A 46,653-nucleotide genomic window follows, 5' to 3' on the forward strand; every position below is an offset into this window, starting at 1 on the left:
CCATGCGCATTACGGAGCCCTTGCCGAACTGGCGTTCGATCTGGGTAAGGGCTGCCTCTAGTGCTTTTTGTCTGTTCTTGTCCATCTGATAAAGCCTGTGAAATAGCGTGAAATTATCCCATAAAAGAGAAGACTCACCTAACCAATTTTATGTTCTGCAACACCTTTTCCAGAGCATAAAGAACGGTCTGTTCACGGATCTCATTGCGGTTGCCATCAAAAACTACTGACTCCCCATGAAACAGATCATCTCTCCCCTGCCAACCAAACCAGACCAACCCCACAGGTTTGTCATCACTACCACCGGTTGGTCCAGCAATGCCACTTACTGCCACGGCAACATCTGCACTACTGCGATCCAGAGCCCCTGTAACCATCTCCTGAACCGTCTCTATACTTACCGCGCCATACTGCTGCAATGTCTGCTCAGACACACCCAACATCTCCATTTTGGACTCATTGGAATAGGTGACAAACCCACGCTCAAACCAGCCACTGCTACCTGCTGGATCAGTCATTACTTTGGAGATCCACCCGGCAGTACATGATTCTGCAGTAACAAGCATCAAACCATGCTTCAACAGCTCTCTCGATAACTCATTTACTACATTTTCAATTTCGTACTGCATTCTGTTTTCCGGTAAACTTTCTCGCTCAATGAACAGCAGTAATCATACCCCGGTAATGCAGCAATTTCTTCGTATCAAGGCGGAGCATCCTGACTCGCTGCTGTTTTACCGTATGGGAGATTTTTACGAACTCTTCTTTGACGATGCCAAACGGGCAGCTGAACTACTTGATATCACACTGACTGCACGTGGCAAATCAGCTGGCGAACCTATCCCGATGGCTGGTGTCCCTTACCATGCTGCCGAGCAGTATCTTGCCCGTCTGGTAAAACTTGGTGAGTCTGTAGCAATCTGTGAACAGGTTGGTGACCCTGCCAAAAGCAAGGGCCCGGTTGAACGCCAGGTGGCTCGAATCATCACTCCAGGCACTCTTACCGATGAGGCGCTGATGGATGACAATGCCGAGAGTTTGTTGGTATCCATTTACGAAGATGATGGGCGCTATGGTGTAGCAATACTTGCACTGGCAGCAGGACGTTTTCAGGTTATGGAGATAAATGGTCTACAGTCCCTGTTTGGAGAGCTAGAGCGGATAAAGCCATCAGAGATCCTGTTTCCTGAAAACTCTCAACTACGCACACAACTTGATGGACGCAGTGGATTACGCCCTCAGCCTGGGTGGAATTTTGATCCTGAAACAGCACAAAGAGAGCTGGCCAAACAGTTTGGAACCAACGATCTATCAGGGTTTGGGTGTAATGATCTAACTATTGGACTAGGTGCTGCGGGGGCACTTTTACAATATGTCCAGCACACACAACGAACCTCACTACCACACCTGAACAGTATTCAACTCCTGCAGCAAGAGAAAAATGTCTCTATTGATGCAGCCAGTTACAAAAACCTGGAGATTCTATCCAATCTTGCAGGTGGCGAGACTCACACCCTTATCGAAACAATGGACCATACCAGCACTGCCATGGGAGGTCGCATGCTGCGGCGCTGGCTGAGTAATCCAATACAGAATAAAACTGTTCTTGAACAACGTCTCTTCTCTGTTGAGTCCATTTTCGAACAACGTCTTCACGATACCTTTCAGCCCATATTGCGTGGTATTGGTGATATGGAGAGAATCCTCTCCCGTATTGCGCTACGAAGTGCCCGCCCCCGTGACCTGGCACGATTAAGGGACTCCCTGACATCACTTCCTGCACTGCAACAGTCCATCAGGGATGATCAACGCGAAGCACTGGGTAGTCTGGCACAACAAATTTCAACTTTTCCGGAAATTGAACAGCTACTTACAAGTGCAATAATCGATAACCCGCCCATGATTATTCGTGATGGTGGAGTTATTGCGACAGGATATGATATCGAACTGGATGAGCTACGCTCTATCCGTAAGAATGCCGGGGAACTACTACAGCAACTGGAGCAGAGGGAGCGAGAGCGTACCGGAATCACCACCCTCAAGGTTGGTTATAACAGTGTTCATGGTTACTACATCGAGATTGGCAAGGCACAGAATGGAGAGATTCCAGTGGAGTATGTGCGCCGCCAGACACTTAAAGCAGCTGAACGTTTTATCACTCCAGAGCTTAAGAGCTTCGAGGATAAAGTGCTATCTGCCAATGAGCGTGCGTTAGGGCGTGAAAAAGCACTCTACGAGGAGCTCATTGAAAAACTTATCGATATCTTGGTGCCGCTACAGCAATGTAGCTTGGGAATTGCTGAACTTGATGTATTGACCAACCTTGCCGAACGTGCGGAGAGGCTGGAGTGGGTACGACCACAACTGGTTGATGAGAGTCAACTTGCAATCAAGGAGGGGCGCCACCCGGTTGTTGAGACTGTTTCCGAAACCCCTTTTATTGCCAATGACCTCTCTCTCGATGACTCCACCAGAATGTTGATAATCACCGGACCCAACATGGGCGGCAAAAGTACCTTTATGCGTCAGAATGCGTTGATTGTCCTGTTGGCACATATTGGCAGCTTTGTCCCGGCTACGGCTGCAACCATAGGTATGGTTGATCGAATCTTCACCAGAATTGGGGCATCTGATGACCTCGCTGGTGGCCGCTCCACCTTTATGGTGGAGATGACAGAGACAGCCAACATCCTCCACAATGCCACTTTCCGCAGCCTGGTGTTAATGGACGAGATTGGTCGTGGCACCAGCACTTATGATGGACTTTCCCTGGCTGGGGCATGTGCAGAACATCTGGTTAAACATCAGGGGTCACTCAGCCTGTTTGCAACCCACTATTTTGAGCTTACGGCAATGGAGAATCAGCTTCCTGCCATAAAAAATGTCCACCTGGATGCAACAGAACATGGTGACGGTATTGTTTTTCTTCATGCTGTACGTCCAGGGCCAGCAAATCAGAGCTATGGGTTACAGGTTGCGAGTTTAGCCGGTATACCACAACAGGTAATTAAGCAGGCACAGGAGAGGTTGATTGAGCTGGAAGAGGAGCAGGGGTCACAAACCACCGTCGCCAGCTCCTCAACCAGACAGCCACAGATGTCTCTGTTTAGTAGATCAGCTGTAGAGGAGCTTGTGAGAGATATGGATCCAGACCAGATGACACCAAAGGATGCGCTGGATGCAATCTATCAACTCAAAAAGAGCCTATAGCCCAAGTTTCTCAATCAGTTTTTTTGCCGGCATATAGCCACTAATAACCTCTCCGTCATCCACTACAATATGTGGCGTCCCCTGCAACCCAAAGCTGGTAGCCAGGCGCATCTGTGACATAACAGGATTTTCACAACTCTTTTTATCCAGCTTCTCGCCAGACTTTGCCGCTGTCAATGCGGCTGCACGATCTTCGGAACACCATACTGTTACTGCCTTCTGGTAAGAGGATGAGTTGAATCCTGCACGAGGATAGAGTAGATACCTAAGCTTGATACCGGCATCCATCAGCTCCTCGCGCTCTTCATGTAGGCGAACACAATAAGGGCAATCAATATCGGTAAAGATGGTCAGTGTGCGCTTGCTCTCTTTAGGGGCATAAACCACCATCTCTGACTCATCCAGTCCATTCAGTATCTCTACTCTGGCTGATGCAATACGCTCATCTGTCAGATTGGTACGACTCTCCAGATCCAGCATCTCACCATCAATCAGATAACGCCCATCAGCAGAGAGGTAGAGAATTGTAGTGCCGTACCGAGCCTCAAAAAGACCTGAGACAGGGGCAGCACGCACCTCACTGGGGGCTGTTCCTGGAATAATCTTCTGCAACCGGTCCGTTACCGCATGGGGAATATCTCCAGCTGCCTCAGCCCATGACAGGGTAAAAGAGATGATCGCAAAAAATGCGGCGGCTATTTTTATATATGTATTGTTTTTCATTATTTATTAACCTCTTGGATGATGTTCTTTATGTATATTCTTCAATCTTTCTCTGGCAACATGCGTATAAATCTGGGTAGTTGATAGATCACTATGACCCAATAATACCTGAACAGAACGGAGATCGGCTCCATGATTCAGCAAGTGTGTAGCAAAAGCGTGCCTTAATGTGTGCGGGGAGAATGGTGTCAAGATACGGGCCTCACGACCATACTTTTTTAGTCTGATCCAAAACGCCTGGCGAGACATCCCCGCCCCCCTGGAGGTTACAAAAAGCGAATCGGAGGTACGTCCCTGCATAAACACTGGTCTGCCTTCATCCAGAAAACGCTCTATCCAGTAAAGCGCCTCCTCTCCCAAAGGGACTAGGCGCTCTTTGTTTCCCTTTCCCATAACACGGGCAACCCCCTGTCTCAGATTGAGCGCATCTATTCTTAGCTGTACCAACTCCGAAACCCTGAATCCCCCACCATACATCAACTCGATCATTGCACGATCCCTCAACCCCAGTGGAGCTGAGACGTCCGGCGTGTCCAGTAGATCCTCAACCTCCTGTTCAGTCAGGGTAGATGGCAGCGCACGACCAATTTTTGGAGAGTCAATCCGCGCCGTCGGGTCATCTCTTCGTACCCCACTATTTAACAGATAGCGGTAAAAACGTCGCAGGGAACTTAATACCCTTGCTACGGTGCGCGCATGACGCCCCTTGCCAGCAAGATATGAGAGATAGCCCAGCAATGATTCTCTATCAGCCTCAACAATATCGTCAACATACTGTTCATCAAGCCAGGTACGGTATTGATTGAGATCACTGCGGTAGGCAGAGATAGTGTTTTGACTCAACCCTTTCTCCATCCATAGAGTATCAAGAAAATCCTCTATCTTCCCCTTTCCCAACTATTCAGCCTCCCAAAACAGAAGAGGGCGGATCATATAATGACCCGCCCTCTTTGCATTCACCCTTTCAACAGGAAAAGGTTACTAAATCTTCTCTTTAATACGTGCAGCCTTACCAGTACGCTCACGCATGTAGTACAACTTGGCTTGGCGAACCACACCACGACGCTTGACAGTGATACTGTCAACCAACGGGCTATAAGTCTGGAACACACGCTCCACGCCCTCACCATACGAGATCTTGCGAACAGTAAACGATGAATTCAATCCACGATTTTTCTTGGCAATACAGAGCCCCTCAAAAGCCTGTAGACGTTCACGATCACCCTCCTTTACCTTAACCTGAACAACAACTGTATCTCCAGGATTAAACTCAGGAATCTCACGACCCATCTGCTCCGCTTCCAACTCTTGAATAATATTACTCATCACTCTAATCCATAACTCTCTGTAAACATAAAAATAACCCTTGATCACGCTAACATGCAAGGGCTTTGAAGCGGGCAATTATACTGTTTTTCCACAGTTTTTCACCCTATTATTACCAAATATTCACAATATATCTGGCCGTCGCTTTTTTGTTCTGAGCTCTGCCTGTTCCCTTCTCCACTCAGCAATAGCCTGATGATTTCCACTCAACAAAACCTCTGGTACCGATCTTCCATCCACCTCCTCCGGACGGCTATAGTGAGGGTGATCCAACAGCGCATCAGAAAATGAATCCTCTGCTGCAGAGTCCGCATGCCCTAACGCTCCAGGCACAAGCCGGATCACAGCATCCATCAGCACCATAGCTGGCAACTCTCCCCCACTAACAACATAATCACCAATTGATATCTCCTCATCCACCTCGGACTCAATCAGCCTCTCATCGATGCCTTCATAACGTCCTGCCAACAGAAGCATGCCATCTTTTTTGCTCAACTCCTCTATCTTGCCCTGAGTAAGCGGTTTTCCTTGTGGTGAGAGATAAATCAGATAAGGAGATATTCCGCTCTCTTTCTGACTATCTCTCGCCTGACAGATAGCCTTTTTCAGTGGCTCATAGAGCATTACCATACCTGGGCCTCCACCATAGGGACGATCATCCACAGTACGGTGCCGATCCTCTGTAAAATCTCTGGGGTTCCAGTGATGGATATCCACCAACCCACGATCAACAGCTCTCTTTGTTATCCCCTGCCCGGTAATAGCACTCAACATCTCGGGAAATAGTGTAATGAGATCAAAACGCACTAGAAATCCAGCCTCCACTCAACCGTGATCCTTTTCTCTTCAAGATCAACCTCGGTAACCCATTGGTTAACAAATGGGATCAATACATCTTTATCTTCACCACTTATCACCATCACATCATTGGCTCCCGTCTCCATCAAATCGGAAACCTCGCCCAACACCCCGTCATCAGAGTTAATCACCTGACATCCAATCAGATCTGACCAGTAGTACTCGTCATCTGTTAATTTTTCCAATGCATCTCGTCTGACCGATATATCAACACCAATCAGCTCCTCTGCTGCTGTTCTATCATTGAAGCCATCCAGGAGCACAACAACACCTTTACCATGACGCTTTCCCTGTTTTACCACAAACTCTCTCTGCTCCCCATTTATGGTTAACAACCACTTGCGGTAACGCAGGATATTCTCTCGAGGAGATGTATAGGAGTATATTTTCACCCATCCACGAACGCCAAAAAGCCCACTAACTCTTCCCAGCAACACCAGGGAATCAGTGGACTTCTTATTCATCGGAAGGATGAGTACCCCGTTCTGCTCGGGTGAGCATCACAGGATGGTTAATCAGGCTGCGGCGGCCTTGCTATTCTCTTTAACAAGACTGGCAACACGATTGGAAAGCTGTGCACCATTGGTAATCCAATGATCTACACGGTCCATATCCATCTCCAGGCGCTTCTCGTTACCGGATGCCACAGGATTAAAGTATCCGAGCTTCTCCAGGAAACGTCCATCACGACTATTTCTCTTGTCAGTTGCAACAATGCGGTAAAAAGGACGTTTTTTTGCACCACCACGTGCAAGACGAATTACTACCATTTTTTCTTTCCAGTTCTCAATATTTAATGGATGAAAAAAACCGACCCCAATCAACCTAATGTGAGTCGGCTCTTAATTAGTCGGGCATTATACTGCATGAAAGCATCGAAGTGAAGATTTTTGAAGCCATTTTAAAATGGCATTTTCCCCCCTGGCATACCCCCTCCGCCAGCCATTCCTCCCATCCCCCGCATCATTCTGGCCATCTTCCCGCCTTTCATTTTTTTCATCATCTTCTGCATCTGCTTGAACTGCTTCAAAAGACGATTAAGATCCTGCACTGTAGTGCCAGAGCCTTGGGTGATTCTTCTCTTTCTTGACCCTTTGATCATGTCTGGGCGACGGCGCTCCTTTGGAGTCATGGAGTTGATCATGGCCTCCATACGTAAAAACTCACTATCATTTACCTGGTTCTTCACTTTATCCGACACATTTGCCATTCCAGGCAACTTATCCATCATCGAGGCAACCCCACCCATCCCCTGCATCTGTTGCAACTGATCTCTGAAATCCTCCAGATTAAAGCCTTTTCCCTTGCGTACCTTTTTGGCTAGCTTGTCGGCCTTCTTTTTGTCTACCTTACGCTCCAGCTCCTCAATAAGGCTTAAGGTATCCCCCATCCCAAGTATTCTGGAGGCGATACGATCAGGATAGAAAGGCTCAAGTGCATCAACCTTCTCACCAACACCAAGAAACTTGATTGGCTTACCAGTTATCTGACGTACAGAAAGTGCCGCGCCACCACGAGCATCACCATCTGCCTTGGTCAAAACAACACCGGTCAACGGCAATGCTTCATCAAAGGCCTTGGCTGTATTGGCGGCATCCTGGCCTGTCATGCTATCAACAACAAACAGGGTCTCGACCGGAGTAACTGCAGCATGCAGCTTCCGAATCTCTCCCATCATCTCCTCATCCACATGGAGACGACCGGCGGTATCAATAATCAAGACATCGACAAACTGTTTTCTGGCCTGAGCTAACGCATTTTTTGCGATATCCACCGGTTTTTGATCTGCCGTACTGGGGAAAAATGTTGCTCCAACCTCATCTGCCAACAATCTCAGCTGCTCAATTGCTGCTGGGCGGTAGATATCCGCACTGGCAACCATCACCTTTCTGGATTCACGCTCCTGCAGAAAACGGGACAGTTTTGCCACACTGGTTGTTTTACCAGCACCCTGCAGGCCAGCCATAAGAATGACTGCCGGGGGTTGTGCACGCAGATTAAGCCCCTCGTTGGCATCCCCCATCAATACCACAAGTTCTGATTGAACAATTTTTATCAACGCCTGCCCAGGAGTAAGGCTTGCAGATACCTCCTGCCCTAGAGCACGCTCCTTGACCCGTTCAATAAACGCCTTCACAACAGTAAGCGCGACATCTGCCTCAAGTAGCGCCATACGAACATCACGAAGTGCCTGCCCTATATTATCTTCAGTCAGACGACCCTGGCCCTTCAGAGTCTTGAGAGTTCGGTTAAGGCGATCGGTAAGATTTTCAAACATAGACAAATTATATCTAATTCTACTGACGAAACGGTTTCATTTATGACATCATCAACAAAAAAACCGGGCAGAAGTAATGTAAGGAGTTGATATGGACTTTGTCACCACAGGAATCATCGCAAGTCTACTGTACCTTGTTACAGCAGTTGGGCTGGGACGTATGCTGACTCAGGGAATATCCTGTTTTGACCACCCAAGAAATGGGCTGAAACTGCTAGGGGTTATTGGTTTTTTGTTCCACACAAATGTTCTGTTCCAACTGGTCGTGGCGCAGTGGGTCAACCTGGGGTTCTTCCATGCACTATCAATCACAAGCTGGTTGCTGGTACTTCTGCTTGAAATTACCTGGTTAATTCGCCCTGTAGGAAATCTTGGCATCATTATTTTCCCTATATCAGCCATAACAGTTCTGCTACAGATCACCAATCCTGGTGCAGTGATACACACTGCATCAACCGCGCTCGATACACATATTCTACTCTCCATGCTTGCATACAGCCTGTTGGGTATAGCAGCACTACAGGCGATCCTGCTCGCAGTACAGGAGCATCACCTGCGCAATAAACAGCCAGGCGGATTCATTCGAGCACTACCACCTATGGCTGATGTTGAGCACCTGATGTTTCAGCTGATTCGTGCAGGACTGTTAATGCTTACACTGGCTCTCTTGAGTGCTATTCCTCTGGTAGAGGATATGGTGGCACAACAACGTGCGCATACTGCTCTGCTATCCATCATCTCCTGGATCATATTTGCCGCACTGTTATGGGGAAGAAAACAGCATGGTTGGCGCGGTCGTACTGCTGTGCGCTGGACTATTAGCGGATTTGTAATCCTCTTTCTTGCCTACTTTGGTAGCCGCTTTGTTGTCGAAATACTGATAGGTATCCCCTCCAGCGGATGAATGAAGTCTCCACAGAGATTCTTTCCGGAATTCTCTTCCTATTGATTCTTATATCCGCTTTCTTTTCTGGTTCAGAAACCAGTATGATGGCAATAAACCGATACCGCCTGCGCCACCTTTCTCGAATCGGGCATCGTGGTGCACGTTCAGCATCTCAACTTCTGGATCGCCCTGAGCGGTTGATTGGATTGATCCTGCTTGGCAATAATTTTGTAAATATTCTCGCATCCTCCATAGCCACAATAATCGGTATGCGTATATTTGGTGATGCCGGAATAGCCATTGCTACCGGCATCCTCACTTTCGTTATTCTTATTTTTGCCGAGGTTACTCCAAAGACCATTGCTGCCCTTTCACCAGAACGTTTTGCCTATCCCGCATCATTCATACTTACACCACTGCTGCGTATTCTTTACCCTCTTGTCAGGCTGATAAACATAATCACCAATATTGTGTTACGTATGGTTGGAATAAAGCTCAACTCATCCCAAACTGATCACCTCTCCAGAGAGGAGTTGCGTACTGTTGTAAAAGAGGCTGGAGGGTTGATTCCAAAAAAACATCAATCCATGCTCACCAGTATCCTTGATCTTGAGGAGGTCACGGTAGAGGACATAATGGTCCCCCGCAACGAGATTATTGGAATAAATATCGAGGATACGTGGAGCGAGATTCTTACCCAGCTATCCCTTACCCAGCACACACGTCTTCCCGTGTTTAGTGACAACAGCGAACACCTGTTGGGAATTCTCCATATGCGTAATGCTATTCACCTAAGCTCCTCCGAGAAAGAGGGAAAAAGTGAACTCATCAAGGCACTGCATACACCACTCTTTATACCAGAGGGGACAACACTTAACATCCAGCTTCTTCAGTTCCAGAAGTTCAAAAAAAGAATGGGGTTGGTCGTTGATGAATATGGTGACATCCAGGGGCTGGTAACCCTTGAGGATCTGCTTGAAGAGATTGTCGGGGAGTTCACCACAGATGTATCCGATACAATCTCCGAGATAAAGCCGCAGGAAGATGGATCATATCTGGTTGAAGGCAGTGCCAACCTGAGAGAGTTGGAGAAAAAAATGGGGTGGGATCTGCCTCTGGATGGTCCAAAAACAGTTAACGGACTTATCCTGGAACATCTGGAGGATATACCGGAAGCCGGTACCAGCATGATGATAAATGGATACCCGGTAGAGGTTACCAATGCATCAGAGAATATTGTTCGTCGGGTACGTATTTTCCCTCTGTTAAGAAAAAACCTTATAGACTAGCCAACACCTCTGACAGTCTGCCAACCGCCATAACTTCCAACCCTTTAATGGGGGTTCTTGGGCTATTGGCTTGCGGGATTATCGCTCGGGTAAAACCATGCTTGGCCGCCTCTTTAAGCCTCTCCTCTCCTCCCGGCACAGGACGCACTTCACCAACCAGGCCAACCTCGCCAAAGACAATTGTCCCCTCCGGTAACGGCCTGTTCTGCAGGCTGGATATAATCGACAGCACAACAGCAAGATCTGCTGCCGGCTCGGTGACTCTTACTCCGCCAACAACATTTACAAATACATCCTGATCATAGCTGACAACTCCACCATGTCTGTGCAGTACAGCCAGTAACATTGCCAGACGATTATGCTCAAGACCGATAGAGACCCTTCTGGGGTTGGATAGGTGGCTCTCATCTACCAGCGCCTGCAACTCAACCAACAGGGGGCGCGTCCCCTCCATAGTGACCAGTGTCACCGTACCCGCGACCGGAGAGTCATGACGAGAGAGAAAAATGGCAGAGGGGTTTGAAACCTCCTTCAGCCCGGTCTCTGTCATTGCAAAGACCCCCAGTTCATTTACCGCACCAAAACGGTTTTTAATAGCCCTGATCACCCGGTAACGACTTCCACTCTCCCCCTCGAAATAGAGAACAGTATCGACCATATGCTCCAGTACTCGTGGGCCTGCCAGGCTACCATCTTTGGTTACATGACCCACAAGAAATATGGATGTCCCTGTCTGTTTGGCATAACGTACCAGCCTCGCTGTACTCTCTCTCACCTGTGCCACTGATCCTGGTGCAGACGTCAGATCTTCAGTATAGATTGTCTGAATTGAGTCGATGACCAGTACCTTTGGATGGAGCGACTGGGATACCTCTATAATCTGTTCAGCCTGTGTCTCAGTCAGCAGGTCGAGCTTTGATGGATCCACCCCCAAGCGTTGCGCCCGCATGGATATCTGTCTGGCTGACTCCTCTCCCGTCACATAGAGAACCGGTATCTCCGTAGCCAGTTTCGCCATAATCTGCAGCAACAGGGTAGACTTTCCAATCCCTGGGTCACCTCCAATCAGCACTACAGATCCATGAACCATGCCCCCACCAAGCACCCTGTCCATCTCGGTGATTCCTGTTGAGCTCAAAGCATCAGTTGCAGTTTCAACCTCAGACAGATTAACTATCTTTGCACGCTCTCCAGCATATCCGGCAAAACGTCCTCCGCTCTCCTTACCGGATGAGGAAACCGCCATCTCGGTCAGGCAGTTCCACCCCTTGCAGGTAGCACACTGCCCTGCCCACTTGGGAGAGACATCACCACACTCTGTACAGACAAATTCAACTTTGCTCTTTACCACAGACTATCCCTCCTCTCGTCTGACCCTTGAGGTTAACTGACAAAGCAACTCATAAGAGATGGTGTCTGCCTTATCTGCAATCTCCTCTATCGGCAATCCATCTCCCCACAATATTGCCCGATCACCAACCATCGCATCTGGCACCTCTGTCAGATCTACAGTTATCATATCCATGGATACTCTACCCACAAGAGGGACCCTCTGATCCCTGATCAACACTGGAGTACCCGTGGGCAGAGAACGGGGATAGCCATGACCATAGCCAATGGCAACCACCCCAATACTCATATCTTCCGGCGCACACCAGGTGGAGCCATAACCAACACAATCTCCCCTCTGCAACTTTTTGACAGCAATCAGCGGGGCCTTTAGTGTCATGACCGGCTTCAGACCAATAGAGTCTGCACTCTGTTGAGAAAATGGCGAGCCTCCATACAACATGATTCCCGGACGCACAAAGTCATAATGGGTGCTGTTGTCAGAGAGCAGGGCTGCAGAATTTGCCATGCTACGCCTGATATCAAGCTGTTGGCCTGATGTCTCGAACAACTCTTGTTGCTGCTGATTCATCTTATGATCTGGCTTATCGGCATTGGCAAAATGGGAGATCAGAACCAATTGATCAACACATGAACTCTCTTCCATAAGTGGTAACAACTGATCCACCCGCTGCGGATAAAACCCAAGACGGTGCATTCCGCTATCCACCTTTAACCACACCACCAATGAGCGCTTCAGGTGTGTGGATTTCAGCAGACTCCACTGCTCTTTCGAATGCACTACCGTCTGCAAATCAAGCTGAGAGGCAGCATGCAGCTCCTCCTCCCCTTCAAACCCCTCAAGCAACAGGATAGGCTTCTGAACTCCGGCACTCCTCAGCTGAACCGCCTCATCCAGGCACCCAACAGCAAACATGTCTGCCTGATATAGAGCATGAGCAACCGTTAACAATCCATGTCCATATCCATTAGCCTTGATTACAGCAACAACCTGGGTCTGGTCTGAAACTCTATCTCTTGCCTGTTGCAGATTATGTCGAAGCGCCTCCAGATTAATGGTGGCGGTAACCTGACGACTCATTCGTGTGCGCCGGGATGGCTGGCCATGTAGGTAGGGGCAAGATTGTCGAAACGGGTATATTCCCCATGGAATGCAACTTTCACTGTGCCAATAGATCCATGACGCTGTTTGCCCAGAATAATCTCTGCAGTCCCTCGATCCGGACTCTCCTCGTTGTATACCTCATCACGGTATATAAAGACGATAATATCTGCGTCCTGCTCGATAGAACCAGATTCACGAAGATCAGACATTACCGGACGACGGTTGGGACGTGACTCCAGTGAACGATTGAGCTGTGACAGCGCAATCACCGGGATATTCATCTCCTTTGCCATCGCCTTGAGAGAGCGGGATATTTCTGCAATCTCGGTTGCCCTGTTTTCCGAAGACGCCTTGCCAGAGCCCTGCATCAACTGCAGGTAGTCAATCACTACCAGATCAAGGCCATGGTTGCTGCGAGCAATTCTACGCACCCTGGAGCGCAACTCTGTAGATGTGAGAGCCGGAGTATCATCAATAAAAATATTGCTGTCTTTCAGTTGATCAACAGCCTTTATCACATACTGCCAGTCATCATCATCCAGTTGTCCGGTACGAATCTTGTTTGCATTTACTCGTCCCAAAGAAGAGATAAGCCTGGTAGCCAACTGCTCACCGGACATCTCCATACTGAAAACTGCTACCGATGCCCCCCCTTTTACTGCAGCATTTTCTGCAATATTCATTGCAAACGAGGTCTTACCCATTGCGGGGCGCCCTGCCACAATAATAAGATCAGATTTCTGCAGACCTGTTGTAATTCGATCAAAGTCAGAGAAGCCTGTAGCAATACCGGTAACCGCACCGCTCTTTGAGTTGTAAAGCTTGTCGATACGATCAACTGCACGTGTAAGCAGGGTCTGCATATCCTCAAACCCTTTCTGATTGCGACTCCCCTGTTCTGCAATCTGGAATATTGACTGCTCGGCCTGATCCAGAATTTCTGAGACCTTGCGTCCGTCAGTATTGAATGCAGACTCCGCAATCTTGTTGGATGCTGTGACCAAACGGCGCAGAATCGAACGCTCTCTTACTATATCTGCATAGTGACGAATATTTGCTGCACTTGGGGTATTTTTTGCCAGTGTCCCAAGATATGCCAATCCACCTGCATTCTCAGCCTCATTCCTGCTCTCCAGCCACTCTGTCAATGTAATGACATCAAATGGCTTGTTGTCCTCTGCAAGACTGGAAATAGAGCGGAAGATCAGACGATGATCCTTGCGATAAAAATCCTCCTCCACCACTCTGTCAGAGACAATATCCCAGCTATTGTTATCCAGCATCAATCCGCCAAGCACAGATTGCTCAGACTCAATATGTTGCGGGGGAACAGTTAGTGATGAAGAATCAGACATGGCTGGTTAGGATAATCCAGAACTGAAAACAATTCGACCATTAAACGGACAAAATATGAATACCAGACAAAAAAATAGCCCTCACACAAACGTGCAAGGGCTATCTTGATTCAATAGCCGCACAACAACGTGCAACCTGTTGAAGACAAAGAATTACTCTTCAGCAACAATAACCACGACTACATCACAGCTAACATCTGTATGCAGCTGAATTGTAACCTCATGATCACCCAGCTCACGCAGTGGGCCGTCAGGGAGACGAACTTCGCTCTTCAACACCTCAACTCCAGCATCGGTGATGGCTTTTGAAATCTCGGCTCCAGTTACAGAGCCAAATAGCTTTCCTTCCTCACCAGCCTGATGAGCAATCTCCAATTTAACCGTAGCAATCTGGTCAGCACGAGCCTGTGCCGCAGCCAGTGTCTCGGCAGCAAGACTCTCCAGCTCTGCACGACGCTCTTCAAACTCTTTCAGGTTTTCCGGGGTTGCCGACTTTGCCTTCCCTTGAGGGAGAAGAAAATTACGAGCATATCCAGGTTTGACTGAGACCTTGTCCCCGAGATCACCCAGGTTAGCCACTTTTTCAAGCAGGATCACATCCATTTAAGTTTCCTTTTTATATCTACAGACTCTCTTTGAAAATGGCAGAGAATCACGCCATAAAATAAAATTTTCAACAGCCACCTACTACGCTGCAAACTGTTTACGATAATTAACCCATGTATCGGTTACACCAACCATCGTCACAACAAATCCCAGCGGGGTAAACAGTGTTAACAGATAGAGTGCTGTAATCCACCCCTTCCGTTTTGTCCTCATCTCCAGCAATGCATGAGCTACTGCAAGCCCTTGCACCATAAATAGGGTCATCCAGATCTGCATAAGATCCGGCACAATACTTGGAACTGCATCACCCATCAACATCCCGGGCAACATTACTGCCAACCCAAGAAGCACAGAATTCTTTCCCAGCTGTAGCGCCAGAAACTCCTGCTTCAAACCACCAGGATTGTATAGCATCGCCTGCCAACCACGCGCAATCAACAGCATTGCAGTCAATCCCAGGAAAAATCCAGCAGCCAAAACTCCCGTCAATACCTCTGCCAGCTGTGGTTTTAAAAGTATCTCGACATCAGGGGCAACGGCTCTCTCCCCAGTGGCCTCAAAAAGATTCTGTACTGTCTCCTGCCACCATATCGCAGGATTTCCATCCACAAACATATAAAATAGAAACAGAACAACCACCCCAAACAGAGCCGCAATCTGAAAAACAATCTTCAGAGAATTGGTGCCCTTCAAAACAGCAGCCAGAACCCAGACAGGCAACCAGAACAGCGCCAATACACCAACTGTCACTGCATTATCGCCATTCAGGCTATTTACAGCCATGGCCAGGACTAAACCTCCAGCCAGCGTCAACAGACCTTCGACTGCTCCTTGACGCAGGGTTACCAGACCAACTACTGCCCCGGTAAGATATCCAATTGGTGGCAACAATAGAGTTACAAAAGCCAGCATTGCAATCGTCCCCATCGCATGGAGACGACTACGCAGTACAAATTCAGCAAGTGCTCGCATAGCTTAAATGCGTTTACCCTAACAGTGATTATTCAGGTTGCCCCTGTACGTATTCAAGACAAGGCCAAAAACGTCAATTTACAAGTGCACCCAAGGGCATCAAGATAAATGATCATTTTTTAACACTGTCATGGAGGCGTACAGTGGGTTACCTGTATGATCAGCGGTCGTGGGCGTCCGAGTATGGTAACAACGCCAAAAAACGGGCGCGCTTAATCTCTGTTGCCAGCTGACGCTGATAACGTGACTTTGTTCCAGTAATTCTTGATGGGATGATAGCTCCGGTCTCGGAGATAAAGTCCTTCAAAAGTTCAACATCCTTATAGTCGATTGCTGGTGCATCTTTCATGCTGAATCGACAAAATTTTCTTCTACGAAAATAGCGTGCCATTTTTAATCTCGCTTATAAATATTTATGGTTAATCAGAACGACTAGGCCTCAGTGGCCTCAGTCTCTGCTGGTGCGTCGGCCTCTGAAGATTTCTCTGCTGTAGCAGCAGGAGCATCTGTAGATGCTGCTCTATCATCACGGCGTTCTCTGCGTGAATCATCCCTATCCTTGCGGCTGGACTCCTTCTCTTTCGCAGTCATCATTGCAGATTGACCCTCAGGAACACCCTTCATGGAAAGCACCTGGCTACGGATCACAGCATCATTGAACTTGAATAGCCCGGATAGTTCGTTCAATGCAGCAATTGTGCACTCGACGTTCATCAGCACGTAGTGGGCCTTGTGAATCTTGTTGATAGAGTATGCCAACTGACGGCGTCCCCAATCCTCAAGACGATGGATCTTGCCACCATCACCCTCAATTACAGAGCGATAGCGTTCTACCATCGTCTCCACCTGATCACTCTGGTCTGGGTGGACCATAAATACGATTTCGTAATGTTTCATTTTTCAATGTCCCCTTATGGATAAAAAAGCCTGATATGAGATCGTTGACTCATATGCAAGCAAGGAGGAATCACCAAAAGCATGGCTCCTGACGATTCGGAGCGCGCATTATACTGATACAACGGATGATAATCAACGTGATAACATGCGTTGGCGCACCGCCTCAAAAAGGGCAACTCCAGAGGCAACAGAGACATTCAGGCTGCTTACCTCACCAGCCATCGGTATCTTTACCAGTTGACTACAATTCTCTTTGGTTAGACGCCTCATGCCTCCCCCCTCAGCACCCATAACCAGCACCAACGGGCCACCAAGATCAGCCTCATACAGAGAATCGGTAGCCTCACCTGTAGCTCCAACAATCCACAATCCTCTATCTGCCAGACTCTTCAATAGGCGAGAGAGATTTGTAACCATCACAAAAGGGAGAGATTCTACTGCACCAGATGCAACCTTGCGTACAACCGGGGTAATACCAACCGAGCGATCCTTGGGAACTACAACAGCATGAACTCCTGCAGCTTCGGCACTTCTCAGACATGCGCCCAGATTGTGAGGGTCGGTCACCCCATCAAGCATTAACAGAAATGGCGGCTCTGAGAGATTATCCAGCATCTCCTCCAACCAATTATCGTCATATATTTTCTGCTCTGTTTTTACTGCAACCTCAACCACCACACCCTGATGTACACCACCCTGAGCCAGTCTGTCCATCTCTCTTTTTGAAACTTTGCGTACAGATATTCCCTGACGTTTTGCCTGCTGCACCAGATCTTGAAGACGCCTGTCATGACGCCTCTCGTCCACCAACAACTGGTCACCCTTCCGCGCCTGCCCTGACTTTAGCCAACCACGAACTGCATGGATACCGAAGATCTGCTCCATTATTAAGTAACCTCTGAAAAAGATTAATGGGATGGGGGTTTGGGGGAATGGCTCTACAGGTGTTATTGTAACATACTGAACCATAACCCTTCCCTCATAGGATAACTTGTGAGGGAGATCTGATTGGGTCACGAAGTGACTTAATCAGAGGTTCCTTAATGCCTTTCTGATGAACCCTTTGATGTACGTCTGGGTCTGCGCTTGACCGATTTTTTCTTTACGACCTTTCTCCCTCTGTTATCTCTTTTGGCACTTTTCTTCTTCGATACTTTTTTCTTTGAGGCTTTTCTGGCTGGACTCTTTCTCTCCTGCTTGCCTCTTTTACCCTTTTCCTTGTTGCTCTTTCTAGAGTTAGCACGTCGACCTTTCGTCTTTTTTGTGCTGCTACTCTTTTCCAGATGGAGAAAATCAATCTTGCGCTCATCCAGATCAACACGTGCAACCTGCACCCTGATGGTATCTCCCAAACGGAACTGACGACCGCCCTGTTCTCCAGTTAACTGATGACGTACCGGATCAAAATGGTAGTAATCATTCTGCAATGCAGTAATGTGAACAAGACCATCAACAAAAATATCATCCAGGGTAACAAATAGACCAAAACCGGTAACTCCACTTACAACCCCGCTGAACTCCTCGCCAACATGGTCCATCATGTATTCACACTTGAGCCAATCAGTAGCGTCACGTGTTGCGTCATCAGCACGTCGCTCGGTTGTTGAACACTGCTCTCCCAACCTGACCATATCTTCCTTGTCATATCTGAAACTGCCAGCACCCTTCTTCATGGCAGATCTGATCATCCCTGTACCCAGCAGATGTCCAATGGCTCTATGCACCAACAGATCAGGATAGCGTCTGATAGGAGATGTGAAATGTGCATAGTTCTCATGCGCCAGGCCAAAGTGGCCAACACTCTCGGGAGAGTAGACTGCACGACTAAGGCTTCTCAGTAGAACTGTCTGAATCAGATTGAACTCTGGGCGGTTACGTGCCAAGTCCAGCACCCGGGCATAATCTCCGGGTTGTGGACGGTCACCGCCAGCCAGGGTCAGTCCAAACTCTCGTAGAAACAGACGGACCTCATCCAGTCTCTCGGATCCTGGTTGCTCATGAACACGATAAAGAGCCGGAATCTTGTTGCGCTTCAGATAACGTGCTGCACATACATTGGCAGCAATCATGAACTCCTCAATCATCTTGTGTGCATCATTACGAATGGTAGGCACAATACGGTCGATCTTCTTGCCCTCACCAAACTTTATCTGCGTCTCCACTGTATCAAAATCGATAGCACCACGAATCGTACGTGCATCTCTCAGTACGTGGTACAGAGCATGTAACTCCTGCAGTTCTGGCAGATATTTTTTATAGACTGGTGGCAACGAATCAACTTTTCCATCCAGGGCGTCTCCCACCTGGTTATAGATCATTCGTGCTGCCGAACGCATTACACCCTGGTGAAAACGTGAACTTGTTACCTTGCCTGACTCGTTAATCTGCATCTCGCAGACCATACAGAGACGATCAACATCCGGGTTAAGTGAGCAGAGCCCATTTGATAGCGACTCTGGCAACATCGGAACCACATGACCAGGAAAATAGACTGAATTGCCTCTAACAATAGCCTCCCGATCAAGCGCACTCTCTGGCTCCACATAATGGGATACATCGGCAATGGCAACCAACAGACGCCACCCTTTTGGGGTGCGACTGCAGTAGACAGCATCATCAAAATCACGAGCATCCTCGCCATCAATGGTGACCAAAGGGGTGTTGCGAAAATCCTTTCTTCCCTTCTTTGCCTTCTCCGGAACCTCAGCCGCAATTGATGCAGCCTGTCGCTCTACTGCATCGGGCCATAGATGAGGAATCTCGAATGCTCGAATCGCAATATCAATCTCCATGCCGGGAGCCATATGGTCACCCAGAACCTCGGCCACCCTGCCAATGGGGCCACTACGCCTTGATGGTTGCTCAATCAGCTCGACCAGAACAATCTGGTCACTCTTTGCTCCAGCCTGCTGTTCAGAAGGGATCAGAATATCGTGAGTGATATGCTTGTTACTTGGCACTACCGTTCCGACACCACGCTCAAGAAAGAAGCGCCCAACCACCTGCCGGGTTCCACGTTCCAGTATTTCGGTAACCTGGCCTTCACGTTTTCCGCGTCTGTTTACTCCAACTATGGATACCAGCAGGCGATCACCATGCATAACCGAACGCATCTGTTTGGCATGCAGAAATACATCCTCGCCGCCCTCATCAGGGATAAGAAAACCGAAACCATCCGGATGTCCCTGTACCCGTCCACGTACCAGATCCATACGCTCAACCAGACCGTATCCACCACGCCTGTTCTTTGCAATCTGCCCATCTCGTGACATCGCAATCAGACGGCGACGCAACCCCTCCTGACGCTCTTCATCCTCATAGCCAAACTGATCAATCAGCTGCTTCAATGATTGAGGTGCATGATTCTGCTTTAGTACCTCTATTATCTCCTGCCTTTCAGCTACAGGAACCGTATAAAAATTTTTATTCTCTTCTTTCAATGATTCTTTACCTTGATAATTGACACCAGCCCGATGGGCCGGTAAAGTGCGCGCTCATTCACACCCTGCCTGGGTGGCGGAATTGGTAGACGCGCTAGCTTCAGGTGCTAGTGGGGGCAACCCCGTGGAGGTTCAAGTCCTCTCCCAGGCACCATATTTTTCTCCATTTATATTCAATGTGCGGTATCTTACGCCCATGATACGTATACTGTTAACACTTTTTACTATTCTCTCACTGACCGGATGCAGTGATAATCCACCACCAAAACTTGCTCCCGAGCTTGAGGGGACACTGGTCAGCTCCGCAGCACCGGTGGCCATGGAAAATCTGCAAGGGCAACAGATCTACCTATATTTCTTCCCCATGGGTTGCGAAGAGTGCTGGGTAACCATTGAGAAGATGGACAAACTCCGAGACCAGCTCAATCTGATTGGTATCGTCATGTACGAAGAGATTGATAATTACTGGTACGATGTTTACGAGCTAAGTCGACGACACTTCATTAATCTGCTGCCACTTTATGCCGACCATGATGAAAATATAGCCTATGACTACAATGTTGAGCAATTTCCAGCATGGATAACCGTCAACAAGAGTGGAGACATTAGCAAATCTGCCTCAACACCCCCATCGGAGGTGTTGGAACATATGGAAAAACTATAGATCAGGAGAATGGGTGGTTAAGGACAATTGTCTCTTCACGATCAGGGCCAGTTGAGATGATATCAATCGGAACGCCACACAACTCCTCCAGACGACTCAGATATGCCTTTGCACTATCTGGAAGGGCATCATAGTCACGCACCCCAAGTGTTGACTCACTCCAGCCAGACATCTCTTCATATACCGGCTCACACGCCTCAAATGCATCAGCCCCAATCGGTGGTGACTTTCTGATCTCGCCATCCATACGATAGCTTGTACAAATCTTCAGTGTCTCAAGTCCATCCAGCACATCCAGCTTGGTAATGCAGAGACCAGTAAAACTGTTAATCTGTACTGCTCTGCGCAGAGCAACTGCATCAAACCAGCCACAACGCCTGGCTCGACCGGTAGTTGCACCAAACTCGTGCCCCTTCTCTGCCATATGCTTGCCGTTATTGTCACAGTAATCCTCTCCATCATAAAGCTCTGTTGGGAATGGACCTGAACCGACTCTGGTTGTGTAGGCCTTGGTAATACCAAGAATATAATCCATATAACGTGGACCAACACCAGTTCCTGCCGATGCTCCACCAGCAGTTACAGTTGACGAAGTTACGTAAGGGTAGGTTCCATGGTCAATATCAAGCAGTGTTCCCTGCGCCCCCTCAAACAGTATCCCCTTGTCTTGCTCCTTAAGGTCAAACAGCTCCTCAGTTACATCTGTAGCCATTGGACGCAACTCATCAGCCATAGCCAGAGAGCTCTCCAAAACCTCATCATAATCCACAGGGTCAGCCTTGAAATAGTTCACCAGAGCATGGTTGTGATACTCCATCACCTCGCGCAGACGCTCTCTAAAGCGCTGTTCATCAAGCAGGTCACCAAGACGAATACCGCGACGAGACACCTTATCCTCGTAGGCTGGGCCAATACCACGGCCAGTAGTGCCGATAGCCTTCTTGCCTCGGGCCACCTCTCGAGCCTGATCCAGCGCAATATGATAAGGAAGAATCAGCGGACATGCTTCACTTATGCGCAGACGTTCTCTTGCTGGAATTCCACTCTCCTCCAGCATGCGGATCTCACTCAACAGTGCATCCGGAGCCAGCACCACACCATTGCCAATAAAACAGGTTACGTTATCGCGCAAAACTCCAGAAGGGATAAGATGAAGTACAGTGGTGTCGCCATCAATCACCAGGGTATGTCCTGCATTGTGACCCCCCTGAAACCGGACCACGGCCGAAGCACGATCTGTCAAAAGGTCGACGACCTTTCCTTTTCCTTCGTCACCCCATTGAGATCCGATAATTACTACATTCTTTGCCATCTTATATTTTCTCTAACTGTTTTATAGATCACATCACTCTATTTGGTTGGCTCTACGGTCCAGCCACCATCATTCAACACCAACTGACGATCACATCCCATATCACCAGCGGTCTCATTCTGTCCGGGTAGCTCGACAATTACCCGCTCACCAGAGCGTCTTAAATTATCTATCTCGACAGAAAGCGCACCATCCTCACTGTGCGGTGCAAAAATTGCTGGGAGAGGATAATTCCGATCACCACCTGATGCAACGAGATTCTTGATGTCTGCACTAAAACCGGTTGCCGGACGAGCTCGCCCAAAAACCGCACCAACATTGTCATAGCGTCCACCCTGAGCAACAGCCTCACCTTTTCCTGGGGCATAGGCTGCAAATACAACTCCAGTGTGATAATCGTAACCACGCAGTTCTGCCAGATCAAAATGCATTTCAACATTCCACTGCTGTCTGGAGGCAGTCTCTGCAATAAGCTCCAGGGTACTGATTGCCTGGTGAGCAGATGGATCAAGCAATGTTTTTGCCTCTTCCAACACCTCAACTCCACCATTAAGATCTTTCAGTGCCAGTAGCTGAGACCTTAGCCCCTCATCCTTCACGCCACCAACAACAGCTTCAACCTCAACAGATGCCTTGCGCTGCAATGCATCAAACAGCATAAACTCATCCTGCGCCGACAAATCTGCCCGCTCAACCAGACTGCGGTAGATTCCAACATGGCCAAGATCCAGCACCAGTGACTCTTGTCCCGCAAGGTCAAGCATCTCCAGCATCAGACGAATCACCTCCAGGTCACTCTCAATTCCTGCATGGCCATAAAGTTCTGCCCCTACCTGAATAGGGCTTCTGGTTGCGCCTGAAATCTCGGGACGAGTATGTAGCACAGACCCCAGATAACAGAGACGGACCGGCCCTTCACGATTCAAGCGGTGGGCATCAATACGTGCAACCTGTGGGGTCATGTCCGCACGAACCCCCATCATTCTGCCGGTCAATTGGTCGGTAAGTTTGAATGTCTGTAGATCAAGATCATTTCCAGTTCCCGTCAACAGAGACTCCAGATACTCGATCAGAGGAGGAATTACAGTCTCATAGCCCCAGCCATGAAAAAGATCAAGTACCTTGCGACGCAGCGACTCAATCTCCACTACCTCAGCTGGTAGCAGCTCTTCAATACCGTCAGGCAATCTCCAATTTTCCAACGACTGCATCAATCTTCCTCTCTATGCGTTCACACCACTCTGACAAGATAAAGCAGCCCTGCGCCAGCCACCATACTAATCAATCCCATCTTTCTCAACTGACCACTCTCCATGCCGGCAAGCCGTCCCATGGTATCCCTCCAGCCATCAGGGTTCAGTGCTGGCAACAACCCCTCAATCACCAGCACAAGGGCCAAAGCGGCCAACAGATCAGACCAGACCATTATTGGCTACTTGGTCACCTTGCCGTTAAAATACTGGAAGAACTCACTATCCGGTTCAAGAACCAGCAGATCACCCTGACTGCTGAAAGTTTTCTCGTACGCCCCTAAACTACGATAGAAGGCGTAGAACTCTGGATCCTTGTTATAGGCAGTGGCATAAATTTCCGTTGCCTTGGCATCTCCCTCACCTCGCATCTTCTCTGCCTTCTGGTTGGCCTCGGCAATAATCACCGTGCGCTGCCGATCAGCCTCTGCACGAATTCGCTCGGCAGCCTCTGAACCTTCGGAACGGAACTCCTTGGCAATTCGATCACGCTCTGCCTCCATGCGTCTGAATACAGAGTTGCTCACCTCCTGTGGCAGGTCAACACGCTTGATTCTGACATCAACCACCTCAATCCCGAAGGCTTTGGCCTGAATCCCAGCACTTGCAGTAATGGCTGCCATGATCTCGTCACGCTCACCACTGATAACCTCCTGAACTGAACGTTTACCAAACTCCCCACGCAGACCATCCTTGACTACCTGGGAGAGGCGCTGGTTTGCAACCCAGAAATCACCGCCAACTGACTTGAAAAAGGTCTCAACATCCACAATGCGCCATTTCACGAATGAGTCAACCTGCACGTTCTTCTTCTCGGCCGTGAGATAACGTTCTGGATCTGCATCCAGGGTCTGAATACGTTTATCAAACTTGCGTATATTATTGACGATAGGGATCTGAAAATGGATGCCCGGCTTGTAATCCGTCTCTGCAATTTCGCCCAGTCTGAATTTGATGACCAACTCACGCTCATCAACTATAAATGCTGACATCGAAAAAGTAATCAGTGCGACAACCACTACTCCTAAAACTATCTTGATTCCATTCATGATTATCGTCCTCTACTACGCTGGTCAGGGCGTGAAGGTGAGCCGCCACTATCACGGGTTGTGCGAACCTTGTTTACCACAGATCCTGCCGGGGATGAGGTTCGTGTCGTAGTGCCACGTTGCACCATCTTGTCCAGTGGCAGATACAGCAGACTATTACCACTATCCACATCGATCATCACCTTGCTGGAGCGAGATAGAACAGTCTCCATTGAGTCTATATAGAGCCTTTTGCGTGTTACCTCAGGAGCCTTCTCATATTCGGCAAGAACCTGATTAAAACGAGAAGCCTCACCATCCGCCCTCACTATGACCTGTTCACGATAGGCCTCTGCCTCAGCCACAATTCGTGCTGATGCACCACGTGCCCTGGGAATAATGTCATTACTGTATGCCTCAGATTCATTGATCAGACGCTGTTTATCCTCACGTGCCTTGACCACATCTGCAAATGATCCCTGTACCTGGTCGGGTGGCTGAGCATCCTGCATATTCACGGTGGTGACATCCAGACCGGTATTATAACGATCGGTAATAATCTGAATCAGATCACGTGCGCGAGAGGCGATATCTGCTCGTCCTTCGGTCAAGACATAATCCATATTGCTCTTGCCGATAACATCACGCACAGCACTCTCTGTGGCCTGGCGCAGGGTCAGGTCAGGATTTAGAACACTGAACAGGTAGTTCTTGGCATCCTTTACCCGGTACTGGACTGCGAACTTGATATCGATAATATTCTCATCCTTGGTCAGCATCAGAGATTCACGTGGAACCGAACCGACTGACTGAGTACCGCCTCGAGAGCGATACCCAATCTCGATATTACGAATCTCCTCGACATTAACCTTCTCAACGCTGGCAATTGGGTATGGTGGAACCCAGTGTGGTCCAGGCATCGTACTGGTGAAATATTTTCCAAAGTAGAGTTCAACCCCACGTTCTGCCGGATCAACAATATAGATACCGGACAGCATCCAGACTGCCACCAATAGACCAACTATGGTTCCTGCCCCTATCATGCCGCCGCCACCACTCTTGCCGGAAGGTGAGGTACTGCCGCCTCCGCCTGAACCCTTGCCTCCAAAAATCTGGGAGATTGATCCCTGCAGCTTCTTTATCACCTCATCGAGGTCGGGTGGTTGCTGGCTATTCTTGCCGCCCCCCCATGGGTCACTGTTCCCTGGCCGTTTACGACCGGAATCATCGTCCCATCCCATCTCTGTTTTTCCTGCTGTTACAGATTGACTCTGTATCACTTTATCTTTCATGTAATGTCCTTATATAACCGCAGGAATTTATTTCCTGCTCTGCTTCCCTGGTAGTGTTTTCTGAATTTACTATTATCGACTATTACTAACTCTCTCAAGAAGCTGTAGATGATCCAGTGTTTTGCGCGGGAGTTCAACCTCCATCTTCCATCCACCGTCATCAAGAAATGATTCCGCAACAACACCACCCTCCTGATGCAGATTTGCGTGCAGTTTTCCTTCATGAGAATCGAGCATAACAGTACCGCAAATCGACTCTCCACAGAAGCGTTCGGTAAGAATATCCAGCAACAGATCAACCCCCTCACCGCTCTTGGCAGATATCCAGACACGAGTCACCTCACCATCTGCATTACGATCAACCCGAGGTCCCAGTGAGTCGGCAAGGTCAATTTTATTGTAGACCTCAATTTGCGGCACCTGGTCTGCCCCTATCTGTGAAAGCACCTCATTAACCTGTCCAATATGGTCTTGAGAGTCCTCATGGACTGCATCAATAACATGAAGCAGCAGATCGGCCTCACAGGTTTCAACCAGAGTAGAACGAAATGCCTTGACCAGATCATGTGGCAGATCCCTGATAAACCCTACCGTATCTGCAAACACCACCTTTATTCCACCAGGAAGCTTGATGCTGCGCAGAGTTGGATCAAGTGTTGCGAACAGCTGATCCGCAACGTATATATTCTCGTCGGTAAGGTAGTTAAAAAGTGTTGATTTGCCGGCATTGGTATAACCGACCAGGGATATAGTGGGAACTGTTGCTCGCTGTCTGGAGCGACGCCCCAGTGAACGGGTGGCATCTACCTTCTCCAGCCGTTTGGTAATCTGTTTGATGCGCTGGGCAATCATGCGACGGTCACTCTCCAGCTGGGTCTCGCCAGGGCCGCGCAGACCAATACCACCCTTCTGCCTCTCCAGATGAGTCCATCCTCTAATCAACCTGGTTGAGAGGTGGCGCAGTTGAGCCAGCTCAACCTGCAACTTGCCCTCATGAGAACGGGCACGCTGAGCGAAAATATCCAGAATAAGTGTTGTACGATCCAGTACACGACACTGAAACAGCTCTTCCAGATTACGCTCTTGGGCTGGAGCCAGTGCATGGTTGAATATAACCATATCCACATCTTCAGCAGCCACAATCCCCTTTATCTCCTCCGCCTTGCCACTGCCGATAAAATATTTGGAATCAATGGAATTTCGCTTTACTACAATTGTATGGATAATCTCAGCACCAGCAGAATCGGCAAGAAGCTCAAACTCCTCGACAATCTCATACGGATTTATTTCATGCAGATCAAGATGAACCAACAGGGCACGATCACCACCCTGATGGCGTTCAAAAAACTGGGCCAAACGTTATAAGGAGATTACTCTTCTTCCTCGTAATCAATGGTTACTGGTCTGGAAGGGACAATTGTAGAAACAGCATGCTTGTAAACCATCTGACTCACGGCACTCTTGAGCAGTATGACAAACTGATCAAAGGAGTCAATATGTCCCTGTAGCTTGATTCCATTAACCAGAAAAATGGATACGGGTATCTTCTCCTTGCGAAGTGCATTAAGGAATGGTTCCTGTAACTGTTTGGCTTTCGTGCTCATTTTCCACACCTTTCTTATTGTTTTTATAATTCGGCTATTCAGTGTACCAAAAATTAGCGGGAATAAAAATCACCTATTGCGGACATTATTGAATATGTACTCAGCCATTCCGTTACCTTCAGGCTCCATCCACTTGATATCTGTTGGCCAGTTACGTAGCCATGTAAGCTGGCGCTTCGCAAGCTGTCTTGTTGCAACCACCGCCCTATAGAGCATCTCCTCCCTATCCATAACCCCATCAAGATACTCCCACACCTGCCTATACCCAACTGAGCGCATGGACGGAGTATCCAGAGAGAGATCTCTACGTCTTTTCAATCTCTCGACCTCTTCGATAAACCCTGACTCCATCATGATGGATAGACGTTGCTCAATTCTCTTGTGCAGAAGTGAACGATCGTCAGGAGATATCGCAACCATCAACAGTGCATCCGGGTTTAACCCCTCCCTTTTTTTCTGTTGCTGCAGTTCACTCATGGGTACTCCGCTTATCCGGTAAACCTCAAGAGCACGGATAATGCGCTGCGGATCATTTCTGTTTATGCGCGCAGCTGCAACTGTATCAATATCAGAAAGCTGTTTATATATCCTCTCTATCCCTTTGTCTTTGATATCTTTTTCTATTTCCAGACGCACCGAGCGATCAGATTCTGGTAGAACAGAGAGGCCAAATTGAAGGGCCCGAAAATAGAGCATGGTGCCGCCCACCAACAGAGGAATATTGCCGTTTGCCCTGATCTCCTCAATCTCTTGCAGGGCATCATCCCTGAAACGGGCTGCCGAATATGGCTCGGCTGGGTCTACGATATCAATCAGACGGTGTGGTGCACGCCTCAATGTCTCGCTGCCCGGCTTGGCAGTACCGATATCCATCCCCCTGTAGACCAGAGCAGAATCAACGCTAATTATCTCAAATGGGTAATTCTCCACCAACTCAACAGCAAGATCCGTTTTACCGGCAGCCGTTGGCCCGGTCAGAAAAACCAGCGGCTCAGCTGAAGAACCTGCACTACTGCCCACGGAGAAAGAGCCCATCCAGCTCATCCAGTGTCAACTGCCCCCAGGTTGGGCGACCATGGTTGCATTGACCACCTCTTTCAGTCTGCTCCATATCCCTCAACAAGGCATCCATCTCCGGTATCGTCAACTGCCTCCCTGCACGCACAGAGCCATGACAGGCTATAGTGGCCAACACCTCGTTTATTCTCTCCTCCACCATCGCACTGCTCTCATGCTCAACCATGTCGGCCAGCAGGTCTCTTGCCAACTGCTTCACATCAACATCTGCCAACAACAGCGGAACCTCTCTGACTGCCATTGATAGCGGACCACTCAACTCAACCTCCAATCCTAGCTTTCTGAATAGCGGCTGCTGCCGCTCTACAATCTCCACCTCCCTCTCACTTATCGAGACAGTTACCGGAACCAACAAACGCTGGGTGCGAATACCGGCATCAGCAATAGCCTGCTTGAGTCGCTCATAGGTAATACGTTCGTGGGCCGCATGCATATCGACAATAATCAAGCCATCACTGTTTTCCGCAAGAATGTAGATGCCATGAATCTGGGCTACAGCATGGCCAAGCGGATATTCACCAGATCTCTCATCCACCGGATAGTCTGGCGCTTGACGTTCCCCAACTACAGAAGAACCGGCTGCCCCAAACTGCAGACCAAGAGAGCTGCTTTTCGGCTGCGCAATCTCGGCCCAACGGTCAGACTGCTCTACCGCAGATCGCTGTTGCAGCTCTCCAGTCTCCCGATCTACCACCTCTCCAACACCATTAGCCCCAGCCGATGCTGGGTGGCCTGGGCGGTCTGCAGCCAGCGCATCCCGCACACTCTTGAAAAGAAAACCGTGAACCTGTCGACTCTCTCTGAACCGTACCTCATGTTTGGTTGGGTGAACATTGACATCCACCATCTCGGGATCCATCTCTAAAAACAGAAGATAGGCCGGATGGCGGCCATGAAACAGGACATCCTGGTAGGCCTGACGAACTGCGTGAACAACCACACGATCCTTGATCATTCTCCCATTCACAAAAAAGAACTGCTGATCAGGCTGACTGCGGGAGGCGGCCGGCTGCGCGACCCACCCCTTGATCGCCATTCCTGAAACCTCACTCTCAAGGTAGAGCGCATGATTAACAAAGTCACCACCCAGGACAGCTTGAATTCTACGTTCCCACTCATCCTGGCCGCCGCCAGATGGATACTCCCGCACCACTCGCCCATTGTGCTTCAGTACCAGCATAATCTCTGGGTGAGCCAGCACCATGCGCCTCACCACATCCTCCATGTGGCGGAACTCCGTCTTCTCGGTACGCATGAATTTCCTGCGCGCCGGGGTATTAAAGAATAGATCCCTCACCTCTACTGTGGTTCCCTCTGGATGTGGGTCGGGTTGCGGGGACTGCAACTCCAGGCCGCCATCAGATGACACTCTCCACCCCTGAGAATCTTCTACAGAATGGGAGATCAGCTGCAGACGAGAAACTGATGCAATGCTCGGTAGTGCCTCTCCCCGAAACCCTAATGTAGTAATTCGTCCAAGATCATCCACACTTCCGATCTTGCTGGTTGCATGGCGATCAAGCGCCAGCGCAAGATCTTCCTGGACAATGCCTCTGCCGTTATCCCTGACTCTGATCAGTCTCTGCCCTCCCTCCTCAACATCAATCCAGATACGAGTTGCCTCCGCATCAATGCTATTCTCCAGCAACTCTTTCAACACTGAAGCGGGGCGCTCAACCACCTCACCAGCTGCTATCTGGTTAGAGAGCTGGGTAGAGAGTTTTTTTATTCTTGCTGTCATCACTACTGAATTCTTATCTTCTGACCAATCCTTAACATATCACTCAACCCGGGATTAAGCTTGCGTATATTACTCAGGGAGATCCCGCTCTTCTTTGAGATCGAACTAAGCGTGTCCCCCCTCTTTACCCGGTACTCTCTCCCCTTTATTGATGCATTTGTCCTGACAGATTTACCGCCCCCAAGTGACGGATATTTTGCGGCAAACTGACGTACCGCCTTCATCATCGCATTAGCCAGCTTCTGCTGATGCGCAGATGTGCGTAACAATCTCTCCTCTCTGGGGTTGGTGATAAAGCCGGTCTCCACCAACATTGACGGAAAATCAGGCGCCTTCAATACAGCAAAGCTGGCTCTGTGCACTCTGTTGCCATGAAGATCACCAATCTTCTTCAGCTCCTGGAGAATAATCCCTGCAAGATCAACACTGATTTTCTGGTTGGCACCTCGCTCCATATCCCTAAGTGCATATGCCAGACCACGTGACTCACGCTTCCTGTCCACCCCACCTATCCGGTCAGACCTGTTCTCACGTCGTGCCATCCACCTCGCCATCTCCGATGATGCACGCTTGTCCGAAAGCACGAAAACCGATGCCCCGTGTGCCGATTTTTTCTTGAAACCATCAGCATGGATCGATATCAACAGATCCGCGCCACTTTTTCTCGCCTTGCGGATACGCCCCCCCAGGCTTACGTAATAGTCTCCCTTGCGAATCATAACCGCACGCATCCCGCTCTCTTTACTGATCAACTTCTCCAGGCGGCGAGCGACACTCAATACGATTCTCTTCTCCTTTGTCCCCTTGTGACCGACCGCACCGGGATCCTCCCCGCCATGGCCGGCATCAATTGCAATCGTCAGCCTCTTTCTACTCCCCGATTTCTGTTGGCGATCCGGTTTGGCAACCCCCACCTTGCTCTCCAGATTATGGAGGTCAAGCACCAGACGGTGACCATAACTCTCATTTGGGGGTAAAACAAACGATCGTGCCTCAACCCCCCTGAGGAGCACAAACTCGACAACAAACTGATTCCCCCCCTGTGCCGACCAGGTCTTAACTGACTTGAGCCTTGGATCCTCCTTCACGACTGCATCCAGAGAGAGCACAGGCTGAGCTCTCTTCAGCTTGAGAATAACCTTTCCCGGATTCCCGCTCTTGGAGAGCTTGTACTCAACCTCACTATCAAGATCCAACACAATCCTGGTATGGTCTGGCGCAGGCCAGAGGCGGATCCCAAAAATTGATGTTATATCACCAGCCTTGGAAGGAAGAGCATGCAGCAGTGGTAGAGCACCTGCAATCTGCAGAAAACCGCGTCTGTCCATTATCTCTCTACCATCCGCTTAAACTGTTCCCTGACCGCATCTAGCAGCTTTTGGTCACCCTCACAAAGAGCTCTTCTGCCATCACCAGACTCCTCCAGTGAGATGGAAAAGTCTGGATCGGGCAGAATATCCACCCCACGATCCGGCCACTCAACAAGCAGAATGGAGTCCTCCAGATAATCCCTTATCCCCATAAACTCCAGCTCCTCAGAATCACAGAGACGATAGAGATCAAAATGGTAGACCCTGGATCCTGCCAACTTGTATGGCTCTACAAGCGTATAGGTTGGACTCTTCACATTCCCCCGGTGTCCCAGCTCCCTGATAAAGCCACGAGAGAAAGTTGTCTTGCCCATTCCCAGATCCCCTTGCAGAAACAGCAATGCAGGCGGCTTGATCAGCGTAGCAAAGGCCGCACCAAACTGCTCCATCTGTTGTTCATCTGCAATTTCAAGAATCATCGCAACGCATTATACTACCTAAATCCTGCAAGTGATCGTGCCTGATATGTGCAATAGATTGATTCGTAGAGCGAATTTTCGACCGCTCGGTATACTTATTGATATACTCAAGGGAGAAAATATCGCTATACGGATCAAGGGATTGTGCAGAGTAGGCGCGAGCACTTGCAGGATTTAGGTACTAAGTAAGCATGAATCCCAATCAACTAAAAAACGAAATTCGACAGTGGGCGACCGAACTCGGTTTTCAGGGATTTGGGGTAACCCATCGTGATCTTCGTACTCATGAACAGGCTCTGCAGCAGTGGACAGCACAAGGGTTCCATGGCGAAATGGAGTACATGGTGCGTCATGGCAGTAAACGTAGCCATCCGGAAGAGCTGATTCCCGGCACCCTCTCCCTGCTCTCCTTTCGCATGAACTACCTGCCACCAGATGCTGCCGACTCATGGGAGATCATAAATCGATGCAGCCTGGGCTTTATCTCCCGCTATGCACTTGGCCGTGACTACCACAAGGTGATGCGTAATCATCTGGCGAAACTGGCGCAAAGAATCGGCGAGGCCATTGGACCATTTGGGCATCGGGTATTCGTTGACAGCGCTCCCGTTCTGGAGAGAGGGATCGCAGAAAACAGTGGTATCGGGTGGATAGGCAAACACACCAACCTCATCCACGAAAAAAGTGGCTCATGGTTTTTTCTTGGAGAGATCTATACCGACCTCGAGCTGGAACCTGACAGCAGCGCCACCAACCACTGCGGTGACTGCAGCAAATGCATCACCATCTGCCCGACTCAGGCCATTATTGCCCCCTACCAGCTGGATGCACGTCGCTGTATCTCCTACCTTACAATCGAGCTCAAGGGTTCAATACCGGTAGAGTTTCGCAAGGCTATCGGGAACAGAATATATGGCTGTGACGACTGTCAACTTATCTGCCCATGGAACCGCTTCGCACTGCCCAGCAGTGAGCCGGACTTCAAGATCCGCCACAGCCTTGATGCACCAGAACTGCTTGAGCTGTTCAGCTGGAGCGAAGAGAGATTTCTCGGCAAGATGGAGGGGTCACCAATCCGCCGTATAGGGCACGAACAGTGGTTGCGCAATATTGCAGTTGCCCTCGGGAATTGCGAGATGCATAAAGGGGGGAATGCAGGGATAACTATGGCGCTAAGAGATAAACTTGAGCACCCATCAGAGATAGTGAGAGAGCATGTTACCTGGGCGCTTGAACAACAGAGCGCTCAGACACCAGAGATAAAATTCTGACGATAAAACTTCATCTCCTCAATCGACTCCTGAATATCAGCCAGTGCCGTGTGTGCTCCACTCTTTGTAAACTGATCCAGCAACTCTGGTCTCCAGCGCTGAGCCAACTCCTTCAACGTGCTGACATCAAGATTACGGTAGTGAAAATACCCCATCAACTCCGGCATCTCTCTTGCCATAAAACGGCGATCCTGGCAGATACTGTTACCGCACATCGGTGACTTCCCCTCAACCGTATATTTGCGTACAAACTCCAGAGTCTTGAGCTCGGCCTCTCTCATCGAGACCCCCTCCCCGCGAATTCTGCGAATCAATCCAGACTCACCATGAGTTCTGGTATTCCACTCGTCCATCCCTGCAATTGTCTCTTCTGTCTGGGTAATGGCAAATACCGGCCCCTCAGCCAGCACCTCCAGATTCTTGTCCGTTACGATAGTGGCGATCTCGATGATAGTGTCACTCTCCGGCAACAGTCCCGTCATCTCCAAATCAACCCAGATTAGATTCTCTTCCATATTCCTTACTCACGCTTTCCTCTTTATAATATCCCGATTGTATCAAACAGACCAAGGAACCAATTTGGAAACCGCACAACTTTTTACCGCCCTGTTTCTGCTCATGGTTGCAGTTCATCTGCTTATTGAGTGGTGGCTCTCAAGCAGACAGATTGCATCAGTACAGAAAAACCGTAGCGCTGTACCATCCCACTTTACAGACACCCTGACCCTTGAAGAGCATCATAAGGCGGCTGACTACACTACAGCCAAACAGAAGCTGGGGCAGATTGAACAGATCTATGGAACCATACTGCTAATTGGGTGGACGGTTGGTGGTGGCCTGGAGTGGCTTGACCAGAGCTGGCACGGATTCGAGATGGAGCTACTCTATCTTGGCATTGGTGTCATTCTCTCATTCTCCATAATCAGCAGCATCCTGGGAATGCCATTCTCCATCTACAACACATTCTACCTGGAGGCTGGCTTCGGCTTTAATCGCACCACGGTATCAACCTACATAACCGACATCATCAAGCAACTGATACTCTCCCTGCTGATTGGTGTCCCCCTGCTGATGCTTATTCTGTGGTTAATGAGTGCGGCAGACCCACTCTGGTGGCTCAAGGTATGGGCTGTCTGGATGGGGTTCACCCTGCTTATGATCTGGGCCTGGCCAACATTTCTTGCCCCCATCTTCAATAAATTCACCCCCCTGGAAAATGAAGAGCTGACAGAGAAGATCGAAAACCTGCTGCAGACAGCTGGTTTTGATTGTGATGGTATCTTTGTAATGGATGGCTCCAAACGCTCCGGACATGGCAATGCCTACTTCACCGGACTCGGCAAAAAGAGAAGGATCGTCTTCTTCGACACCCTGCTGGAGACCCTCAGTCATGCAGAGATTCTGGCTGTACTTGCCCACGAGCTCGGCCACTTCAAAAACGGTCATATCAAAAAACGGCTGATACTGACTGCCGCCCTCTCGCTTGTTGCCCTCGCAATCCTGGGGTGGCTAATTGAACAGACCTGGTTCTACCAGGGGCTGGGGATGAGCACCAAATCGAGCCATGCTGCTCTGATGCTCTTTATGATGGCATCACCTGCATTCTCTTTCTGGATCTCTCCAATAATGGCAGCCTATTCCAGAAAGCATGAGTTTGAGGCTGACGATTTTGCTGCCGAACATGCCGACGCCAGCGCCCTGACCAGCGCACTTGTCGCCCTCTACAGAGAGAATGCAGCAACAGTCACTCCTGATCACCTCTATTCGGCCTACCATGACTCACACCCTCCGGCACCGGTAAGAATCTCGCACCTTGAAAAGAGTGGTTAGAAGGTTAGAATAGCCACATAATTAAATAACTACAAAATGGATGGAAATCTGAAAATGGCAAAAACAACACAACTAATATCGGCCCTTCTATTTACCCTGTTACTTCCAACAGCAGGAGTAGCCGACACAGAAAATGGGCAGGAGCTGCATGATGCCGAATGTCTACGCTGCCATGGCACCGAGCCATACATGAAAGAGGATACAAAACTCAAAACCATATTCGACCTGAAACGTCAGGTCAGCATGTGCATCACCATGACCGGGGCTGGTGCAGACTGGTTCCCCGAGGATCAGGATGATGTTGTCGAATACATGAATAAGGCCTTCTATCACGTCAAGTAGGATGTCCAGCCCCGGGCAGATCATCACCCGCCAGGGGGATCGCCTGATTGTTGCCACCTCACTCAGCAACACCCATCCCAATACTGTCCGCTGTGCCCAGCGCAAAAAACTGCCTCCGCTGGCAATCGGAGACTGGGTAACCTGGGAACCTACAGGAGACAATGAAGGGGTAATCACCACTCTCGAAGAGCGCAAAAGCCTGCTCGCCCGTCCAGACCCCTTCAACCAGCGCAAAAAGCCGATAGCGGCAAATGTCGAGCAGATAGTTATTGTCACTGCGCCTGAGCCAGGCGTTGATCTCCTGCAGATTGACCAGATTATGGTTGCAGCCGAAGCAACCAGCATCGCCTCCATTATCGTGATAAACAAATCTGACCTGCTTACAGCAGAGAGCCGAGACAAGATGGATGAGAAACTACATCACTACAGAAACCTTGATACTCAGATACTCTGGACCAGCACAAAAACCAGTAACGGTATTGAGCCGCTACAACAGCAGCTGACTGACAAAAGCAGCGTTCTGGTAGGGCCTTCAGGGGCCGGCAAGTCATCGATCATCAAACAGCTGCTTCCCGACCATGAGATTGCCATCGGTGCACTCTCGGCAGGTATAAGCAAGGGTAAACACACCACCAGTGTATCCACCCTCTATCAACTAAATGGTGGAGGTAGCCTTATCGACTCCCCCGGAATAAGGGAGTTCGGAATCTGGGATCTAGACGAAGAGACAATCCGCAACGGCTTCAGAGAGTTTGATGAGTACGCAGGCAGATGCCGTTTCAGCAACTGTCGTCATCTGAACGAACCCGGGTGCGCAATTAGCGAGGCAGTCACCGCAGGGGAACTCTCTGCGGGAAGAGTGGAAAACTACCGCCAGCTAATAAGCAAGTAACAGTGGTTCAAGTAATCGCAATCTTGCACAGGCGGCCGTCTGACATCAATATTCCTGGCGTCCTGTCATAGCGTGACCAAGGGTGCCGCTATCAACATACTCAAGTTCGCCACCAAGCGGGACCCCATGTGCAATACGGGTTGAACGGATACCCTTGGCCCGAGCCATCTCGCTTATAAAGTGAGCTGTCGCCTCCCCCTCAACTGTTGTATTGGTTGCCAGAACAACCTCCCTGACATCACCGGAGGCAAGACGCCTGTCCAGAATATCCAGACCCAACTCATCCGGCCCAATCCCGTCCAGTGGAGAGAGATGCCCCATCAATACAAAGTAACGACCACGATAACTGGCGCTCTGCTCCAGAGCCAACACATCCATCGGACTCTCCACGATGCAGATTAATGAGTCGTCACGTCTGCGATCAGAGCATTGAGGACAGATATCCTCCTCGCTCAATGTACGGCAACTTTGGCAGCGTCCTACGCGCTCAACCGCCTCCGAGATGGCGTGTGCAATCCTGCGACCCCCGTCACGATCACGCTCCAGCAGATGGTACGCCATCCGCTGTGCAGACTTTGGGCCGACCCCAGGCAGGCAGCGCAGTGAATCGATCAGTTCATCAATCAGAGACATAAAACAGGATAGATAAAACGGTTTGAATCAGAACGGCAGCTTCATTCCTGCAGGCAGATTCATTCCGGCAGTCATTCCGGACATCATGTCACGGCTGTTATCCTCAACCTTGTGGACAGCATCATTTACCGCAGCAGCCACCAGATCCTCCAACATATCCTTATCATCCCCAACCAGAGAGTCATCAATTACCACGCGACGCACCTCATGGCTACCAGTCATTGTGACCTTTACCAGACCACCGCCAGACTGCCCCTCTACCTCTTTGGATGCCAACTCTTCCTGAGCCTTCTGCATATCTTCCTGCATTTTCTGGGCCTGCTTCATCAGACCACCAAGACCACCTTTCATTCTATACTCCGCACATTTTACAATAAGTTAAATAGACAACATAAACCAAAACATAAACTAATTTGTGACAGGCCTGATTGAATCTTTCACAACCGATCCATTAAATACCGACTGCAGAGACTGAAAATCCTCATCCTGAATGATCACCTCTTCCGCCCTGGAACGGGCAACCTCCTCCCTCTGCTCTGCGCGCAGGGCCGGCGTATCAGCCAGATCACCCTTGCTTACAACAATAGATAAGCTGATATCACTCTTCATATAGGCAGACAGTGCAGCCCCTATCTGCTCCTCTCTCTCCCTATTCAGAAACATCTCGCTTCTCTTCGGGATCTCAATCACAACCTTGTCCCCCACCTGCTCTCTGAACAGACTGTTTCTGACTAACTGACCTGCCGCCCCCTTTACCCCAATCTCCTTTACAACCTGCTCCCATCCATCAGTGGAGAGAGTCGCCGTTGAAGGGGTATCGGCAATTGTAGTTGGAGTTGTAGCTGGTGCAGCCGCTTTGACTGCATCTGAGCCCGTGGTTGCACTCTTGACTGAACTCCCGCCTGAACTCCTGGCCACACTGTTCTGTGATTTTACGTCACCACCCCCCCCGGTTGCCCCTGTTACTGGACGAAACGCCAGCATCCGCAGCAGCACCATCTCCAGGCCGCTACGGGGGTTGGCTGCCATTGGCATATCCTTGCGCCCGGTCAGAGCAATCTGATAAAAGAGCTGTAGATCCTCAGGTGAAATTCTCTGAGCCAACTCCACCCACTCAGCATCAACACCACGGTCCGTGGCCACACTTGGCACCATCTGTATCAGTGCCATCTGGTGCAGCTGTGCAATCAGCTCCACAAGCACAGCAGTAAAATCAACTGCCTGTTCCGCCAGCTCCTCTACCTGCTGCAGCAACACCTCTCCATTACTGTCAGAGAGAGCTCCGACAATCCGCAACAGCTGACGGTGCTCAATGGTGCCCAGCATTGTGGCCACTTCGGCCTCACGCAGAGTGCCACCACCAAAGGCAATTGCCTGGTCAACTAGGCTCAGGGCATCACGCATACTCCCTTCGGCCGCCCTGGCAATTGGTGCCAGCGCAGCACCCTCCATCGCTACACTCTCCTTCTCCATCAAATCCACCAGATAGGTCTCAATCCTCTCCTCGGAGATACGCTTGAGATTAAACTGCAGACAGCGCGAACGGATAGTAACCGGCAGCTTCTGCGGATCAGTCGTCGCCAACAGGAACTTGACGTGTGGTGGCGGCTCCTCCAGCGTCTTCAACAGAGCGTTGAAACTGTGGTTAGAGAACATATGCACCTCATCAATCAGATAGACCTTATAGCGCCCCTTGGTCGGCATATACTGAACGTTATCCAGTAATTCACGAGTCTCGTCCACCTTGGTACGAGATGCCGCATCAACCTCGATCAGATCAACAAAGCGCCCCTCATCAATCTCACGACAGGCATTGCACTCACCACACGGCGTTGAGGTAACCCCATTGGTTTCGCAGTTAAGTGATTTTGCAAAGATCCTGGCAATGGTCGTCTTGCCCACACCACGGGTACCGGTAAAGAGGTAGGCGTGATGCAGCTGGTCACGATCCAGCGCATTGACAAGAGCCTGCAACACATGCTCCTGTCCCACCATCTCGCTAAAGTTGCGGGGACGCCATTTACGCGCAAGTACCTGATAAGACATTTAATATATATTCAAAAATAAAAAGGCGGCCTTCCGCACCAGCCACACCTCGGCACATAAATCCGCTGCTGCCGCTGCTCCCTTCCGGGCCTGACGGGGTTCACAACATATTATTGCGAGGGGACCAATGCGGTCGACCATTAACTGAACCGCATAATCATAACAAATATGGGAAGCCTGGAAACCACTGAATTAGTTGTCTGCTGCCCATCTCAGCTTCTGCTGTCGAGACAACTGCTTCAGCGCAGCCTCCGCCACTGATGCCTCGCTACGTCCGGAAAAGCTCTTCTGTCCCAAAATCCGGACAGGTCTGTTTATTCTGGTGAATTTCGCCCCCTTTCCAGACTGGTGTTGCAGAAAACGGCGCTCCACATCGGTAGAGATGCCCGCATACAGATAGCCATTCTCGCACTCCAGCAGGTAAAGAGACCACTCACTATCCATTTTAGTACTCATATCTATCTGTGGATATTAGTAAAACCTGATTATTGATTTCAAGCAAAAAAGGGCTGTTTTACGACAAATCAAGAAGTTAGAAAAAGGTTGAGCTTTCTTATCAGTTAATTGTATGCATCATAGCAAAACAGTCGGTTACGAACACTTTATAAATTACTTTCTTGATCTGTTTTGTAATCCGATGGATCTTTGAAGAGAAACCGGCTTCTCCACACAATCTGTGGATAAAGTTGTAGATAACCATAATTTTAGAGAGATCTGCCAGACTATTTTCAGAGAGAAGCGAATTGCCTATTTTTTAAGCACGTAAAATAGCGTCTATTTATAACCTCTTTTTTGCACGTTGATAGCCCCCCAAACCCCCATAACTCTACATAACCATCTCCGCCCTTACCACATAACGCAATGGGCCTCCGGAAGAGAGCGCATTAAATGGGTAGCAGGTCACCAGCAAAAGCTGACTGATCCTGTCATCACTAAATATCTGGCCATCTCTGGAATCAACCACATCCAGCGCTACCACTCGATAGAGATCGCCCCTCCCCCTGCTGTTGATCAGGGTTATCTCATCCCCGACATCAACCCGTTCCAGCACCCTGAAATGGGTGTCCCGGTGGGCACTTATCATCATCACCCCACTCTCGCCCGGAGCAGCACTCTGAATATTCCAGCCCGGGGCAAAAGCGAGGGAAGAGCCGCTATCCCCTCGCAACACAATGTAATCCTCATCCTGCCCGGAAAAGAGAAGACGGGCCACCGGCCAGTGGTCGGCCCACGGCCAGGGCTTGAATGGCTTGCCTGATACAACCGTCTGACTCCAGGCAAACTCCAGCAAGCCCTGTGCCACAACCGCCTTGGCCTGAATCCAGAGACCACTCCCAAACAGCGCCCCGCCAACAGCAAGTGAGAGAAGCGCCACAACAGTACGAGCCCGCATCTGCATCCCCACTACGCCACAGATCTTCTGCGCAACAGCAACAGAGAGAGTAGCAACAGCACTGCCCCACCCATCATCTGAAGCTCCGAGCTGGTGGCGGTTTTTGCCAGTCTCAGCGGTGAGAGGCTATGTTTCATCCTCACCTCATGCTGCTCAATCTCGCGCAACTTGTCTGCAGGGGTCATGTCAACTGCCACCAGACTGGTGTACTTGCTAACCAGGTGGTAACGGTGGGCTAGCTGAATAATTGCATTGCGCACATCCGCCTCATCCGCGCCCTCCACCCTCCTGTCCATCCACGACTCAATCATCCCTCTGCCAAACAGCACCCCCAGACCAGACTGCTCAGCACCTCCCGCAAGGGTGACCTCACTGCTCCACTCCATGCCACCCAGAGTTCCGCTCACAACTGCCTTTGTTGGTATCTGTCTCATCTTCATCGAGATCACCACCGGCTCGCCCCGATAGAGATCCGGCACCCTCTCCGGCAGCATCTGCACCACCTCGCCCTCCACCCCCTCCAGCCTTACCTCAATATTGGTCAGTACCGCCTGCTCCATTTTGGTAAACAGAGCGTTCATCTTCTCTGCCACTTCGCCATTATCACCAATATAGGTAAAGGTGCCGCGCCCAAAACTGGCAGACTTGCGCATAAAGTAGCTGTTTGGCGCACTGCCGATACCCACAGTAAAGAGGCGTCTATCCCCAAGGTGATTGTTTATGTAACGGAACAGCTCCTCCTCATTACCCACCGCACCATCGGTAATAAAGACTACCTGAGCGAGATGACCGCTACCGCTCTCACCCTTTGAGCGCTGCCCAAGGGCAAGCCTTAGCGCCTTCATCATCTCGGTGCCGCCATCTGCATCAAGACGGGAGACAAAGAGGTCGGCCACCCTGAGCGCCTCCGGTGTTGCCCTCCACGGGACATCAAAAAGCCTGTCTGCCTCACTATTGAACTCCACAATATTAAAGGTGTCATCCGGGTTAAGCCTGGCCAGTGCCTTCCTCAGCGCATCCTTCGCCTGCTCGATCGACTCACCAGACATTGAGCCCGAGGTATCGATCACATAGGTCAGCTCTCGGGGTGGAGCCTTGACCAGGGCACTATCGAGTGGCGGCATCACCATCAACAGCCCGTGCTGCTCTGTCCCATTACCCTGTTCAGTAAAGAATGCGGCCCGTGGGGCACTGCCAATCCTCGGCCTCCAGTAGAGGACAAAATCATGATCTATGGCATGATCTGCGCTATCCAGGGTAACCCTTCTTTTACCCTCTCCAGCGCTGCCTGACGGGATCTCCTTCACCACCTGGTGGTAGCGACTGACCATCTCGTCCAGAGGAAAACCGGCATTCAGGTTTACCGTCAACGACACTGGAGGGTTATCACTCTTCGAGCGCCCACCGGCATCATTACCATCCACATTGGCAACCGGCATAACCCCCCATCCACTATTCAGTTGCAACAATTCGACCAACTCACCCCTCTTGCTCTCATCCTGCAGATTGTCCGGTGGCAGATAACGGGGAGTGACAGCCATTGGATAACGAACTGAGAACTTCCCATCCACCCAACTCAACAGCTCCTGATACTCAATCTCTATCTCAACCGAGCCATGGGGGGCAATATTGGCGACAGAAGTGGTAAACAGGTCCGCTCTGACCTGCTCTACCAGTGATGCCCTCTTGCCTGCACTCTTGGCTTTTTGGTATATCTTTCTGGCCAGCTGCTTCTCCTGAATTATCCCCTCAATAATCCTCTCACCAACTATCATCCTCATGTGATCAACTGCTGCGGTCTCCGGTAGCGGGAAGGCATACACCCCCTCCACCCAGCCATCACCAGGGTTACTGAATTTCTGTCTCACCCTGGTTCGGGCAACCGGCCCTGCAACATCTATAACCACATCTGTCGAGATGATTGTTGCAACCTCATACTCATTTGGGCGATCCGTCTTCAGCAACAACTCGCCACTCTTTACATCATTCATCCTCACCAGCTCTGCCGCACCCGCGACACCTGACAGAACCATCCACAAAACCGACAACAGAAACACCCTTCTCATAACACCACCCCAAGCAGTCAAATAAAAAGGCCCTCCCCAACCAAGGGAGGGCAACAGGAGGAGTCACCAAGTGGTGACCAACGAAGAGTCCCCATTGAAGCAGACAAAAGTGACGAAACCGTGCGCTAAAAGTGGTGATGTAGTGACCAACTAATGTCGGAAAAATGCGCAACAAATGACAAACCTCTGCGTTATGCAATTAACGACACATAGCGTCGCAACATACCAATAGTATTGAGTCAGGCAAACAGATAGAGGGAGAAGAGAGATGAGCTATCACATAGCAATCGTAGAAGATGACCGGGACATACTGGACAACTATGCAGACGTATTGGCAGACAAGGGATACCGGGTCTCCCCTTTCACCAACGCAGAAGACGCCTGGAATGCATTCAACCAGGAGACCCCGGACCTTGCCATTCTCGACATCCAGCTCAAGAACCAGCCCGATGGCGGCTTTGATCTCCACCGCAAGATAAACACCCTCTTTCCGGAAAAACCGACCCTCTTCATATCCGGTAGAGATAGCGAAATGGACAAGATAACCGGACTAAAACTCGGCGCCTGGGACTTTATGAGCAAACCGGTTGGCCTCGACTACCTTACCGAGAGAGTGCGCTCCTTGATCCAGATTAGCGAAAGCAGAACCAACAACACAGTAGAGGTAATCCCCTACTCACAGATCGGCCTGCGGATAAGTGAAGAGCAGATGACAGTACACTGGTTTGGCAACAGAGTAGATCTCACCCTCACAGAGTTCTACATCCTCAACCTGCTGGCTTCACAACGGGGGCGGGTACGCAGCTACGATGAGCTAAAGGGGATAACCCGTCAACGCTACGTAGAGGCCAACACAGTTACCGGCCACATCAGACGGATCAGAAGAAAATTCCAGAAAATCGACCTCAAATTCAAGGGGATCAAGAATGTCCATGGAGTTGGGTATCGGTGGCAGGGGTAACTCTCCAGCGGAGCACGCTGATACCTAAATACAGTCAGGAATAACGCTCCAGATCACTGCCGATATCAGTATCAATTACCACTAGCCTTACACTCCTGCTGATGCCGCCGGCTATCAGATTACGGATAGCATTGCGCCCACCGCCACCAACACCCATTACCGTAATCCTCGCACCAGAAGGCCTCATCACCATCTTCATCGCCTTGCTGAGCAGATTCTCAGACCTGCACCCGCCATCCACCTGTGAAATATCTGTAAGTAAACTAGCCATACCCTAGACAACCAATAATAGAGAAACGAAGCGACACTGTCTGTCGCCAATAATGCGGTAAAAGTGTCGAAAAAGTGCGAATGTGTAAAAAACAGCATGTTTACGAAAAGTAGACACAAAGTAGACACACGCCCGGAAGGAAAAAGTAGACACAAAAAAAGGAGCCTCAAAAAGACTCCTTTCATTAATAGGTTACAACGCACTTGCAGCCTTGGTATTTGGCGCGCCCGGAAGGATTCGAATCTGCAAAAACGGTATGTAACCAATTGATATTATTGTTGTTTTTAGTGAATCCATCCGAACAAATCCAATCATTCACAACAATATACATCAATAACTTACAAACTGAGTAGACACAAAGTAGACACAACCTAAGCGCGCTGGCTTGCGGCTATTATACCTTAACCTTCAATCAACCACCCTCAGTAACGGGGGTGGTTTTCTTGTAATTACTGTCAACAGTGGTGTACGGTTACCATGCTCCGTAGTAGCTTTATCTAAACTAGCTGTTGGGGCAGGTCTGTTTAGCGTTGTGCAACAATCTGTAATACTTGCTGTTTCATGGCTGGATCAAGCATAATGACTAGAATGAATAACGATGCCGCGTTAAGTGTTCACGCCAAGCAGGTCTTCTATTCTGGAATGATGCTTGGCTTCTTCTATGTGGGTTTGATCACACTGCACCAGGCTTTCATTGCGGCCTTTGTCATCTCTATAGTGCTTCAAACTACTCACACTGAGAGGCGGACTCTGCCGCGATCTAAGGTAGTAAAGCGTGACAATGTTGTAGTTAAGGAGGGGGCGCTGCCTAAGAACTCCGCTGCTCAGCCAATGACTGCAAAGAGTAGGCCTGTACCTAAGTGTCCTCAGCCGTTCAGATTGACTAATGAACAATCAGTGATGTTGGCTGAAATAAAACCAAGAGAGCGTAAGAAGGTCACTAGGATCAATGCGGAGTTCTATCGCCCTGAGATCTCTCTGCAAAGGTTTGCTCCATCCAGCGATACAGCAGTTGTTGGAGTAGGGTGTGCTGGCATCAATACTGTAGATTTTCTGGTTCAGTCAGGTGTCAGAAGTGCTGATACGATTGTGATCGATACTGACCTGCAGACTCTGCACAGGTCTAAGGCTGATTGTGCTCTGTTTATTGGTGACCAGAAGGATCAAGTTGAGTCTTTAGTTCAGCAGTCACTAGATCAGATCCAGTCAGCCTATCAGCAAGCGGATACTCTCATTGTGCTTACCGGTATGGGGGGTAAGACAGGGACTGTTGTTGCTCCGCTATTAGCTAAAACAGCCAAAGAGCGGGGCAAAGTTGTTCACCTGTTTGCTATAGAGCCGTTTGCTATTGAGGGGCAAGCTAAAACAGATCTCTCTACTGGGGTGCTGGATAGCCTGAGAGGTAATCTGGACTCTGTTGAGTCTCTCTCAAATGAGGATCTTCTGAGCTCATTTTCTGGTAATCAAAAGTTGGTTGATGCCTTTGCGGAAGTTAATGAGGTGTTGGCTGAATTAATGAAGCGGGCTGCATAAGCTGAAGTGCCCGTAACCAAATGATCCTACAGGGAGCGGGTGGATAGATAGTTGCCCACCAAGAATAAAGTCGCTACGAAATACTACGTCTTCTTCGGGAAGATCGATCGATATGACGTGCTATTCAGCTCAAATATAAATCACGACATTGATAACCGTCATCAACAACACGATGAGATGGAGGTCTTCCACTACCTTAGAGTCATCAAACTCCAAGGTACGTGCATTGAGTCCGATGAACGAGACGGAGATCGACTTTACATCACCCTCTACGGGGAAGACCGCGGCAGTAACAGCGTTGGCAGCACTCTAGCCGACCACAAAGTCCTAGATAAAGACGGCATCCAGAAGTGGCGGAAGATAAGAGGTGAGAGTTTTCCCGTCTACGACCCACCAGATCATATTGGGCATATTGATAAAGTGCGCGGGGAAAATGCCTGGAACATTTACCTTTGGTTACCTGACTCCCAGTTCGACCGCATAGCAGCCCTACTCTACTCAGGTAGACAGACTTACGCACACCTGAATGAGCTACAAAAAGGTCGTCACAAGTTCCTTCGCTGGATCGAGCTATCCACTGAACATCCCGCCGGGGATGAAGTTGAGTGAACCAGCACCACATCAGCACCCAACAGCTCAGACAATTTCTCCTTGGTTATCTCCATCTTCTCCTGTATGACGCTGGTTTGGGGTGACAAACCGTCTTTCACTGTGGCGGTTATGGTTGTTGTAGCAGACAACACCACACTCTTTACTGATGGCTGTTACAACTAGTTGGCTCTCCCTCAGCGAGAGAGTCGTTGCGCCTCTTCAATTTGGAAATCAGTCATCTCGAGGCTTATGAGATCCCTAATTTTTGTAGCGTCTTTATCACCAGATGCGACGGCAAGATTCAACCACATATAGGCAAACACATAATCCTCGGGGACCCCCTCGCCCTTGGCGTACATCACCCCAAGGTTGAACTGCGCTTTCGCAAACCCCTGTCTAGCCGCCATGCGAAACCAGCGCGCAGCCTCTTGGTCATCCTCAGGAACCCCTCTGCCATTGTCGTACATCACTCCAAGGTTGAACTGCGCACCTGCGTCCCCCTGTTCAGCCAGTGGGCGCCACTCTGCCAGTGCGGTTTCGGAGTCACCTTGTTTAGCCGCTTGTAACCCCTCCTGAAAACCGGATACAGCAGCAAAACTACTCATCAGTAGCCAGAATCCAGTCGCCCCTCTACAGTAAACTGATCTCATTTTCCCTCTCCCCGCTTCCCAAACGCCACCATCTATTCATCTTCCATCACCCCCCAACAGCTTTCACGTTCTCCGCCAACAGGCGCAACACAAAATGGTACGCAATCATCCCTATCAATAAA

Annotated in this window: 48 protein-coding genes, 1 tRNA gene and 1 other RNA gene; 12 read left to right on the forward strand and 38 right to left on the reverse strand. The window is 49.6% G+C overall.

The features are described 5' to 3' along the window. Positions 1-134: 134 nt before the first annotated feature. A complete protein-coding gene (locus H8D24_05455; GenBank protein ID MBC8519834.1) occupies positions 135-629 on the reverse strand; it encodes a CinA family protein in 495 nt (164 codons plus the stop codon). A 28-nt stretch (positions 630-657) separates the two neighbouring features. Between H8D24_05455 and mutS the strand changes: the two genes are divergently transcribed. After that, positions 658-3,210 carry a DNA mismatch repair protein MutS gene (gene mutS / locus H8D24_05460; protein ID MBC8519835.1) on the forward strand — a complete coding sequence of 851 codons (2,553 nt, stop codon included), beginning with the start codon at positions 658-660 and terminating at the stop codon, positions 3,208-3,210. Here mutS and H8D24_05465 read toward each other — a convergent pair. The 7 genes from H8D24_05465 to ffh form a co-directional block, all read right to left on the reverse strand. Continuing rightward, the gene (locus H8D24_05465) at positions 3,205-3,933 is read right to left on the reverse strand and encodes a DsbC family protein (protein ID MBC8519836.1); all 729 of its coding nucleotides are present in this window, start codon (positions 3,931-3,933) and stop codon (positions 3,205-3,207) included. The genes mutS and H8D24_05465 overlap by 6 nt on opposite strands. A 6-nt stretch (positions 3,934-3,939) precedes the next feature. Then, complete coding sequence (xerD, locus tag H8D24_05470; protein MBC8519837.1) at positions 3,940-4,788, reverse strand: site-specific tyrosine recombinase XerD; 849 nt, start codon at positions 4,786-4,788, stop codon at positions 3,940-3,942. Between the two features lie 126 nt (positions 4,789-4,914). Beyond that, positions 4,915-5,259 (reverse strand): 50S ribosomal protein L19, encoded by a 345-nt coding sequence (rplS, locus tag H8D24_05475; GenBank protein ID MBC8519838.1) that lies wholly within the window; start codon positions 5,257-5,259, stop codon positions 4,915-4,917. Positions 5,260-5,382: 123 nt separating this feature from the next. Continuing rightward, positions 5,383-6,066, reverse strand: coding sequence for a tRNA (guanosine(37)-N1)-methyltransferase TrmD (gene trmD / locus H8D24_05480; protein ID MBC8519839.1), 684 nt, complete (start codon positions 6,064-6,066; stop codon positions 5,383-5,385). Beyond that, the gene (gene rimM, locus H8D24_05485) at positions 6,066-6,581 is read right to left on the reverse strand and encodes a ribosome maturation factor RimM (protein MBC8519840.1); all 516 of its coding nucleotides are present in this window, start codon (positions 6,579-6,581) and stop codon (positions 6,066-6,068) included. The genes trmD and rimM overlap by 1 nt, the downstream gene beginning before the upstream one ends. Positions 6,582-6,632: 51 nt before the next feature. Beyond that, positions 6,633-6,887, reverse strand: coding sequence for a 30S ribosomal protein S16 (gene rpsP / locus H8D24_05490; GenBank protein ID MBC8519841.1), 255 nt, complete (start codon positions 6,885-6,887; stop codon positions 6,633-6,635). A 131-nt stretch (positions 6,888-7,018) separates the two neighbouring features. Further along, on the reverse strand, positions 7,019-8,395 hold the full coding sequence (gene ffh, locus H8D24_05495) for a signal recognition particle protein (GenBank protein MBC8519842.1): 1,377 nt from the start codon (positions 8,393-8,395) through the stop codon (positions 7,019-7,021). 91 nt (positions 8,396-8,486) lie between these two features. Between ffh and ccsA the strand changes: the two genes are divergently transcribed. Both ccsA and H8D24_05505 read left to right on the forward strand, forming a co-directional pair. Then, positions 8,487-9,299, forward strand: coding sequence for a cytochrome c biogenesis protein CcsA (ccsA, locus tag H8D24_05500; GenBank protein MBC8519843.1), 813 nt, complete (start codon positions 8,487-8,489; stop codon positions 9,297-9,299). Next, entirely contained in the window at positions 9,296-10,570 is a 1,275-nt protein-coding gene (locus H8D24_05505) for an HlyC/CorC family transporter (protein MBC8519844.1), read from the forward strand. The genes ccsA and H8D24_05505 overlap by 4 nt, the downstream gene beginning before the upstream one ends. Here the strand turns inward: H8D24_05505 and radA are convergent. The 9 genes from radA to rnr all read right to left on the reverse strand — a co-directional run bounded on the left by radA (position 10,560) and on the right by rnr (position 20,295). Next, the gene (radA, locus tag H8D24_05510) at positions 10,560-11,921 is read right to left on the reverse strand and encodes a DNA repair protein RadA (GenBank protein ID MBC8519845.1); all 1,362 of its coding nucleotides are present in this window, start codon (positions 11,919-11,921) and stop codon (positions 10,560-10,562) included. The genes H8D24_05505 and radA overlap by 11 nt on opposite strands. 3 nt (positions 11,922-11,924) lie before the next feature. Continuing rightward, entirely contained in the window at positions 11,925-13,001 is a 1,077-nt protein-coding gene (gene alr, locus H8D24_05515; GenBank protein MBC8519846.1) for an alanine racemase, read from the reverse strand. Continuing rightward, complete coding sequence (gene dnaB / locus H8D24_05520; protein MBC8519847.1) at positions 12,998-14,380, reverse strand: replicative DNA helicase; 1,383 nt, start codon at positions 14,378-14,380, stop codon at positions 12,998-13,000. Before dnaB ends, alr begins: the two co-directional genes overlap by 4 nt. Positions 14,381-14,533: 153 nt before the next feature. Then, positions 14,534-14,983 carry a 50S ribosomal protein L9 gene (rplI, locus tag H8D24_05525; GenBank protein ID MBC8519848.1) on the reverse strand — a complete coding sequence of 150 codons (450 nt, stop codon included), beginning with the start codon at positions 14,981-14,983 and terminating at the stop codon, positions 14,534-14,536. An 84-nt stretch (positions 14,984-15,067) separates the two neighbouring features. Further along, positions 15,068-15,958 (reverse strand): hypothetical protein, encoded by an 891-nt coding sequence (locus tag H8D24_05530; GenBank protein MBC8519849.1) that lies wholly within the window; start codon positions 15,956-15,958, stop codon positions 15,068-15,070. 160 nt (positions 15,959-16,118) lie between these two features. Then, positions 16,119-16,349, reverse strand: a complete 231-nt coding sequence (locus H8D24_05535) for a 30S ribosomal protein S18 (protein ID MBC8519850.1) — start codon at positions 16,347-16,349, stop codon at positions 16,119-16,121. Between the two features lie 41 nt (positions 16,350-16,390). Further along, positions 16,391-16,855 carry a 30S ribosomal protein S6 gene (gene rpsF / locus H8D24_05540; protein ID MBC8519851.1) on the reverse strand — a complete coding sequence of 155 codons (465 nt, stop codon included), beginning with the start codon at positions 16,853-16,855 and terminating at the stop codon, positions 16,391-16,393. Between the two features lie 132 nt (positions 16,856-16,987). Next, positions 16,988-17,740, reverse strand: coding sequence for a 23S rRNA (guanosine(2251)-2'-O)-methyltransferase RlmB (gene rlmB / locus H8D24_05545; protein MBC8519852.1), 753 nt, complete (start codon positions 17,738-17,740; stop codon positions 16,988-16,990). Between the two features lie 155 nt (positions 17,741-17,895). Beyond that, a complete protein-coding gene (gene rnr, locus H8D24_05550) occupies positions 17,896-20,295 on the reverse strand; it encodes a ribonuclease R (GenBank protein ID MBC8519853.1) in 2,400 nt (799 codons plus the stop codon). Between the two features lie 67 nt (positions 20,296-20,362). Between rnr and H8D24_05555 the strand changes: the two genes are divergently transcribed. Beyond that, positions 20,363-20,449, forward strand: a tRNA-Leu gene (locus H8D24_05555). A 42-nt stretch (positions 20,450-20,491) separates the two neighbouring features. Next, positions 20,492-20,959, forward strand: a complete 468-nt coding sequence (locus H8D24_05560; GenBank protein ID MBC8519854.1) for a hypothetical protein — start codon at positions 20,492-20,494, stop codon at positions 20,957-20,959. 1 nt (position 20,960) lies between these two features. On the opposite strand, the gene H8D24_05565 is transcribed toward H8D24_05560, so the two are convergent. The 11 genes from H8D24_05565 to tsaE form a co-directional block, all read right to left on the reverse strand. After that, the gene (locus H8D24_05565) at positions 20,961-22,271 is read right to left on the reverse strand and encodes an adenylosuccinate synthase (GenBank protein ID MBC8519855.1); all 1,311 of its coding nucleotides are present in this window, start codon (positions 22,269-22,271) and stop codon (positions 20,961-20,963) included. Between the two features lie 38 nt (positions 22,272-22,309). Continuing rightward, on the reverse strand, positions 22,310-23,482 hold the full coding sequence (locus tag H8D24_05570; protein ID MBC8519856.1) for an ATP phosphoribosyltransferase regulatory subunit: 1,173 nt from the start codon (positions 23,480-23,482) through the stop codon (positions 22,310-22,312). 20 nt (positions 23,483-23,502) lie between these two features. After that, positions 23,503-23,697, reverse strand: coding sequence for a DUF2065 domain-containing protein (locus H8D24_05575; GenBank protein ID MBC8519857.1), 195 nt, complete (start codon positions 23,695-23,697; stop codon positions 23,503-23,505). A 6-nt stretch (positions 23,698-23,703) separates the two neighbouring features. Continuing rightward, positions 23,704-24,570 (reverse strand): protease modulator HflC, encoded by an 867-nt coding sequence (gene hflC, locus H8D24_05580; protein ID MBC8519858.1) that lies wholly within the window; start codon positions 24,568-24,570, stop codon positions 23,704-23,706. Positions 24,571-24,572: 2 nt separating this feature from the next. After that, positions 24,573-25,790: an FtsH protease activity modulator HflK gene (gene hflK / locus H8D24_05585; GenBank protein ID MBC8519859.1), complete on the reverse strand. Its 1,218-nt coding sequence runs from the start codon at positions 25,788-25,790 to the stop codon at positions 24,573-24,575. Between the two features lie 123 nt (positions 25,791-25,913). Next, a complete protein-coding gene (hflX, locus tag H8D24_05590) occupies positions 25,914-27,197 on the reverse strand; it encodes a GTPase HflX (protein MBC8519860.1) in 1,284 nt (427 codons plus the stop codon). 14 nt (positions 27,198-27,211) lie between these two features. Next, the gene (gene hfq / locus H8D24_05595; GenBank protein MBC8519861.1) at positions 27,212-27,445 is read right to left on the reverse strand and encodes an RNA chaperone Hfq; all 234 of its coding nucleotides are present in this window, start codon (positions 27,443-27,445) and stop codon (positions 27,212-27,214) included. Positions 27,446-27,514: 69 nt separating this feature from the next. Beyond that, positions 27,515-28,480, reverse strand: a complete 966-nt coding sequence (gene miaA, locus H8D24_05600) for a tRNA (adenosine(37)-N6)-dimethylallyltransferase MiaA (protein MBC8519862.1) — start codon at positions 28,478-28,480, stop codon at positions 27,515-27,517. Then, positions 28,455-30,263 (reverse strand): DNA mismatch repair endonuclease MutL, encoded by a 1,809-nt coding sequence (gene mutL, locus H8D24_05605; GenBank protein ID MBC8519863.1) that lies wholly within the window; start codon positions 30,261-30,263, stop codon positions 28,455-28,457. The genes miaA and mutL overlap by 26 nt, the downstream gene beginning before the upstream one ends. Positions 30,264-30,265: 2 nt before the next feature. Next, on the reverse strand, positions 30,266-31,591 hold the full coding sequence (locus tag H8D24_05610; protein MBC8519864.1) for an N-acetylmuramoyl-L-alanine amidase: 1,326 nt from the start codon (positions 31,589-31,591) through the stop codon (positions 30,266-30,268). Then, on the reverse strand, positions 31,591-32,052 hold the full coding sequence (tsaE, locus tag H8D24_05615) for a tRNA (adenosine(37)-N6)-threonylcarbamoyltransferase complex ATPase subunit type 1 TsaE (GenBank protein MBC8519865.1): 462 nt from the start codon (positions 32,050-32,052) through the stop codon (positions 31,591-31,593). Before tsaE ends, H8D24_05610 begins: the two co-directional genes overlap by 1 nt. A 191-nt stretch (positions 32,053-32,243) precedes the next feature. Between tsaE and queG the strand changes: the two genes are divergently transcribed. Further along, positions 32,244-33,323 (forward strand): tRNA epoxyqueuosine(34) reductase QueG, encoded by a 1,080-nt coding sequence (gene queG, locus H8D24_05620; protein ID MBC8519866.1) that lies wholly within the window; start codon positions 32,244-32,246, stop codon positions 33,321-33,323. Here queG and orn read toward each other — a convergent pair. Beyond that, complete coding sequence (orn, locus tag H8D24_05625) at positions 33,299-33,838, reverse strand: oligoribonuclease (GenBank protein MBC8519867.1); 540 nt, start codon at positions 33,836-33,838, stop codon at positions 33,299-33,301. The two genes, queG and orn, sit on opposite strands and share 25 nt — an antisense overlap. Before the next feature lie 103 nt (positions 33,839-33,941). Here orn and H8D24_05630 point away from each other — a divergent pair, with 103 nt between their 5' ends. From H8D24_05630 to rsgA, 3 genes are read left to right on the forward strand one after another with little or no spacing between them, the layout of a single operon-like run. Beyond that, complete coding sequence (locus H8D24_05630) at positions 33,942-35,153, forward strand: M48 family metallopeptidase (GenBank protein ID MBC8519868.1); 1,212 nt, start codon at positions 33,942-33,944, stop codon at positions 35,151-35,153. Positions 35,154-35,207: 54 nt separating this feature from the next. Then, positions 35,208-35,495, forward strand: a complete 288-nt coding sequence (locus H8D24_05635) for a cytochrome c (protein MBC8519869.1) — start codon at positions 35,208-35,210, stop codon at positions 35,493-35,495. Position 35,496: 1 nt separating this feature from the next. Further along, entirely contained in the window at positions 35,497-36,387 is an 891-nt protein-coding gene (gene rsgA, locus H8D24_05640; protein ID MBC8519870.1) for a ribosome small subunit-dependent GTPase A, read from the forward strand. A 45-nt stretch (positions 36,388-36,432) separates the two neighbouring features. On the opposite strand, the gene recR is transcribed toward rsgA, so the two are convergent. The 7 genes from recR to H8D24_05675 all read right to left on the reverse strand — a co-directional run bounded on the left by recR (position 36,433) and on the right by H8D24_05675 (position 42,525). Next, positions 36,433-37,020, reverse strand: coding sequence for a recombination protein RecR (gene recR, locus H8D24_05645; protein MBC8519871.1), 588 nt, complete (start codon positions 37,018-37,020; stop codon positions 36,433-36,435). Positions 37,021-37,047: 27 nt separating this feature from the next. Next, complete coding sequence (locus H8D24_05650; protein MBC8519872.1) at positions 37,048-37,371, reverse strand: YbaB/EbfC family nucleoid-associated protein; 324 nt, start codon at positions 37,369-37,371, stop codon at positions 37,048-37,050. 57 nt (positions 37,372-37,428) lie between these two features. Further along, positions 37,429-39,066 (reverse strand): DNA polymerase III subunit gamma/tau, encoded by a 1,638-nt coding sequence (dnaX, locus tag H8D24_05655; protein ID MBC8519873.1) that lies wholly within the window; start codon positions 39,064-39,066, stop codon positions 37,429-37,431. Between the two features lie 33 nt (positions 39,067-39,099). Next, positions 39,100-39,196: signal recognition particle sRNA small type (ffs, locus tag H8D24_05660), an RNA gene on the reverse strand. 62 nt (positions 39,197-39,258) lie between these two features. Next, positions 39,259-39,522: a GIY-YIG nuclease family protein gene (locus H8D24_05665; protein MBC8519874.1), complete on the reverse strand. Its 264-nt coding sequence runs from the start codon at positions 39,520-39,522 to the stop codon at positions 39,259-39,261. Positions 39,523-39,892: 370 nt separating this feature from the next. Then, positions 39,893-40,459 (reverse strand): class GN sortase, encoded by a 567-nt coding sequence (locus H8D24_05670; GenBank protein MBC8519875.1) that lies wholly within the window; start codon positions 40,457-40,459, stop codon positions 39,893-39,895. A gap of 11 nt (positions 40,460-40,470) precedes the next feature. Next, complete coding sequence (locus tag H8D24_05675) at positions 40,471-42,525, reverse strand: marine proteobacterial sortase target protein (protein ID MBC8519876.1); 2,055 nt, start codon at positions 42,523-42,525, stop codon at positions 40,471-40,473. A gap of 268 nt (positions 42,526-42,793) precedes the next feature. Between H8D24_05675 and H8D24_05680 the strand changes: the two genes are divergently transcribed. Then, the gene (locus H8D24_05680) at positions 42,794-43,486 is read left to right on the forward strand and encodes a response regulator (protein MBC8519877.1); all 693 of its coding nucleotides are present in this window, start codon (positions 42,794-42,796) and stop codon (positions 43,484-43,486) included. 34 nt (positions 43,487-43,520) lie between these two features. Here H8D24_05680 and H8D24_05685 read toward each other — a convergent pair whose 3' ends face one another. Next, complete coding sequence (locus H8D24_05685; protein MBC8519878.1) at positions 43,521-43,757, reverse strand: hypothetical protein; 237 nt, start codon at positions 43,755-43,757, stop codon at positions 43,521-43,523. A gap of 588 nt (positions 43,758-44,345) precedes the next feature. Here H8D24_05685 and H8D24_05690 point away from each other — a divergent pair. Both H8D24_05690 and H8D24_05695 read left to right on the forward strand, forming a co-directional pair. Next, on the forward strand, positions 44,346-45,290 hold the full coding sequence (locus H8D24_05690; GenBank protein MBC8519879.1) for a hypothetical protein: 945 nt from the start codon (positions 44,346-44,348) through the stop codon (positions 45,288-45,290). A gap of 51 nt (positions 45,291-45,341) precedes the next feature. Then, on the forward strand, positions 45,342-45,899 hold the full coding sequence (locus H8D24_05695; GenBank protein ID MBC8519880.1) for a hypothetical protein: 558 nt from the start codon (positions 45,342-45,344) through the stop codon (positions 45,897-45,899). A gap of 176 nt (positions 45,900-46,075) precedes the next feature. Here H8D24_05695 and H8D24_05700 read toward each other — a convergent pair whose 3' ends face one another. Then, entirely contained in the window at positions 46,076-46,531 is a 456-nt protein-coding gene (locus H8D24_05700; GenBank protein MBC8519881.1) for a sel1 repeat family protein, read from the reverse strand. Positions 46,532-46,653: the final 122 nt, after the last annotated feature.

This window comes from Candidatus Thiopontia autotrophica (assembly GCA_014384675.1).
Classification (GTDB): domain Bacteria; phylum Pseudomonadota; class Gammaproteobacteria.

Bases quoted from the DNA above. Each gene is read 5' to 3' on its own strand.
- dnaB (MBC8519847.1), bottom strand. From the start codon at position 14,380: ATGTCTGATTCTTCATCACTAACTGTTCCCCCGCAACATATTGAGTCT.
- H8D24_05650 (MBC8519872.1), bottom strand. From the start codon at position 37,371: ATGAAAGGTGGTCTTGGTGGTCTGATGAAGCAGGCCCAGAAAATGCAG.
- H8D24_05505 (MBC8519844.1), top strand. From the start codon at position 9,296: ATGAATGAAGTCTCCACAGAGATTCTTTCCGGAATTCTCTTCCTATTG.
- rpsP (MBC8519841.1), bottom strand. From the start codon at position 6,887: ATGGTAGTAATTCGTCTTGCACGTGGTGGTGCAAAAAAACGTCCTTTT.
- rpsF (MBC8519851.1), bottom strand. From the start codon at position 16,855: ATGAAACATTACGAAATCGTATTTATGGTCCACCCAGACCAGAGTGAT.
- H8D24_05665 (MBC8519874.1), bottom strand. From the start codon at position 39,522: ATGAGTACTAAAATGGATAGTGAGTGGTCTCTTTACCTGCTGGAGTGC.
- alr (MBC8519846.1), bottom strand. From the start codon at position 13,001: ATGAGTCGTCAGGTTACCGCCACCATTAATCTGGAGGCGCTTCGACAT.
- H8D24_05675 (MBC8519876.1), bottom strand. From the start codon at position 42,525: ATGAGAAGGGTGTTTCTGTTGTCGGTTTTGTGGATGGTTCTGTCAGGT.
- miaA (MBC8519862.1), bottom strand. From the start codon at position 28,480: ATGGGCTCTTTCTCCGTGGGCAGTAGTGCAGGTTCTTCAGCTGAGCCG.
- H8D24_05570 (MBC8519856.1), bottom strand. From the start codon at position 23,482: ATGCAGTCGTTGGAAAATTGGAGATTGCCTGACGGTATTGAAGAGCTG.
- H8D24_05575 (MBC8519857.1), bottom strand. From the start codon at position 23,697: ATGGTCTGGTCTGATCTGTTGGCCGCTTTGGCCCTTGTGCTGGTGATT.
- queG (MBC8519866.1), top strand. From the start codon at position 32,244: ATGAATCCCAATCAACTAAAAAACGAAATTCGACAGTGGGCGACCGAA.
- mutS (MBC8519835.1), top strand. From the start codon at position 658: ATGAACAGCAGTAATCATACCCCGGTAATGCAGCAATTTCTTCGTATC.
- rlmB (MBC8519852.1), bottom strand. From the start codon at position 17,740: ATGGAGCAGATCTTCGGTATCCATGCAGTTCGTGGTTGGCTAAAGTCA.
- H8D24_05690 (MBC8519879.1), top strand. From the start codon at position 44,346: ATGAATAACGATGCCGCGTTAAGTGTTCACGCCAAGCAGGTCTTCTAT.
- hfq (MBC8519861.1), bottom strand. From the start codon at position 27,445: ATGAGCACGAAAGCCAAACAGTTACAGGAACCATTCCTTAATGCACTT.
- ffh (MBC8519842.1), bottom strand. From the start codon at position 8,395: ATGTTTGAAAATCTTACCGATCGCCTTAACCGAACTCTCAAGACTCTG.
- recR (MBC8519871.1), bottom strand. From the start codon at position 37,020: ATGTCTCTGATTGATGAACTGATCGATTCACTGCGCTGCCTGCCTGGG.
- H8D24_05670 (MBC8519875.1), bottom strand. From the start codon at position 40,459: ATGCGGGCTCGTACTGTTGTGGCGCTTCTCTCACTTGCTGTTGGCGGG.
- H8D24_05535 (MBC8519850.1), bottom strand. From the start codon at position 16,349: ATGGCACGCTATTTTCGTAGAAGAAAATTTTGTCGATTCAGCATGAAA.
- H8D24_05635 (MBC8519869.1), top strand. From the start codon at position 35,208: ATGGCAAAAACAACACAACTAATATCGGCCCTTCTATTTACCCTGTTA.
- xerD (MBC8519837.1), bottom strand. From the start codon at position 4,788: ATGGAGAAAGGGTTGAGTCAAAACACTATCTCTGCCTACCGCAGTGAT.
- H8D24_05530 (MBC8519849.1), bottom strand. From the start codon at position 15,958: ATGCGAGCACTTGCTGAATTTGTACTGCGTAGTCGTCTCCATGCGATG.
- hflK (MBC8519859.1), bottom strand. From the start codon at position 25,790: ATGGGATGGGACGATGATTCCGGTCGTAAACGGCCAGGGAACAGTGAC.
- rsgA (MBC8519870.1), top strand. From the start codon at position 35,497: ATGTCCAGCCCCGGGCAGATCATCACCCGCCAGGGGGATCGCCTGATT.
- H8D24_05565 (MBC8519855.1), bottom strand. From the start codon at position 22,271: ATGGCAAAGAATGTAGTAATTATCGGATCTCAATGGGGTGACGAAGGA.
- H8D24_05680 (MBC8519877.1), top strand. From the start codon at position 42,794: ATGAGCTATCACATAGCAATCGTAGAAGATGACCGGGACATACTGGAC.
- H8D24_05630 (MBC8519868.1), top strand. From the start codon at position 33,942: ATGGTTGCAGTTCATCTGCTTATTGAGTGGTGGCTCTCAAGCAGACAG.
- rplI (MBC8519848.1), bottom strand. From the start codon at position 14,983: ATGGATGTGATCCTGCTTGAAAAAGTGGCTAACCTGGGTGATCTCGGG.
- ccsA (MBC8519843.1), top strand. From the start codon at position 8,487: ATGGACTTTGTCACCACAGGAATCATCGCAAGTCTACTGTACCTTGTT.
- rplS (MBC8519838.1), bottom strand. From the start codon at position 5,259: ATGAGTAATATTATTCAAGAGTTGGAAGCGGAGCAGATGGGTCGTGAG.
- dnaX (MBC8519873.1), bottom strand. From the start codon at position 39,066: ATGTCTTATCAGGTACTTGCGCGTAAATGGCGTCCCCGCAACTTTAGC.
- H8D24_05455 (MBC8519834.1), bottom strand. From the start codon at position 629: ATGCAGTACGAAATTGAAAATGTAGTAAATGAGTTATCGAGAGAGCTG.
- hflC (MBC8519858.1), bottom strand. From the start codon at position 24,570: ATGAATGGAATCAAGATAGTTTTAGGAGTAGTGGTTGTCGCACTGATT.
- H8D24_05610 (MBC8519864.1), bottom strand. From the start codon at position 31,591: ATGGACAGACGCGGTTTTCTGCAGATTGCAGGTGCTCTACCACTGCTG.
- rimM (MBC8519840.1), bottom strand. From the start codon at position 6,581: ATGAATAAGAAGTCCACTGATTCCCTGGTGTTGCTGGGAAGAGTTAGT.
- H8D24_05465 (MBC8519836.1), bottom strand. From the start codon at position 3,933: ATGAAAAACAATACATATATAAAAATAGCCGCCGCATTTTTTGCGATC.
- H8D24_05560 (MBC8519854.1), top strand. From the start codon at position 20,492: ATGATACGTATACTGTTAACACTTTTTACTATTCTCTCACTGACCGGA.
- tsaE (MBC8519865.1), bottom strand. From the start codon at position 32,052: ATGATTCTTGAAATTGCAGATGAACAACAGATGGAGCAGTTTGGTGCG.
- mutL (MBC8519863.1), bottom strand. From the start codon at position 30,263: ATGACAGCAAGAATAAAAAAACTCTCTACCCAGCTCTCTAACCAGATA.
- orn (MBC8519867.1), bottom strand. From the start codon at position 33,838: ATGGAAGAGAATCTAATCTGGGTTGATTTGGAGATGACGGGACTGTTG.
- H8D24_05700 (MBC8519881.1), bottom strand. From the start codon at position 46,531: ATGAGATCAGTTTACTGTAGAGGGGCGACTGGATTCTGGCTACTGATG.
- H8D24_05685 (MBC8519878.1), bottom strand. From the start codon at position 43,757: ATGGCTAGTTTACTTACAGATATTTCACAGGTGGATGGCGGGTGCAGG.